The following is a 43,300-nucleotide window of genomic DNA, read 5'->3' as shown; positions in this document are numbered from 1 at the left end:
CAGCTCATTCCCGGCAGCATGGCCATCACCGGCATGACCCAGGTGGTCGAGATGGGTGCCTCGATCGACGATGTCCGGTTTCAGTTCCTGGGCCTGTGGGCGCTCGCCATCGGCTATACCTTGCTCGCCATCCTGCTCGAATGGCGCCGCCAGCGGCGCCAGGCTGCCCGATCTGCCCTCGCCTGAATTTTTCAGGCGCCGAGCTTGTCGGCCAATTCGGTAAAGCTGCCGGCATGGACGTCGAACCAAGGCTCGGGCGCCGTGTCAGGCCGGGCCTCCGGTCCGAACTCCTGCGGCCGCGCCACGAAGGCGGTCCGCATGCCGAAGGCCCTGGCTGCCTTGAGGTCGTATTTGTGGCATGCGACCATCATGATCTGGTCGGGCCGGTAACCGAGATAGTCGACGGCGAGCTGATAGACGGCCGGGGCAGGCTTGTAGCTGCGGGCCAGCTCCGCGGTCAGCACCGCGTCGAAGGGCAGGCCGGCATGCCTGACTACAGCGACTACCGCGGCCATGCCGGCATTCGACAAGGTCGAAGTCACGAATTTGCGCCCGAGCCGGTCGAGCCCCGCCACGCTGTCGGGCCAGGCATCGAGCTTCGTCCAGACCAGGTTGAGCTCGTCGCGCTCCGCAATCGAAAAACGCGCCGACAAGGCATGGCGCTCCAGCAGGACATCGAGGGCCTGACGATAGATCGCATCCACCCGTATCCACGGCCGCTGCCCGGCGATGACCTCGTCGAGCGTGCGGCGATAGAGATCGCGCCATTCGGCCGACAGGCGCGCCCAATCCACTTCGATGGCCTTGGCGCGGTTGAGGCTCGCTCCCATGCGCTGGATAGGCTGGTAGAAATCGACGCAGGTTCCCTGCACGTCGAAGGTCAGCGCCTTCACGCCTTCAAGAGCTTCAGCCGCCACGGCATCTTTCCTGTCCAGAGCCATTGCGAGCATCGTTGCACCCGCACCGGCCAGAATATCTCGACGATTCAATCGAGTCGAAAGCCCCGGTACTTTCATCTGTCCTGCTCCCTGGTTCGCTTTTTTGTCGCGACCGCAAAGACTGGCAGATCTCGCGACGCCATCGCCGACTTGCTCAGAGATTGGACGAATGGATCGCGTCGACGACCGCATCAGTGACCTCCTTGGTGGTGGCCCTGCCGCCGACGTCGGGCGTCAGAATGCCTGAGCCCGTCACCCTTTCCACTGCCCGCATCAGCCTGGCGGAGACATCCGCCTCCCCGAGATGGTCGAGCATCTGGGCGGCCGTCCAGAACGTCGCCACGGGATTGGCGATGCCCTTGCCGGTGATGTCGAAGGCCGAGCCGTGGATCGGCTCGAACATCGAGGGGAAACGCCGCTCCGGATCGATATTGCCCGTCGGCGCCACGCCGAGGCTGCCGGCCAGCGCGCCGGCGAGATCGGAGAGAATATCGGCGTGGAGGTTGGTGGCGACGATGGTGTCGAGGCTCTTGGGATTGAGGGTCATGCGCACCGTCATGGCGTCGACCAGCATCTTGTCCCAACTCACGTCCGGAAACTCCCCGGCGACCTCGGCGGCGATCTCGTCCCACATCACCATGCCGTGGCGCTGCGCATTCGACTTGGTGACGACCGTCAGGAACTTGCGCGGCCGTGATTGGGCCAGCTTGAAGGCATAGCGCATGATGCGGGTAACGCCGACGCGGGTGAAGATCGCGACTTCCGTGCCGACCTCCTCGGGAAGCCCCCTATGGGCGCGGCCGCCATGCCCGGAATATTCCCCCTCGGAGTTTTCGCGCACGATGACCCAATCGAGATCACCGGGCCCGCAATGGCGCAAGGGCGAGGTGATGCCCGGCAGGATCTTGGTCGGCCGGACATTGGCATATTGGTCGAAGCCCTGGCAGATCGGCAGGCGCAGCCCCCACAGCGTGATGTGATCGGGGACGTCGGGCGCACCGACCGCGCCGAAATAGATGGCATCGAATTTCTTGAGCCTGGACAGCCCGTCAGCCGGCATCATCACGCCGTGCTTCTTATAGTGGTCGGAGCCCCAGTCGAAATTCTCGATGTTGAACTTCAGCCTGCCGTCGCGCCTTTCGAGCGCAGCCAGCACCGTGGTGCCGGCGGCGATGACTTCGGGGCCGATGCCATCTGCGGGAATGGCGGCGATGGAATATTCGCGCATCTTCTATGCTCCAGGGAAAAAGAGGGATCAGCCATGCTGGCGGACAGCGCTGGTGTTGGCAGTATCTGGGGTGCTGGTGGCGGAACGGGCGAGGACCAGGGTCAGCACGGCCGACAGCACCAGAAGCCCGGCGACGAAATAGAGCCCTCCGGCAAATCCGCCCGTCACGTCCTTGATCCAGCCGATCATCGAGGGGCCGACGAAGCCGCCGAGATTGCCGATGGAGTTGATCGTGGCGATGCCGGCTGCCGCGGCCGGGCCGGAGAGGAACAGGGTCGGCATGCTCCACAGCGGCGGCTTCGAGCAGCTGATGCCGATGTTGACCAGCGTCAGGGCGATCAGGACGGTGACGATCTCGCTGGCGCCTGAAGCGAAGGCAAGGCCGGCCGCCGCCAGCAGGGAGGCGAAGACGACATGCCAGGTGCGTTCGCCGGTCCGGTCGGAATGACGGGCCCAGAACACCATGGCGATGACGGCCATCACGGCCGGTATGGCGTTGAGGAAGCCGACCTGCAGCGATGTCAGGCCGAATTCCTTGATGATCTGGGGCGCCCAGATGCCAAGCGTATACAGACCTGCGGAAGTGCCGAAATAGACCAGAGCAAGGGCAAGGACGCGGATATCGGCCAGACCCGCCCAGATGCCGTGGCTGGCCCTGGGCCCCTTGGCCTTCTGCTCGTCCGCCATGGTAGCAACCAGCCAGGCGCGCTCCTCCTCCGTCAGCCATTTCGCCTTCTCCGGGCGATCGGTGAGATAGAACAGCACGATGATGCCGAAGACCAGCGCCGGTGCAGCTTCGATCAGGAACATCCACTGCCATCCGGCCAGACCCATCAGCCCGTGCATTTCCAGGAGCATCCCGGATATTGGTGACCCCAGCGCCGTGGACAGGGGAGCCGCCGCCATGAAGATCGCCGTGACGGCGGCGCGGCGGCGGGCGGGGAACCAGAAGCTCAGATAGAGGATGATGCCCGGGAAGAAACCGGCTTCGGCGACGCCAAGCAGGAAGCGAAGGATGTAGAAATCCGTCACTCCCTGCACGCAGGCCATCAGGCCGGAAATGACGCCCCAGGTGATCATCACCCGCGCGATCCAGATGCGTGCGCCGACCTTGTTGAGGATGAGATTGGACGGCACCTCGAACAGAAAATAACCGAGGAAGAAGATGCCGGCACCCAGGCCGAAAATGGTCGAGGAGAAGCCCAATTCCTTGTTCATCTCCAGTGCAGCAAAACCGATATTCACGCGGTCGAGGAATGCAATGAAGTAAAGCAGCATGACGAAGGGCACTATGCGCCATGAAATCTTGCGTAAGACACGGCTTTCCAGCTCGCTTGCCACGGCAATCTCCTCCCATTTTTTGCGGAGCGCTTCTGCTGCGCTTGTTCATCGTTTTTCCGCGGAGGAGCCCTGGACTTCAATGCATCCAAGATTATATAATTTATTTGTATAATTGGGAGAGGATCGTGGAACTCGGCCAACTCCGGTGTTTCGCCATGGTGGCGGAGGAACTGCATTTCGGCCGGGCCGCGCAAAAGCTCGGCATGCTGCCGGCCTCATTGGGCCGGCATATCCGGCTTCTGGAGGAATCGCTGGGCACACAATTGCTGCTGCGCACGACGCGCAATGTCGGCTTGACCAGCGAGGGCACAACGCTCCTGCCGCAGGCGCGCCAACTCCTCGAGCAATCCGACGGCATTGTGGCCCGCTTCAGGGCGATGGGCGGGAACTCGGCCAAACCGCTGAGGATCGGTGCGATCGACAGCGCCGCCGCCGGCCTCCTGCCGACGCTTCTCCAGGACCTTCGAGCTGTTCATCCGGACATGGCAACCCAGCTCATCGAGGACAAGACCATCCGGCTGCTACCAAGGCTGCTGTCCGGACGCATCGATCTCGCCTTCATTCGCCCGCCCGATGCGGTGGACCACCGCATCAAGACCGTCCGGCTGTTTCACGAAACCGCGGTGGTGGCGATGTCGGTCCATCACCGCTTGGCGGAGCGGCCCCATGTCGCGATCCGCGAGCTCGAGGACGAGCCGCTCATCGTTCCGGAGCGGCGATCCCGCCCCCACAGCCACGACCTCACCATCAAGCTGTTCACCGAAGCCGGCCTGCAGGCCAGGATCGCGCAATTGGCGGATGAAAAGCAGACCATCGTCAATCTCGTGGCGGCGCGGATCGGTATTGCCATCGTCCCCCAATGGACCGCCCGCCTCGCGGTCAGCGGCGTCGTCTACGTGCCCCTTGCCATCGAGCCGGGCGCGATGACCAACAAGCTGCCGCTTTCAGTGGCCTGGCTGAAGGGCGCACGCGATCCGGCCAGGGACAGGATCCTGGAGGTTCTGAACCGGAACCTATCGCGATACGAGGAATCAGCCTGAAGCGTTTTGAATTTTGATGGAACCGTCAAGAATTGCGACAACGCTTTAGCTCGTCCACAAGGCAGGTGCGTGGACGCCGATATAGTCCCAAAGGCGGTTGGCGACGGGACCGTGCGGGCGATCACGCCGTCGCGCGGCGACCAACTCGGTTTCAACACCCGGAAAGGAGGCGCCGGCGATGGAGAGAAGGCGCCCATCCCGCAATTCCTGCTCGATCATGAAGCGCGGCAGATGTCCCCAGGCCATGCCGCGAAGGATGACCTCCTTCTTCATCGCGTGATCGGCGACCGTGCATTGCGGCGCCCCCTCCAAGACGTAGAAATTGACCTTCGCGGCCGCACGAACCGTATCGCGGATGATGCATTGGGTGAGCCCGCGCATTTGATCCGGTGAGATCCGGCGCGTGAGCTCGAACGGCAGAAACCGCGGGGCAACCACCGGCACGAACGACACCTTGCCCAGGTCGATCCATTCCAGGCGGGGATCGGCCTTTTCGACCCAATGCAGGATCAGATCGGCCTCATCCTCCAAAAGCCGTTCCGATGGGCCGCCGATCGTCTCGAAATGGAGGTCCAGTCGTGTCTGCGGGCATTGCGAGAAGAAACCGCCCAGCAGTTGCAGGCCTTCATGCAGGGGGCAGGTGTCGCCGAGAATGACGCGCACATGCGTCTCTTCGCCCATTGCGAGCTGGCGGGCATGTATGCGCAGCGCCTCCATTTCGCCGAGCAGAGACTGGGCCTTGCGGTGGAACGAGCGGCCGGCCTCGGTCAGGGTTACGCGATAGCCGCTGCGGTCGAGCAGGAGGACGCCGAGATTGGTCTCCAGCTTGGCGATCGCCGCGAATATCGCCGCATGCGAACGGTGGAGCGCGGCGGCCGCCGCCTGGAAGCCGCCTTCGCGGACCACGGCATCGAAGCACTGGATTTCCTGGAGCGTGAAGGCTTGCATTGCCAATTATTATTACAAAGATTTTAAAATCTTTTCAATTTTTATTGAAATTCTGCGGCCTTAATTTCGAAACGTCCAACGAGGAGCGCGGCTCTCGATCCCGGCGCTGCCGCCAGAAAGAGCACAGCATGAAAAGGTGCACGCTATGACCAACGCTATTGCCCGGCTGGCCACGCCGGATCCTGAGGAGCCGGCAACCCTGTCGTTCCTGACCACGGGAGACGGCGTCAAGATCGCCTACAAGGTGGACGGCCTGGAAGATCGCCCGGCTCTCATCCTGTCTAATTCCATTGGCACGACCCTGCATATGTGGGATCTGCAGATCCCGCAGCTGTCGAAACATTTTCGGGTCATTCGCTATGATTTTCGCGGCCACGGCGCCTCGGAGGTATCGCCCGGCGCCTATTCAGACGGCCGGCTCGGCCGCGACGTGCTCGAGCTGATGGATTGGCTCGGCATCGAGCGCGCGCATTTCCTCGGCCTGTCCCTGGGCGGCTTCGTCGGCCAGTGGCTCGCCATCCATGCGCCGGAGCGCATCGAGCGCCTGGTGTTGAGCAACACGGCCGCCCATCTCGGCCCCACAGCCTATTTCGACAAGGCCATCGCCGCCGTACTTGCCGCGCCGGATATGAAGGAGACTGCGGAAACCTTCATCGGCAACTGGTTTCCGAAGGCCATGATCGAGGCGAATGGGCCGGTCATTCGAACGTTCCGGGAGATGCTGCTGAACACCTCGCGGCAGGGTCTTGCCGGCAACTGGGCAGCAGTGCGCGATGCCGACCTACGCCGCCCCATCGCCCTGATCGCAGCCCCCACGCTGGTCATTGCCGGTGAGTTCGACACGGTCACCTCTCTCGGCAAGAGCGAAGAGATCGCCAACACCATCCCCGGCGCCCGGCTGAAGGTGCTGCCCGCCGTTCACCTCAGCAATATCGAGTTCCCGCAGGAGTTCGTGGCGGAGGTGCTGTCGTTCCTGCAAGTGGATGCGGCGTAATCGCGATTGGGAAAGGCGGGATTCACACGCGCTCGAGCGCGATGGCGATGCCCTGCCCGACGCCGATGCACATGGTCGAGAGCGAGCGCCTGCTGCCCTTATGGGCCAATTCCAGCGCCGCCGTTCCGGTGATGCGAGCCCCGGACATGCCGAGCGGATGACCAAGCGCGATGGCGCCGCCATTCGGGTTCACACGCGGATCGTCATCGGCAATGCCGAGTTCGCGCAGTGTGGCAAGCCCCTGCGCGGCAAAGGCTTCGTTGAGTTCGATCACGTCGAAATCGCCCTGTGTCAGCCCCAGCCGCGTCATGAGCTTTTGCGAGGCCGGCGCCGGGCCGATCCCCATGATCCGCGGCGGCACGCCGGCCATCGCACCGCCCAGGACGCGGGCAATCGGGGCCAGACCATGGGCTTTCGCCGCCGCTTCCGAGGCCAGGATCAGCGCGGCAGCGCCGTCATTCACGCCCGAAGCATTGCCCGCCGTGACCGAGCCCCCCTCGAACAGCGGCCTGAGCTTGGCGAGAGATTCCAGCGTGGTGGCACGGGGATGCTCGTCCCGGTCCATCACCACCGGATCGCCCTTGCGCTGTGGAATCGTGACCGGCACGATTTCCTGCGCCAGCCGCCCATTGGCCTGCGCAGCAGCGGCTTTTTGCTGCGAGGCCAGCGCCATGACGTCCTGCGCCTCGCGGGACACGCCGAAATCACCTGCGACGTTCTGGCCGGTCTGCGGCATGGAGTCGGTGCCATAGGCCTTGTGCATCGCCGGATTGACGAAACGCCAGCCGATGGTGGTGTCGTGGATTTCGGCATGGCGCGAAAAGGCGCTGTCCGCCTTGGGCATGACGAAGGGCGCGCGCGACATGGATTCGACGCCGCCGGCAATCATCAAACCGGCCTCGCCGGCCTTGATGGCACGGGCCGCGGCAAGGACGGCATCCATGCCCGAGCCGCAGAGCCGGTTGATGGTGGTGCCGGGAACCGTGAGAGGAAGCCCTGCCAGGAGAAGCGACATGCGGGCGACATTGCGATTGTCCTCACCTGCCTGATTGGCGCAGCCGAAGATCACGTCGTCGATATCGCGCCAGTCCACGCCAGCATTGCGGGCCATCAGTGCCTTCAGCGGCGCGGCACCGAGATCGTCGGCCCGAACCGACGCCAGCGCACCACCGAAACGGCCGATTGGGGTGCGGACATAGTCGCAGATGAAAACCTCGGTCATGTCATAGCTCCGGAACGACGAGATCGACAACCGGACCGGATACATGGAGCTGAGCCCCTGTCACGGCCTGCAATTCGCCGATTGAAAGAGAGGGCAATTTCTCGCGCAGCACGAACCGACCACCTTCGATGTCAACAACGGCGAGGCTGGTATAGACCCGGGTAACGCAGCCCACCCCGGTCAGCGGCAGGGTGCACCGTTCGAGCAGCTTGGGCTGGCCGTCCCTGGTCGCGTGATCGGTAATGACGGCGACGCGCTTTGCGCCATGCACCAGGTCCATGGCGCCGCCGACGGCGGGCACACCCTTCGGCCCGGTCGACCAATTGGCGAGGTCACCGGTCTGGGCGACCTGATAGGCACCGAGGATGGCCACGTCGAGATGGCCGCCCCGTACCATGGCAAAGCTATCGGCATGGTGGAAGAAGGCAGCCCCCGGCTTCAGCGTCACCGCTTTCTTGCCCGCATTGATAAGATCCCAGTCTTCTTCCCCCTCTGCCGGGCTCTCGCCGAAGTTCAGGATACCGTTCTCGGTGTGAAAGATCGCCTCGCGCCCGGCAGGCTGATACTGGGCCACTTTCTCGGGAAGACCGATACCGAGATTGACATAGGCGCCATCGGCGATGTCCTGCGCTGCGCGCCATGCAATCTGGTTGCTCGACAATCTGCTCATCTCAGGCCTCCAGCGGATAGGCGGCATTGGCGCGATTCAGGTCTTCTTCCTGATGCGGATGGGGCACTTCGACGATCTTCTGGACGAAGATGCCGGGGGTGACCACCGCCTCGGGATCGATCTCGCCCGCCGGCACGATGCGGCTGGCCTGCACGATGGTCACGGCCGCGGCCATGCACATCAGCGGGTTGAAGTTCCGCGCCGCCATCCGGTAGGTCAGATTGCCATAGGGATCGGCCAATTCGGCCTTCACCAGCGCGACATCGGCCTTGAGCCAGCGCTCGCGCACATAGGAACGTCCCTCGAATTCCGCCACCGGCTTGCCCGCCGCCAGATCGGTGCCAAAGCTGGTTGGCGTATAGAAGGCAGGGATGCCGGCGCCGCCGGCGCGGATGCGTTCAGCCAGCGTGCCTTGCGGCACGAGTTCCAGCTCGATCTCGCCGGCAAGGTAAAGCTGCGTGAACACCACCGGATCCGCCGAGCGCGGGAAGGAGCAGATCAGCTTGCGCACCATGCCCGCCTCGATCAGCGCGGCGAGACCGACATGCCCGTTGCCGGCATTGTTGTTCACCACCGTCAGGTCCCTGGGATGCCCCGTGGCGCGATAGCGGTCGATCAGTGCATGGATCAGCTCGATCGGCGAACCGGCGCCGCCGAAGCCTCCGATCATCACGGTCGTTCCGTCCTCGATCTCAGCCACGGCGCTGGCGAGGTTCGCGACTGTCTTGTCCATCTCAATCCATCCATGGGCCGAACGCGATCTGGAGGCGCAGGATTAAGCGCGATAGCGCATTCCGTAAATCCAGTTTGTGCGATATGATATTATTTGTTGACATATCGCACGAAGAAAACGGATGGCGATCAGCGAACGCGACATCATGGGAGGGTTGGCCAAAGGACTGGCGGTGATCGAGACCTTCACCGCCGAGCGCCCGCGCCAATCCATTGCCGAAGTCTCGGCCGCCTCGGGATTGGACCGGGCCACGGCCCGGCGCTGCCTGCTGACGCTCGCTTATCAGGGCTATGCCGATTACGACGGCAAATTCTTCACCCTGACGCCGCGCATCCTGCGGCTCGGCACGGCCTGCCTCGCGACCATGCCGCTGCCGCAGATCGTGCAGCCGATGCTGGACAGACTGTCAGAAGAGATCGGGGAAAGCTCGTCGGTCTCCATCCTCGACGGCAGCGAGATCGTCTATGTCGCCCGCGCCGCACAGAGAAAGGTGATGTCGGTGGTGCTGATGCCCGGCTCGCGCCTGCCGGCCTATTGCACCTCGATGGGGCGGGTGCTGCTCGCCGGCCTGCCGGAATCGGAAGCACGGGCGATACTGGGTACGGATACGCTGCCGGCGCGCACCTCGCGCACACTGACCGATCCCGAGGCTGTCGTCGCCGAACTGGTGCGGGTCAGGGCCCAGGGCTATGCCGCCATCGACCAGGAGGTGGAGGAAGGATTGCGCTCCGTTGCGGTGCCTCTCCTGAATGTACGCGGCCGCGTGATCGCGGCGCTCAACACCGGCCTGCCGGCTTCCGGCCCGGTGGCGGATCTGACCAGCCGCTATTTGCCGGCCCTGCTGGCCGTGCAGGCGCAACTGAAACCGATCCTGCGATAGAGGTACCGTCGCATTCAGATCTCGAGCAAGGCGTAGGGCCGGCCCGTCGGCTTTTCGATATGGGCAGCCACATTGTAGACGGGCGCGCCTCGCGGCGTCTTGCCCTGATAGGCACCACGATGGGCATGGCCATGGACCACGGCGCTGACCTCGAAGCGATCGATGGTTTCGGCGAGCCGCGAGGAACCCAGGAAGGGATAGATTTCAGGGGGCTCGCCGGCGACCGTCTCGACGATGGGGGCGTAGTGAAGCACCACCACTGCCCGATCGGCGCGAACCTGGCGCATGGCATTCTCCAGGCGCATCGCCTGGTCGATGCCCTCGGCCACCATGGCCTTGATGGCGGGCTCGCCGAACGAGCTCAGCATGAAGCGCCCGAAGCCACCTGCAAATCCCTTCACACCGACGAAGCCGACACCTTCGATCTCGACATGACGGCCGTCGAGCAGATGCACCTTTGCCGCTTCCAGAATGGCAGCCAGCCTGTCCGTCTCACCTCCCTCATAGTCGTGATTGCCGAGCACGGCGACCACGGGAATGCTGCAGGCGGTGAGGTCAGCGGCAAGATGCTCGGCCTGTTTCGGCTTGCCGAGATCGGTGAGGTCGCCGGCCAGCACCAGCACATCCGCCGCCTCCGAAATCTCCTTGAAGAGATCGCGGTAGGACTCTTCCGGCGTATCCTTGACATGCAGGTCGGCCAGGGCAGCCACCTTGATGCTTTTTGGCCTGTCATTCATCGCTTCTGTGTCCCTTGGAAGCGCGGCGGTCCCCCTCACCGCCCACATCGGCAAACCCCCATTCCTTGACGTCGATCTCAAAGTCTATGCGTGAATACATGCGGCCCCGGCAGATCTTCATCTGTGGGGGCGGCAATTGCCGCTGTGCAGCGAGCCGCTCGAGTAATTCCGTCAACAGCCAGGCCGGAACGACGTCGCGCTCTGATGGATAGATCCAGCGGAAATTGAGCAGGTGCATCAGGAGCACCTCCCAATGCACCTCCATATGCGCAAGCAGGCGCTGCCAGTCGATCTGCGCATGCGTCTTGAGGATGAGATGGACCACGTCGGCGCCGTCATAGCGATGGCGCATCTGCACGAAACATTTGGACCAGATGAGATCGGTCGGTCCGACGATGCCGACCTTGCAATCATAAAGATGGATCTGGCGTCCCTGCTCGAACCAGTCGTCTCCCACCGGCATCGTGCCGTTCGGCGAGGCAAAAATGACGTCGAAGAACTTCTTGCCCTTGAAAACCTTGCCGAGCCAGCGATCATCCTCGATCTCGACGGCATAGTTCTCGGCCTGGAAATAGGCGAGCAGGCGCTGGGCATCCCCCGCCTTGCAGAAAATGTCCAGATCCTTGGTCAGGCGGGTGATGCCGGTATAGGCGCTGACGGCAAAGGTGCCGGCCACCAGAAACGGAACATCGCAGGCAGCCAGGTCGTGGATGGCCTGTTGCACGAAGCTCTCTGCTTCGTCGTCGTGCAGCAATGGCTCGGCCATGGCCTGCATCAGGTGCGACCGCTTTGCCTTGCCTGTCTGTTTCTTGCGGCTTGTCGCCATCCCCACCGCCTTTGCCCGCTCGAAGCATTGATCCTCCCTGTTGGAACCGACGTTGAACAACTTGGTTCCGAAGTGATCACGTCCGGTGAGCATTCGATCGCGCCGCAGCCGCAATCGAAGGGCTTGCCTGCCAGCCGCAGCGGTTACCCCGGCCTTCGCCGCGCGAGGGTGAAGTGGATGGCACAGTGATGGCAATGTTGCGACCACCACCGACACCGTGCAAGTGGCCTTGCAATGCATCGGCCGGGTGTCCGAGGCCGCCCTGGTCTCCCAGGGAGCGACCTCATCGATCCCGACGCTGCCGAATTGGCGGCATCGTCAGCCCCGACGAGCCGCCTCGATCGCCGCGACGTCGATCTTCCTCATCGCCATCATCGCGTCGAACGCGCGTTTTGCTTCCGCACCGCCGGCGGCTATCGCCTCCGTCAAGGCGCGTGGCGTGATCTGCCAGGAGATGCCCCATTTGTCCTTGCACCAGCCGCACGCACTTTCCTGGCCGCCATTGCTGACGATGGCGTTCCAGTAACGGTCGGTCTCCTCTTGGTCATCCGTGGCGATCTGGAAGGAAAAGGCCTCGCTATGCTTGAACGCCGGCCCGCCATTGAGGCCAAGACAGGGGATGCCGGCAACGGTGAATTCGACCGTCAGTACATCGCCCTCCTTGCCCGACGGATAGTCGCCGGGAGCGCGATGGACGGCATGCACGTCGCTGTCAGGAAAGGTCTCGGCATAGAAGCGGGCCGCAGCCTCGGCGTCCTTGTCGTACCACACGCAGATCGTGTTCTTGGCAATCGCCATTGCTTGTCCTTTCGCTTTCAGAGCCAATGGAGCTTCTGACGGACTCGCGGTGGTTCGCAATCGGCCTGAGCACCGCACCATGACCATAGAATGCACTCCCGCCGTTCAACGTTCCGACAGCTACGCCCAAAAAGTCAATGTTGGTGCAGGCACTTGTTGTTCGAAGTCACTGCTCGCGGGGGCACTGCCTCTGCAGGATGGCTGGGCAAAGACGGTTCGATGAGGGCAGCGGCGCAGCTACCGGACTTCCATCATGCTGCGTGGCAGGCGACACGCACGTCACCCTCGACCGTCCGCATCTCGGGCCGTTCGCGCTTGCACATCTCCATCACCAGCGGACAACGCGGGTGGAAGGCGCAGCCCGAAGGGGGATTGAGCGGGCTGGGCAGATCCCCGGCCAGGGGCGCGCGATCCCGGTTGGGATTTTCGATATCGGGGATCGTCTCCAGCAGCAGCCGCGTATAGGGATGGCGCGGCATGTCGAACACGGTGCGGCCCGGCCCCTCCTCCACCAGGCGGCCGAGATACATCACACCGATGCGGTCGGTGAGAAAGCGCACCACCGACAGATTGTGGCTGATGAACAGATAGGTCAGGCCGAGGCGCTGCTGCAGGTCCTTGAGCAGGTTGAGCACCTGCGCCTGGACGGAGACGTCAAGGGCGGAGGTCGGCTCGTCCAGCAGCAGCAATTCGGCCTCGGCGGCAAGGGCGCGGGCGATGGAGATGCGCTGGCGCTGGCCGCCAGAAAACTCATGCGGATATTTGGTGCCGTCACCGGGTGCCATCCCGACGGTCGCCAGGAGTTCGCCGACCCGGCGCCGGCGCTCGGCGCCCGGCAGATGCCGCATCGGCTCGGCGATGCTGCGGCCGATGCGCCAGCGCGGATTGAGGCTGCCGACCGGATCCTGGAACACCATCTGCAACCGCACCGCCTTGCCACCGGCGCCGACGAAGTCGATACGACCCGCGCTCGGCGCATCGAGACCGGCGATAAGGCGGGTGATGGTGGACTTGCCGCAGCCCGACTCGCCCACGATCGAAAAGGTGGTGCCACGCTCAATCCAAAAGCTCACGCCATCGACGGCCCGGACCAGCTTGCGGCCGGCGCGCGTGACCACACGCTGCAGGAAGGGCGCCGAGACGTCGAAGGTCTTGGAGAGATCGGCGACCTCGAGCAGCGGGCTGGCGTTGTCCTGCTTCATGGCGCCTCGCTATCGATCCATTGATTGTCGGCGGCCACGACACGGCCCCGCTTCACCACGAGCGCGCGCGGCGGGCGATCCACCAGGATCTGCGCCAGGTTCTCGCCCTCGATCAGCACGAGGCTGCCTTCGCAGCCTGCCTCGAGCCCATAGCCTTCCAGCCCGAGCAGGTCGGCACCGCGGCGCGTGCCCATGTCGAGCGCCCGCAGCAGCTCGGCATCGGTGCGGCAATGGGTGCGGTAGGCCAGGAGCCAGCAACGGTCGAGCATGTCGCCATCGCCATGCGGGTTCCAGGTATCGCGCAGCGAATCGGAGGCAACGGCACAGCGCACCCCGCGCGCCGCGAGCTCGAACATCGGCGGGAAGCCAATCTCGCCCGGTACGGCGGAAATGATGCCGATTCCGGCTTCGGCCAGCACATCGATCATGCGCTGCACCTTGTGCGCCGGGCCGTCGCCGAGGCAGAAGGCGTGGCTGACGACAACGCGGCCCTGCATGCCGAGAGCGCGCGTGCGCTCGGCGATCATGCCGAGCTCGAACAGGCCCAGTTCCCCTGGCTCATGCAGGTGGATGTCGATCTTGGCGCCCTTGCGGCTAGCGATGTCGAAGATGGTGTCGAGATGTCCCTTCGGATCAGCGTCGATGGTGGCCGGGTCAATGCCACCGATGACCGAGGCGCCCTCGTCCAGCGCAGCCTCCATCAGATCCGCGGTACCGGGATCGATCATCAGGCCGGTCTGGGGGAAGGCGACCAGTTCCAGGCCGACGGCATGCTTCACCTTCTGCCAGGCCTCCAGCACGCCGTGCAGATTGTCGAGCCTGTAGGCGGTGGAGATATCGACATGGCTGCGGATATGGGTCGAGCCCATCTCCACGCAGCGCCGCATCAGATTGCCGGCGCGCTCGGGCACGCCCCAGGGCAGCTCCTTGCGGATGGCGACCTCATTGTCGATCATGGCCCGCAAGGAGGGCGGCACATTGATGCTGTGCCAAGGCAGGCCCCACAGGATCTTGTCGAGATGGACGTGGGCTTCGACGAAAGGCGCGATGGCGATGGCCCCCTTGCCCTCCACCTGCGGCACGCCTTCGGGCCGGGCCAGGTCGCGGCCGACGGCGGCGATCTTGCCGCCGCGGATCAGGATGTCAGCGCTTTCCTTGGCATCCGGGCGGACATTGGTGAGAAGCAGATCGGTCATTTCAGGGCCCATGATCGACAAAACAGGGATCAACGAAGACGAGGATTGAGGACATCGCGCAACCAGTCGCCGACGATGTTGACGGAGAGGACGAGCAGCACCAGCGCGGCCCCCGGGAACAGGGAGATCCACCATTCGCCCGACAGCAGGAGATCGTTGCCGGCGCGGATGAGCGTACCGAGCGAGGGCTGGGAAGGCGGCATGCCCAGGCCAAGGAAGGACAGGATTGCCTCGGTGAGGATGGCGACGCCCAGCCCGAGCGTAGCGAGCACCAGCACCGGCCCGATCGTGTTGGGCAGGATATGCGAGAGCACGATGCGAAGGCTGGATACCTTGCTGATGCGCGCCGCGGCCACATAGTCCTTCTGGCGCTCGATCATGGTGGCGGCCCGCACCGTGCGTGCGAACTGTACCCAGTCGGCGACGCCGATGGCGAGGATGACGACATAGAAGCGCATGTCTTCGCGCAACGCCGCCGGCATCACGATCTTGGCGACCCCATCGATGAAGAAAGCGATCATGATGGTTGGAAAGGAGAGCTGCACATCGGCAAGGCGCATGATGAGGGCATCGATCCAGCCCCCGAAATAACCGGCCAGCAAGCCGAGGGTCACCCCGATGGTAACCGAGAACAGCACGGCCGCGGCGCCGACCAGGATCGATATGCGCATGCCGTAGAAGATGGCCGACAGAATGTCCCTGCCCTGCTCGTCGGTGCCGAGTAGGTAGCGGACGCTCCCGCCTTCCGACCAGACGGGGGGCAGGCGTGCATCCATGATGTCGAGCGTGGCCGGATCGAAGGGATCATGCGGCGCGATCAGGTTGGCGGCCACGGCGCACAGGATCAGCAGGCCGAGGATGAAGGTGGCGATGATGACCGCGGGCGAAGTGCGAAAACGCCAGGCGAGTTCGCCGGTGGCCATGGTCCGGACGATGGCGGCAAACTGGCTCATTTCACCCTCAATCTCGGATCGACCAGGAGATAGGTCAGGTCGACGATCAGGTTGATCAGCACGAAGCTGAAACCGACGAAGGCGAGATAGGCTGCCATCACCGGAAAATCCGCAAACTCGATCGCCTGCAGGATCAGGAGGCCCATGCCGGGCCATTGGAACACCGCCTCGACCACGATGGCGAAGGCGATCAGCGAGCCGATTTGCAGGCCGACGATGGTGATCACCGGCAACAGGCTGTTGCGCAGGCCATGGGTGAGATGAACAGCCCGGTCCGACAGGCCGCGGGCCCGGGCGAACTTGATGAAATCGGAGCGCAGCACCTCCAACATCTCGCCGCGGATCAGGCGCATGATCATCGAGACCTGGAAGACGGCGAGCGTGATGGTGGGCATGATCAGGGCCTTGAGGCCGCTCACCGTGAGGAAACCGGTGGTCCACCAGCCGATCCGCACCGTGTCGCCGCGCCCGAAGGCCGACAGCCAGCGCAGCTCCACCGAAAAGACCAGGATCAGCAGCATGCCGATCAGGAACTGCGGCATGGAAATGCCGAGGAGCGAGCCCATCTGGAACAGGCGGCTCAACCATCCGCGCGGCCTCAGCGCCGTATAGACCCCCATGGGAATGCCGACCACCAAGGCGGTCAGGGTCGCCGCGAAGACCAGTTCCAGCGTCGCCGGCAAGCGGGTGAGGATGAGATCGAGCACGGGCTGCCGGTTGCGGTAGGAGACGCCGAAATCACCAACCACCGCCCGTTCGATGAAACGCCAGAATTGCACGATCGTCGGCTGGTCGAGGCCGAGGGCAGCCCGCAATTCCTCGCGCTGGGCCAGGGTGGCATTGACGCCGAGTACATTGTTCACGGGGTCGCCGAGGAAATTGAAGATGCAGAAGGACAACCCGGTAACGACCAGCATGACCAGGATGACGCTGGTGAGGCGGGTTGCGAGCATGGAGATCATGAGGGTCTCTCGATCCCTGGCGCATTTTCCAGAAGAGACGAAGGAGTCTCCGGTCGAGAAAGTGCGTCAAAACAAGAAGTTGAGCAAAGGCTACGACTCAACGGCAATGCCCCTCGGTTTGTGCTGCCCCTCACCTTACCTCTCCCCGTAAGAACGGGGCGAGGAGGCACGAGCGTTGCGATTGATCTTCAGTCCCTTCATCTCGCCCGACGGTCGGGCGAGATGGCGTGCCGCCGGCATGAAACTCGCCGCCAAAGCCCCCTCGCCCCGTTCTTACGGGGAGAGGGTATGGGTGAGGGGCTGAGCGACCTCATCAGAGTGAATAAGCTGAAATGCGGTCACACCCCACGGGACCTGCGGAGGGGCGGTGGGAGAAACCGCCCCTCCGTTTGCGCATGACGCCGGACAGTTTCGGGGGACCCGGAGAAAACATCATGCGGCAAGCGAAGACTGAGGGCATGGCGTCGCCGGCACAGGCCGGCTCGCAGCCCTAGTTCATGGTGTAGTACCAGAAGCGCGTATACTCGTCGGCGGGCACGACGGCATTGACCTTGTCGCTCATGCCCCAGGTCAGGAACTGCTGGTGCAGCATGATCTTGCCGACTTCGTCGCGATGGATCTTCACCACTTCCGAGATCATGGCCTGGCGCTTGGCCGGGTCGTATTCGGTGCCGATCTGTTCGATCAGCTTGTCCACCTTGGGGTTGGAATAGCCCTTGGGGTTCCAGGTGCCCAGATCGCCGGTAGGCGTATGGATCGTCGCCGACATGATGTTGTAGGCGTCGATCGAGGGCAGGCCGGCCCAGCCCAGCATGTAGAAGGAATATTTGCCGGCGGGCAGCTCGGTGTCGGTCTGGACCGGCGTGTGCATGGTCAACTGCACCTTGATGCCGATCTTTGCGAGCATGCCGACGGTGGCCTGGCAGATCCTTTCGTCATTGATGAAGGAACCGGCCGGGCAATCCATCGGCAGGGTAAAGCCCTTGGCATAACCCGCTTCCGCCAGCAACGCCTTGGCGGCGGCGACGTCATAGGGGAAGCGCACGTCCAGGCTGGCATCGTAGTAGGGAAGCTCGGGCGCGAGCGGCACGGCCGTCGGGCGCGAATTGCCGCGCATGATGCTGCGCTTGATGCCCTCGATGTCGATGGCCTGGTAGATCGCCTTGCGCACCCTGACATCGGCGAGCGGATTGCCCTCGACCCCGCTGCCCGGCAATGTCTTGCTCTGCTGGTCCATGCCAAAGAAGATCGAGCGCAGGTGCGGCGCGCGCATGATCTTCATGCCGGGAGTGGATGCGATGCGGTCCACATCCTGGGGCGGTGCATTGCGGATGAAGTCGACCTCGCCCGACAAGAGGGCGGCGACGCGGGTGGCGGCATTGGTGATCGGCGTATAGACGATCTCGTCGAGATTGTGCTGGGGCTTGTCCCACCAGTCCTCGTTCTTGACCAGCACGGTGCGTATGTCGGGCTGGCGCGAGGCGAGCTTGAACGGACCGGTGCCGATGCCCTGGGTGGTCATGGCGCCGCCGGTGTTGGAGGACAGGTCGATCGGCTTGGTGGCCCCGACCGATTCCTGGAATTTCTTGTCCAGGATGTACCAGCCGGCGAAATCGTTGAGCAGCAGCGCATATTTGCGCTTGAGTGTCACCTCGACGGTGTGATCGTCGACCTTGGTGATCTTGGCGATCGGTTCGAGCAGCCCGGCGAAGGGAGAGCCCGGCGCGCCCGCCCGCTCGAAGGAGAAGATCACGTCGTCGGCGGTGAAGGGGGCGCCATTGTGGAACTTGACACCCTTGCGCAGATGGAACCGCCACTCGGTGTCCGAAACCGCCTCCCAGCTCTCGGCCAAAGCCGGCTCGAGCTTGAGGTCGCGGTTCCAGCGCACCAATCCTTCATAGACATTGCTGAGCAAGCTGAGCGTGAAGTCGTCCCGCGCCGCATGCGGGTCCATGGAACTGATTTCCTGGGCTTCAGCGAAACGCAGCGTCTTGGCGCTGGCCGCTCCCGTGGCCAGCACGGCGCACGAGGCGATCAGCAGGATCTTCAAATAGGTCTTCACGGCCATCTCCCGGTTAAACGGTCCTTCGTCGGCGGTCACGACGGCGCGGCTTTATTTTTGTCTCGCGCTTCGCCACCAAGCGATCGGCTGCGTTCCGAATGGCTGGTGACACCGTTCTTCGCAGACGATCCATTCCCCTGCCCGTATCCAGTTCGGGCATTTCGATCATTCCATAAGCGGCACCAGCCGTCTACAAATTTGTACTATAAAGAGTATACAATATTGTATGGCAGCGTGGGAGACGAGTTTACCCGGCGCGGGAGATGCCGCTCTCGCGTGATCGTCAGAGCGCTGTACCGCCTTGATGCAAGAAACAGGCCGCCGCGGTGGCGCCTGCAATGGCGAGCCGGGGACTCTCGGCCTGGCAGCGCGGACCGCTCTGCTGGCAACGCGGGTGGAAGGCGCAGCCCTTGGGCCAACTGCCCAGACGCGGCATCGCCCCGTCGATCTGCGCCAGGCGCTCGACCTGCCGGTTGAGCGATGGGATCGAAGCCATCAGGCCAGCCGCATAGGGATGGTTGGGCCGATGCACCACCGCTTCCACCGGGCCGATCTCGACCACTCGCCCGGCATACATCACCGCCACGCGGTCGGCGATCTCGGCAATCACCCCCATGTCATGGGTAACCAACATGATGGCGGTGTTCTTCTCTCGTGCCAGGCGCTTGAGCAAGGCCAGGATCTGGGCCTGAATCGAAACGTCGAGCGCCGTCGTCGGTTCGTCGGCGATGATCAGCTCGGGCTCCCCCGCCAGCGCCAGGGCAATGACGATGCGCTGGCGCATGCCGCCGGAGAATTGATGCGGATATTGTTCGAAACGATTGACGGGGTCGGCGATGCCGACTTCGGTGAGAAGGCGAATCGCCCGCTGGCGCGCTCCCTCGCGATTCAGATCGGGAAAATGCGTGCGGATGGTCTCGGTCAGTTGCCGCCCCACGGTGAACAAGGGGTCGAGGCTGGTCAACGGGTCCTGGAAAATGGCGCCGATCCGCCGGCCGCGGATCTGGCGCTGGCGGTGCGGAGGCAGGTTGTCGATGCGCTCCCCGCTCAGGCGGATGCTGCCCGCCGCGATGCGGCCCGGCGCCTGCAAAAGCCCGATCAGGGCGCTGCCGGTCATCGACTTTCCTGCACCCGATTCGCCGACCACGCCGAGGATCTCGCCCTGGACGATGTCGAAGGAGACATTGTCGATAGCAACCAGCGTGCCCGTGCGTGTCGGGAACTCGATTCGCAGATCCCGGACCTCCAGCACGGCCGGAGGCAACGTCGTCATCCCATCTGTTTCACTGTGTGCACTGGTCATGCCGCCTCACAATCCGGGTGCCGCCGCCTGGTTGCGGCCACCATGACAGGGGTTGTTTCCAACTCGGCAATATACAATGTAGAATACACTTGGTTTCCTCCGTTGAGTCAAATTGCAAGGCCACATCATGCCCCCATCGTCCGGGCCTCAAACGAAGCAAGCGCCTGTCGCCCCCAGGCGCCGCGGACGGGTGGACGAACGGATCCATTCGGAGATCTATTCGGCCATCATCAATCATCAGCTTCGACCGGCCACGCCGCTCCAGGAGGATGCCCTGGCCACCGCCTTCGGCGTCAGCCGCACGCTGATCCGCAAGGTCCTGCAGCAGCTTTCCCATGAAAAACTGGTCGAGCTCATCCCCAACAAGGGGGCGATCGTGGCCCGCCCCTCGGTGGAGGAAGCACGTCAGGTTTTCGAGGCTCGGCGCGAGATCGAGTGCATCCTGATCCGGCGCCTGGCCGCGACCATCACCGATGCGGAGATCACTCGCCTGCGGGCCGCGGTGGAAGCAGAGGCCCGGGCCCAGGAGCAAGGCGACAAGCGCCGGCGGCTGCAACTGTCGGGAGACTTTCATCGCGAACTTGCCTCCATGGCCGGCAATGACGTTCTCAAGGATTTCGTGCATGAACTCGTGTCGCGCTCCTCGCTGGTGATCGCGCTTTACGAATCTCCCGGTGCGGTTCCCTGCGCCTATGACGAACACAAGCGCATCGTCGATGCCCTGGCCAAGCGCGATGCGCAGGATGCCGCCCGCAACATGGAGCACCATCTGCGCCATGTCGAAGCCCAGGTAGACCTGTCAGACGTTCCGGCCCGCATCGACTTCAAGTCGCTCTTCCGACCGCTGGGCTGATACGCGCCAGCCGGCTGGCGCGTAGGCGGCCAACTTGCCGGCATAGGGCTTGGCGAGGGGATAAGCGAGGTCGCCATGCTTGGAGGTTTTGAGGCCCATGCCGACCAGGGCCTCGGCGAATTTGACCGCGGCGCAGACGCCGTCGATCACCGGGATCTGTAACCTGTCCTCGAGAAAATCGGCCAGGCCGGCCATGCCGGCGCAGCCGAGCACGATCGCCCCGGCCTTGTCCTCCTCCAGCACCATCTGGCACTCGGCCAGGATGATGTCGCGAGCCCGCGTGCCCGGCTGCTCGAGTTCGAGTACCGGCAGTTCCGTCGCCCGCACGCGGCGGCAGTGATTGTGCATGCCGTAGTTGCGCACCAAATGCTCGGCGATGATGCGCGTGCGCTCCAGCGTGGTGACGACGGAAAAGCCGGTGGCCACGAAAGCGGCCGCATGCATGGCCGCTTCCGCAATGCCGATCACCGGCGCGTCCGTGATTTCGCGCGCCGCCAGCAGGCCCGGATCGCCGAAGCAGGCGATCACATAGGCGTCCGCGGGCGGCCCGTCGCGAATCTCGTCGACGAGGCCGATCACGCTCATGGCTTCGTCGAAATGCCCTTCGATCGAGGCCGCTCCGGAACGAGAAGTCGAGGCAACGATCTCCGTGCCGGGCGCAGCCACGGCGCAGGCGCTGATACGCATCGCCTCGGTCATCGACGCCGTGGTGTTGGGATTGATGAGCTTGATGCGCATGGGGTTCCTCGGACGGGGTGACGCATTTTGTTCTTAATATTGTATACGATATTGTATCTTTATGTGATTTCCCGCAGGCGTCAATGGCAATGATGGGGAACGATGCCGTCGTGCCATCCAGCCCTTCTGGGTTGAGGATCAGGATCGATCAGGCCCGAAGGAACCCTTTCACGAAGCGCATCAACTCAATCACCGCTCCTGGCAGGCCTGACCGGCACGCTTGCTGTTCATATTGACGGAATGTGGTGACGTTGCCCGACGGTCGGATGCAATGCCACCGCAGATTGAATTTCATTGTTGACACATTATTGTATACATGTGACGCTCCAGATCGTATCCGACAGAACCGCCTGCAAGGGAGATGTCGATGGATCGCGATACCAGGCCCATCCTCAGGGTGCGCAATCTCAAGACCGGGTTTGCCACGCCGGCAGGCACGGTGGTGGCAGTCGACGGGGTCGACTTCGACCTCCATCGCAACGAGATTCTCGCGATCATCGGCGAATCCGGCTCGGGCAAGACCGTGACCGCGCTCTCGCTGATCCGTCTGATCACCTCGCCACCCGGGCGCTATCTCGGCGGATCGATCGAGATCGGCGGGCGCGACCTCCTCACTCTCGACGAGGCGGCGATGGAGACGGTTCGCGGCAAGACCATCGGCATGATCTTCCAGAACCCGCGCGCCTCGCTCGATCCTTCCTTCACCATCGAATCCCAGCTCGTCGAGACGCTGATGCGCCACGATCCGGCCCTCGGCCGCAAAGGCGCCCGCGCCGCGGCTGCCAAGGCGCTCCAGGAGGTCGGCTTTCCCGACATCGCGCGCGTGCTGGCAAGCTACCCCCACCAGCTCAGCGGCGGCATGTGCCAGCGCATCGGCCTCGCCATGGTGCTGGCCTGCAAGCCGGAACTCCTCATCGCCGACGAACCCACGACGGCGCTCGATGTCGGTGTCCAGGCCAAGATCCTGCTGCTGCTCAAGAAACGCAGCCGCGAAACCGGCCTGCCCATCGTCATCATCACCCACGATATCGGCGTGGTGCGCGCCATCGCCACCCGCGTCCTCGTGATGTATGGCGGCCATGTCCAGGAGGCCGGCGACATCGATGAGGTCCTGTCCGAGCCGCTGCACCCCTATACCAAGGCCCTCATCCGCTCCATTCCCGATCCGGACGCCCGTTCGGACGCCATGACCTTCATCAAGGGCGAACCGCCAAACCTGTTGGCACCGCCGCCCGGCTGCCGCTTCGCGCCGCGCTGTGATCAGGCGATCGGGCTGTGCCATCAGAAGCTGCCGGACTGGCGCGCCGCCGGCCCGGGTCGGATGGTGCGCTGCCACCTCGCCGCTGCGGGTGCAACCCAATGACGCGCCCTGCCCTGATCGAGGTGCGTTCCGTCAACAAGACCTTCTCCGTCAGCAAGGGCGGCCTGCTGCGCCGGCCCGCCGCGAGCACCAAGGCGGTCAACGATGTCAGCCTGACCATCGCCAAGGGCGAGATCCTCGGCTGCGTCGGCGGCTCGGGCTCGGGCAAGTCGACGCTCGGGCGCATCATCCTGCGCCTGATCGAGCCTGACAGCGGCGAGATACGCTATGATGGAACCGATCTGCGGGCCCTCTCGCGCGAGCAGATGCGCCACTATCGCCGCCGGCTGCAGATCGTCTTCCAGGACCCGCTGCAATCGCTCAACCCGCGGCGCACGGTGGCCGAGAACATCGCCCGGCCCCTGCTCAATTTCGGCATTTCCGGCGCGGCGGCCAGCCGGCGCGTCGACGAACTGCTCGAACTCGTCGGCCTCGATCCGCGCCAATCCTATCGCTATCCGCACGAATATAGCGGCGGCCAGTGCCAGCGCATCGCCATCGCCCGCGCCCTGGCGCTCGAACCCGAGTTCCTGTTCCTGGACGAACCGGTTTCGGCGCTCGACGTCTCGATCCAGGCCCAGATCCTCAATCTCCTGGCGGAGCTGAGAAAGAAGCTCGATCTCACCTTCCTGTTCGTTTCCCACGACCTGAAGATCGTCAAGCAGTTCTGCGACCGCACCATGGTGATGTATCGCGGCTGCGTGCTCGAACAGGGCACCAGCGAGGAAGTCTATGCCGAGCCCTTGCATCCCTTCACCCGCGACTTCCTCGGAACCGTGCTGCATCTGCGCAAGGATTCGCGCTGGGAACAGGCGGCCGAGCGGGCCGAGGATCTGGAAGGAACCGCGGGCCTTATGGGAGCGGGCTGCATCTATGCCGGCAATTGCGCCGAGCGCTTCGAGCCCTGCACCCGATCGGCACCCACGCTGACGGCCATCGCCGGCGAAAGGAAAGTGGCCTGCTTCCGCCATGGCGGGCCCTGAACGTCAAAACACCATCCCAACGACAATGAAAAATCACGAGGGGAACCATCATGACGAAAGAGCATCGCACCGAACGAACGGGACCGCGCAGGTCCTGGAGCGGCCTGCTGCGCGCGGGCGTGACGGCCGCCGCGCTGATTGCCGGCGCCTTTGCCGCCTTCGACGCGCCACCGGCGCTTGCGGCCGGCAACACCATCACTTTCGCGGTGGAATCGGATTTCAGCCGCCTCGACCCCCACGCCTCGCGCACCTGGAACACCTTCAAGGTGGTGCGCCATCTGTTCGAGACTTTCGTCGAGGAGGATCTTACCAAGGGCCCCGACGTCGCGCCCAAGATCGTGCCGGCGCTGGCCGAGAGCTGGGACGTCTCGGCCGATGGCAAGAGCTATACCTTCCATCTGCGCAAGGGCGTCCAGTTCCATGACGGTACGCCCTGGAACGCGCAAGCGGCCAAGTTCAATCTCGACCGCATGACGGACAAGAATTTCAAATATTTCCAGCCTGTCTCCCCCGGCCTGATGGGCTGGATGTGGCAGGACCTCGCCGGCTATGAGGTGGTCGACGACACTACCTTCAAGATCAATCTCAAGCAGCCGAATGCCGAGTTCCTGCGCCGGATGGCCGCCGGCGGCTCGGGTGCGCCGCGCATGATCAGCCCCACCGCCGTCGAGACCTATGGCAACGACAAGATCGAGCAGCATCCCATCGGCACCGGTCCCTTCAAATTCGTGGAACGAGTGGTGGGCGAGAAACTCGTCATCGCCCGTAACGACAATTACTGGGATCCAACGCGCAAGCCCAAGGCGGATCAGATCATCTTCAGAGGCATTCCCGAGGTCTCCACGCGCGAATTGGCGCTGGCCGGCGGCGAAGTGGACGTGATCGGCACGCCTTCCCCCGATTCTCTCGATTTCCTCAAGCAGCAGGGCATCCAGATCATCTCCGGCCAGAGCCCGATGATTTATGTGCTGTGGCTCAACCACAAGGACGAGCATTTCAAGGATGTACGCGTGCGCAAGGCCGCCTGCATGGCGATCAACCGCGACGACATGGCCAAATATCAGCGCAAGGGCCTGGCCCGTCCAGCCTACGGCGTACTCAATCCCGGCGGCCCAGGCTTCGATCCCGCCTATAAGGACTGCAACTACGACCCCGAAGGCGCCAAGAAGCTGCTGGCCGAAGCCGGCTACCCCAACGGCTTCACCACAAGGATGGACTGGACCTTCGGTGCCGGCGCCGACGTGAATACCAAGGGCGACGCCGAGTGGCTGCAGCGCGATTTCGAGAAGATCGGCATCAAGGCAAGCATCGAGATGTTCGACAACAACACCTTCTGGGAGATGATGTCGAAGGGCATGCGCGAGGGCACCGGCCTGACATCGGCCTCCTGGGGCGAAAGCACTTTTGCCTGGCTCGACCAGATGATAACCACCACCGCTTTGCCGCCGAACTGCTGCAATTCGGGCTACTACAACAACCCCAAGATCGACACCCTCTTGTCGCAGGCCCGCGGTGCCGCCACGGCGGAGGCCATGGACAAGAAGCTGCACGAGGTGCGCGATGCCATCGCCAACGACATGGCTTTCACCTCCTATTACACGGCCGATTCCGTCTATGCGGCCCGGCCCGAAGTGAAAGGTTTCGTGCTGGCGCCGCAGCACTGGTTCGACCTCACCGGCATCACCAAGCAGTAGCAACACCCCTCGTCCAGTCGCCCCCGCTGAGATTTTGGTGTTCGTGCATCGACGCCGAGACGAGCAAAGCGCAACGATCCCTCCCCGGTTTCGGGGAGGTCGCACACACAACTTGTGTGTGCTGGGGCCGGCAAAGCCGGCTCGGGGGGGGATAGCGTGGCGCTTAGGACGACCAGTTGGTCCATGTCGCACCACGCTCCCCCATCCGCCGGTGCTGCACACCGGCGCCTTCCCCGAAGTCCGGGAGGGATCTCAGCGCTCCATCTGTTCGGGTTGAGATGCGTGAATCCGAAGGCTCGATGGGGACGGCCAGATGCACCAATGAAGGGCTTTGCCATGTCCATCTTCGCTTTTGCCGGCAATCGGCTTCTCTATGCCATTCCGGTGCTGCTTGGCGTGACACTGGTGGTTTTCCTGTCGCTCCAGCTCATTCCCGGTGATATCGCCCTGACACTGCTCGGGCGCATGGCCACCGAAGCGCAGCTCGAAGCCTTGCGCCAGCGCCTCGGTCTCGACCAGCCGCTGATCCTGAAATATCTGCGCTGGCTGTGGAATCTCCTGCATGGCGACATCGGCAATTCCGTCTCGCAGCAATTGCCGGTGCTGCAGATCCTGCTGCCCAAGATCCTCAACTCGCTCGTCTTGATGGCCGGCAGCCTCGTGATCGTGCTGGCCTGCGGCTTCGGGCTCAGCGTGCTCTCGGCGCCGCGTTTCCGCACCTTCACCGACAAGTCGGTGGTGGCTCTCACCTTGGTGCTGGCCTCGCTGCCGGTGTTCTGGCTCGGCATCGTGCTGCTCTATTTCTTCGGCTTCAAATGGAAGCTCTTCCCCATCTCCGGCATGTACAACATGATCGATCCCGGCGGCCTCGGGCAGTTGCTCCATCATATGGTGCTGCCGGCGATCGCGACCGCGGCCTCCTCGATCGCCGTCGTCACCCGCGTCACCCGTTCGCGCATGCTCGATGTCCTCGGCCAGCCTTATATCCTGGCCGCCCGCGCCCGCGGCCTCAGCCGCCGGCAGATCGTGCTGCGCCACGGCGTGCGTAACACCCTGCCGACCTTCGCCAGCATCGGCGGCCTGCAGATCGGCTATCTGTTCGGTGGCGTCATCTTCACCGAGATCATCTTCAACTGGCCCGGCGTCGGCCAACTCCTGTTCGACGCCATCATGCAGCGCGACGTGCCGGTGATCCAGGGCTGCGTGCTCGCGGTCGCCATCGTCTTCGTCCTCGGCAATCTGATCTCGGACGTCATCGTCCACGCCCTCGATCCCAAGCAACGGTGAGGCTGCCATGACCGCGGTCCCTTCCCTGGCGCCGGCCAGCAAGCTTTCGCCGCAGCGCCGCGGCAATCTCTATTTCGTCTGGCGCGGCGTACTCGGCGATCCCGTCGCCCGCATCGCCGCCGGCATCATCATCGTGCTGCTCCTCACGGCGATCTTCGCGCCTCTTCTCGCCCCGTTCCCGCCCAACGAAGCCAATCCGGCCCTGCGGCTTCGCCCGCCTGGCACGCCGGGCCATCTGCTGGGGCTCGACCAGCAGGGCCGCGACATCCTTTCGCGCCTGATCTACGGCGCGCGCCTCACCTTGATCTCAGGCGTCATCCCCGTATTCCTGGGGGCGGCCATCTCGATCCCACTCGGCCTCATCGGCGCCTGGTATCCCCGGCTCGGCGAGGTGATCATGCGCCTGATGGACGTGCTGTTCGCCTTCCCCATGGCGCTGCTCGCCATCATGCTCGCGGCGCTGATGGGCCCCGGCCTCGTCAACATGATGATCGCCCTGGTGGTGACTTTGGTGCCCTATAACACCCGGGTGGTCTATGCCGCGGCCCGCCAGGAGCGCGACCTTGCCTATGTCGAGGCCTCGCGCGCCATGGCCACGCCCGATCTCAAGATCCTGTTCGTGGAAATGCTGCCGAACGTGGTGGCCGCCTCCGTCGTCTATAGCTGCACCATCGTCGGCGCGGTGGTGATCACCGCCGCCGGCCTGAGCTTCCTCGGCCTCGGCGTGCAGCCCCCGATCGCCGAATGGGGCATCATGACGAGCGAAGGCCGCAGCTTTGTGTTCGTGGCGCCCCATATCGCCGCCATTCCGGGCCTCGCCATCACCATCCTGGTCATGGCGTTCAACCTGCTCGGCGATTCCCTGCGCGACTCGCTCGATCCCAGGACGCGTCTCCAGTTGGTCAAGCACCGGGCCGATCCGGCCGGTGGCCAGGACAGGGAGCAGTGAGGCCATGCTGACATTGATCAAGGATGCGCGCGTCCTCACGCTCGATGAGACCAATGGCGAGCATTCGAGGGCCGACATCCTCGTCCGCGGCGACACTATCGAGGCGATTGCCCCGGACCTTGCGGCCGGAATCGGCATGGACGGCGTGCGGGTGATCGATGCCGCCGGCCAGCTCGCCATGCCGGGCCTGGTCAACGGCCACTTTCATTCACCGGCCAACTTCATGAAGGGCGCGCTCGACAACTGGCCGCTCGAGCTGTTCATGCTCTACGAGGTACCGCCTTTGATGCGCGAGGTCGTCTCCGCGCGCTTTGCCTATGTGCGCACCATGCTCGGCGCCATGGAGATGCTGCGCCAGGGCGTCACCTCTGTGCATGACGACTGCTTCTTCGTGCCGGTGGTCACACAGACGGAAGTCGACAACGTCATGCAGGCCTATGAAGATGCCGGCATGCGGGCCACGGTAACGCTCGACCAGCCCAATGTGGTCGAGCACGCCAAATACCCCTTCCTGAAGGATCTGCTGCCGTCCCACCTGCGCGAGCGCATGGAAGCGGTGCCCCTGATGTCGGACGCCGACCTGCTCGCCCATTACGAGGGCTTCCTCGAGCGTTGGCATGGTCGCGCCGGGGGACGGCTGCGCTGTGCGGTGTCGTGCTCGGCGCCCCAGCGCGTCACACCCTCCTATTTCAAGGCGCTCGGCGCGCTCGCCCGCGAACGCGACCTTCCCTACAACATGCATATCCTGGAAACGCGCCTGCAGCGCGTGCTCGGCGAGGTCAATTACGGCAAGTCGCTGATCCGCTATGCCCATGATAGGGGCGTGCTCAACGAGCAGGCCATGGTCATCCACGCCATCTGGATCGACGAGGACGATCTGGCGCTCCTGGCTGATTCCGGCTGCTCGATCGCCCATAATCCGGTGTCCAACCTCAAGATCGGCAGCGGCATCATGCCGTTCAGGCGCCTGCGCCAGCGCGGCATCAATGTCTGTCTCGGCAATGACGAGGCGGCCACCGATGACGGCATCAATCTGTGGACCGTCGGCAAGGTCGCCGGCCTCGTCCACAACGTCGCCGATCCCGATTTCGACCGCTGGCCCCTTCCCCTGGAAATCCTGACCGCGCTGACCTCGGCCGGTGCCAGGGCCATGCGCCTGCCCCGCCCGACCGGGCGGCTGGCGCCGGGCTGGCAGGCCGACATCATCCTCCTAGATCTCGACAGCTTCGCCTTCACGCCCCTCAACGACCTCAGGCGCCAGCTCGTCTATTGCGAGAACGGCTCGTCGGTCACCACGGTGATGGTGGGCGGACGCATCGTCGTCGAGAACCGCCGCCTGCTCACGGTCGACGAGAATGCGCTGAAGCAGGAAGCCCGCCTCCTGGCCGGCGAATTCGCCGAATACATGGCCCGCTGCAAATCCGCCGCTGACGAGCTCGAACCCCATTATCGGCGCATGTACCGGCAGGCGCTCGCCACACCCATCGGCCTCAATCGCTGGGCCGGGCCGATGACGCCCTGATCCACCTCCTCCTCAAGTCATCCCGAACGGACCGGAAATCATGACCACCACCAGAGTGAAAGCGCGCTATGTGATCGGCTTCGACGGCGAGCAGCACCGCACGCTCGTCGATGCCGAAGTCGTCTACCAGAACGACACCATCGTCTTCGTCGGGCGTGGCTATCAGGGCGAGGTCGACGAGGAAATCAACGGGGGCAACGCCATTCTCGGGCCGGGCTTCATCGATCTCAATGCCCTGGGCGACCTCGACACCACCATCCTCGCCTTCGACAACCAGCCCGACTGGGCGAAGGGGCGCGTCTGGCCGGACGACTATCTCGCCGCCGGTCCGATCGAGATGTATTCGGCCGAAGAGCAGACCTTCAAGATGAAATATGCCTTCGCGCAATTGGTGCGCAACGGCATCACCACGGCCCTGCCGATCACCTCGATGTTCTACCGGCAATGGGCCGAGACCTATGACGAGTTCGCCCGCTCGGCCGACAGCGCGGCGGAGATCGGCATCCGGGCCTATCTCGGCCCCTGCTACATGACCGGTGTCACCATCATCCGCCAGGACGGCAGCTTCGATACCTTCTGGGACGAGGAGCGCGGCCTCAGGGGACTGGAGACGGCCAGGGACTATGTCCGCACCTATGACGGCGCGCATGGCGGGCTGATCCGAGGCATGTTGGCGCCCGATCGCATCGAGAACTGCACCCCTGAGCTGCTGCGGCGCTCGGCCCATATCCGCGAGGAGCTCGACTGTCCGATCCGCCTGCATTGCTGCCAGGGCATCGACGAATTCGAGACGATCGTGGAGCGCCATGACAAGACGCCGGTGGAATGGCTGGCCTCGCTCGGCTTCCTCTCCAGGCGCTCGCTGCTGCCCCATGGCGTCTACCTGACCGGCCACTCCAAGGTGGCGCGGAGGGGCGACGATGTCGGCCTGCTGGCGCAATCCGGCGCCACGCTGATCCATTGCCCGCTCGTGCTCTCTCGCTATGGCGGCGCCATGGAATCCTTCGCGCGCCTCAAGCGCCAGGGCATTCCGATCGGCCTGGGCACCGACACCTTCCCGCCCGACATGGTGGAGAACATGCGTATCGGTATCAGCCTGTGCCGGGTTGCCGATGCGGATGTCGGCGCCTGCAGCTCGGCCGATTTCTACAACGCTGCCACCCTCGTGGCGGCCGACGCCCTCGGGCGCCCCGATCTCGGCCGGCTTGCCGCCGGCGCCAAGGCCGACATGACGCTCTTCGATCTTGGTGCCTTCGAACTCGGCCCGGTCATCGATCCGATCCAGACCATGATGCTCAGCGGCACCGGCCGGGATTTCAAGACCACCATCATCAACGGCCGGGTGGTGATGCGCGACCGGCAATTGCCGGGCATCGACCTCGAAGACTATCGCTTGCGAGCCCAGGCCCAGTTCGAGCGGCTGATCGACAAATATCCGCTGCGCACCTGGCGCCACCCGCCGGTCGAAGACATCTTCCTGCCCTCGTTTAAATTTGCATGAGCCGGTCGTGCCGGCCCGGCTGTGCTCCTTGATTGCGTCGAGGTTTCGCTGCCCCTCTCCCCGCAAGAACGGGGCGAGGGGAAACATCGGCGTGGCGCTCTAACCTGAAATCAATTCGTCTCGCCCGACGGTTGGGCCAGATGCAGGATTGCAAGGACATGTTGCGACGCTTGCGCGCCCCTCGCCCCTCGCCCCTCGCCCCGTTTACGGGGAGAGGGTTAGAGTGAGGGGCAGCGCAACAGCGACAGAGTGGCTGAACAACGAGAATCCCCGCGGCCATTGGTATAACTCTTTGTCTTGACCTATTTTCTCAATCGAAGGATCTCCAGCTCAAGCCGGAAGGCGCGAAATGCCGAGTGCCGATAGGACTCCAATGACCAAAGGGCACAGTACGCAGCGCTTGTTCGCGTCCCAGGCCACGCTCCACAAGCTCGAGATCTTCTGCATGGTCTGCGACCTTCAGAGCGTCACCCGCGTGGCGGAGCGGCTGCGCATCGCACAGCCGGTGGTCAGCGCGCATCTGCGCTTCCTGGAGGACAAGGTCGGCGCCAAGCTCTTCGAGCGCAGCGGGCGGCGCCTGGTTTTGACGCGGGAAGGCATCCGCGTCGAGGCCTGGGCTCGCGATGTCGTCACCCGAACCCGCGAACTGGAACGCGAGCTGGCGCTGTCAGGCGACGGGGAAGCAGGCAGCGCCGTGGTCTCGGCGTCCATGACGGTCGCCTCCTATGTGCTGCCTCCGATGTTCGCCGCCTTTCGCCGCACCTTGCGCGAGGGCGGCATCACCGTCCAGGTTTCCAACCCGCAATTCGTCACCGCCAGCGTCAGGGATGGCTCCTGCGATTTTGGACTGTGCATTCTGGATCCACGGCACGATGTCGATGGCCTCGGCGTCGAAAAACTATGGACTGAACAGCTCGTCCTGGTCGTCGCAGCCGACAGCTCCCTGGTCGGTAACAGTGCCGATCCGCAGGCGATCGCAAGCCTGCCCTTCGTCTCCTCCCCTCGCCAGCAGGTCCGGCGCGAGCTCGAGGAGGACGCGCTCTATGCCCATGGCATCCGGCATCGTGAGGTCGTCCTCGAATTCGGGCATCCGGAGGCCATGAAGCAGGCGGTGCGCCATCATGCCGGTGTCGCCTTCGTGCTGGAGAGCTGCGTGCGCGACGAACTCGCAAGGGGCCTGCTGCGGCAGGTCGCGACGCCGGGGCTTGACCTGCCTGTCCCCGTCTTCCTGATCCACAAGCGGGGCAAGACCTTCTCGCGCTTCCAGTCCCGGCTGATGGATTTCGTGCGGGAGGCAGCCGCAGATGGTCAGGTACCGAGTTTCGAGCCTCCTGCGGCGGTATGATGGCGGGCTGAGGATTCGTCCGTCAATAAACGAAAAGAATTGGCTCGACCTGTGTCATTTGGCGGGCATGACAAAGGTGGCGCTCCAGCTATTTCCGACGATGCCTCAGCAAGCCCGTTCGTCATTCTTCATTTCATAGGCATTTGGCTATGTATCACTGCGAATTATATATTGGATTGTCGTAAAGCACGGGCGTAAAACTCGACCCATGCTCGCGGGGAAAGAGAGCCCCGCGCCGGGACAGAATCCAATTTCAAGCGCGTTTCCAGCCGCTGTGCCATGCACGGCAGCCTACGCGCTCGGCCATGGATCATCCGGTACCAAGCTGGGAGGAAGTCCATGTTTCTGGGTGTAGATATTGGCGGCACGTTCACCGACCTCGTTCTGCTGGACGAGAATGGCGGCCTGATTACCACCAAGGCGCTGTCCACGCCGGGCGAATTGGAGGTCGGCGTCTTCAATGCCGTACAGGATGCCGCCGCGCAGCGCGGCATGACCGGCGAGGAATTGCTGGCTCGGGTCATCGCCTTCGGCCATGGCACGACCCAGGCGACCAACGCCGTCATCGAGCGCGACGGGGCCCGTACCGGCCTGCTCGCCACCCGCGGTTTCGGCGACACGCTGGCGATCCAGCGCCTGATGGGCTTTACCGCCGGTGTGCCGGTCGACCGGCTCGGCTGGTATTCGCGCCGGCGCTATCCCCAGCCGATCGTGCCGCGCCATCTGGTGCGGGAGATCCGCGAACGTGTCGACCATGCCGGCAAAGTGCTGGTTGCACTCGACGAGGAGCAGGTGCGGGCCGCGGTTCGCTCCCTGGCGAGCGAGGGCGTCCAGACCTTCGCTGTCGCCTTCCTGTGGTCATTCCGCAATCCCGAGCATGAGCGCATTGCCGCCCGCATCATCGGCGAGGAAGTACCGGGCGCCTATGTCAGCCTCTCGAGCGAGGTTGCCCCCGTCATCGGCGAATATGAGCGCACGGCCACGGCCGCGCTCAATTCCTATCTTGCCCCCAAGGTCGTCTCCTACCTCGACGGCATCGAGCAGATGCTCAGGAAACGCGGTTTCAAGGGCGCCTTCTCCATCCTCAATTCGGCCGGCGGCGTCATGCCGGTTGCCGAGGCCGCGCGCCGGCCGGTGACACTGGTCACCTCCGGCCCGACCGGCGGGGTGATGGGCTCGGTCCATCTGGCCAAGAAGCTGGGCTATCGCAACCTCATCACCACCGACATGGGCGGCACCTCCTTCGACGTCGCCATCGTGGTCGACGACAAGCCGCTGATGTCCACCAATCACGAGGCCGGCGGCTTTCATATCGCCACGCCGATGATCGAGGTTCGCGCCATCGGCGCCGGCGGCGGCTCGATCGCCCGCGTCATCGACGGCCAGCTGCGCGTCGGCCCCGACAGCGCCGGCGCCCGGCCAGGACCGGTGTGCTACGGGCGGGGCGGCAGATTGGCCACCGTTACCGACGCCGATGTCGTGCTCGGCATCATCGATCCCCAGACCTTTCTCGGCGGCAAGATGAAGCTCGACAAGGCGGCGGCATCGGCCGCCATCGAGGAGCAGATCGCCAAGCCGCTCGGCCTGACCACCGAGGAGGCCGCCGCCGGCATACGCCGCATCGTCGATGCACAGATGGCCGATACGCTGCGCGAGGTCACCATCGGCCGCGGCCACGATCCGCGTGACTTCGTGATCTTCGCCTATGGCGGGGCTGGCCCGGTCCATTGCGCCGGCTATGGCGCCGAGCTCGGCGTGCCCAAGATGGTGGTGCCCGTGACCTCCATGGCGCATTCGGCCTATGGAGCGCTCGCCGCCGACCTGCAGTTCGCCGTCGAAAAGTCGCTGCTGATGCGGGCAGGCGGCGGATCGCGCCCGCCTGCCGACGGCCTGGTCGCCTCCGAGATCGCGGCGGCCTTCGCGAGCCTCGAAGCCGAATGCCTGGACGCCATGCGCCGGGCCGGGGTCGCCCGCGAGGATATCCAGCTCGTGCGCACGGCGGATCTGCGCTATCGCCGCCAGACCAACGACCTCATCATTCCCGTGCCGGCGGGCGAGATCGCCGCTGCGACGCTGGACGAACTCGTCGCGCGCTTCGAGGCTGTTTATGAGCAGACCTATGGCAAGGGATCGGCCTTCCGCGAGGCCGGCCTCGAGCTGACCAATGTCCGTGTCGAGGCTTTCGGCAAGGCGCGTCGGCCCGAGATCGCCCTTGTGGCCCCCACGGGCGAGCCGACAGTCGGCAAGCGCCGGATCTTCGAGCCCGTCGCCACCGCATGGATGGATTGCGCCGTCTATAATTGGCGCGAGCTGCCGAAGGATTTCATCGTGACCGGCCCCGCCGTCATCGAGCACCCCGAGACCTCGGTCTTCGTGGCGGCCAGTCAGGTCGCCCGGCTCGACGCCACCAACAACATCACCATCGAGCAGCGCTAGGACATGGTGCGATCCGATGGGATCGCAACCCGCCCTAATTCTTTGTTTTGACGCATTTTCTTAGCCGAAAAGTCTATCGACTTTTCTAGAAAATGCTCTTTGGAGGCAGCAATGTCTACGACTGACAACGCCATCGATCCCATCACCTTCGAGGTCGTGCGCAACAAGCTGCAGGCGATCACCGAGGAACAGGCGATCACGCTCAAATCGGTCTCCGGCTCGCCGGTGGTGACCGAGGCGACCGACTTCAACAACGGCCTCTATCTCGCCGATGGCTCGATCGTCACCATGGGTCCGCAGGTGCTGTTCCACACCGGCACGATGTCCTCGGTCATCCGTTCTATCAATGCCGAGTTCGCCGAGAATCCAGGAATCCGCGAGGGTGACATGTTCATCCTCAACGATCCCTATCGCGGCGCCATCCATCAGCCCGACGTCTCGATCGTCGCGCCGATCTTCCACCAGGGCCGCCATGTCGCCTGGGCCGGCTCCTGCGCCCATCAGCTCGATGTCGGCGGCATGAGCTTCGGCTCCTGGGCCATCGGTGCCACCGAAATCCAGCAGGAAGCCATGCTGCTGCCGGGCATCAAGCTCGTGGAGAACGGCGTGCTGCGCCAGGATCTGTGGCAGATGATCATGGGCATGACCCGCCTGCCCCATGTCCTGGGCCTCGACCTCAAGGCGATGATTGCGGCCAACACCGTGGCGGCCCGCCGCCTGGTCGAACTGATGGACCGCTATGGCGGCGACACGGTCGAGACCATCATGGCCGAGGAGATCGCCAGTTCCGAGCGCCAGATCCGCCAGGTCCTTTCAGCCCTGCCCGACGGCGTCTTCCGGGCGCGCGACTATATCGAGCATGACGGCCACGAGAACGTGCTCTACCGCGTCTGCGTCACCGCAACCAAGAAGGGCGACCGCCTCACCCTCGACATGACGGGGACCTCGCCGCAAGCGCCCGGCTTCATCAATTGCACGGCCTCGGGCATGCGCGGCGCCGCTCTCACCGGGCTCCTGCCGATCCTCGCGCCGCGCATTCGCTGGAACGAGGGCATCCTGCGCGCCGTCGATTTCGTCGCGCCCGAAGGCATCTTGTGCAACGCCTCCTGGCCGGCTCCGGTTTCCTCGGGCACGATCTCGACGGCCTGGATCGTCCAGAACGTCGTCGTTGCCGCGCTGTCGCGCATGGTGGCCTGCTCGCCCGAACATGCCGGCGAAAGCCAGGCCGTCACCAAGGGCCACATGATGGTGATGACACTGGCGGGGCAGGACCGCGACGGCGGGCCGTTCGGCACCTTCCTGCTCGACTCGACGGCGGGAGGTGGCGGGGCCTTCCCCGATCATGACGGCCTCGACGGCTCCGGCGATTTCTGTGTGCCGCGACCGGCCATCGCCAATGTCGAGGCCAATGAGGCGAACGGACCCTTCCTCTACCTTTTCCGTGCCTTCGTACCCGATAGCGGCGGCCCCGGCCGCCAGCGCGGCGGCGCCGGCGCCTCCCTCGCCATCGCACCTTATGGTACCGACGCCCTGCATGCCATGATGCTCGGCCATGGCGTGGAGGTGCCCAATGCGGTGGGCCAGTTCGGCGGCCTGCCCGGCGCCTGCGGCCGCAACGTCATCCGCCGCGACGCCGGCGATCCGGCCGCCCTCGCAGGCCTTGCCGGCGATCTCGACGAATTGCTGGCTGCCGGAGTCGAGCAGCTCGGCCCCAAACCCGGCCGCATGCGCCTCACCTCGCGCGACGTGCTCGGCTATGCCTTCCAGGGCGGTGGTGGCTATGGCGACCCGCTGCTGCGCGATCCTGCCGCCGTGCTCGGCGATGTCGCGAACCGCCATGTCAGCCTCACGGCGGCGGCCGCCCAATATGGCGTGGTGATCGCGAAGGGCACAGTCGACCTCTCCGCAACCGAACAGGCCCGGGCCGCGATCCGCAGCCGGCGCCTGGCCGGCGCCACGCCCAAGCATGCTCCCGGCAAAGGGGAGTTCACCATCGCCGAGGGGCGCTTTGCCTGTGGCTGCGGTTGCGACCTCGGCCCCGTTACGGCGAACTGGAAGGACAGGGTGCGCAGCTATCGCATCGAGCCGGAGACCTATGGACCGCATATCCGTACGCATGCCGATCTCGAACTGCGCGAACATGTCTGCACCGCCTGCGGCACGCTGCTGGAAGCCGAGGTCGTGCGCAAGGACGAAGCTTCCCTGGTCACGCTGCAGCTCGACATCCACCAGAGCCAGCCCGAACACGCGGCGGCCTGATCCGGCCCGCAGGAAAGGAACCCATCATGCAATCTTACCCGTCACGCGGCGCCGTCATCGTCACCGGCGCCGGCCAGGGCATCGGGCGCCGGCTCGCTCTCACGCTCGCCGGCGAAGGCGTCGATGTCTGCATCGCCGACTGGAACGAGGACAAGGGCCGCGCGGTGGCCGAGGAAGACACGCCGGGCACCGGCCGGCGCCTGTTCGTGCGCACCAATGTCGCCGATGAGGCCAGTTGCCAGGGAGCCGTCGCGGCGGCGGTCGAAGCCTTCGGCGGTGTGTTTGGCCTGGTCAACAACGCCTCGATCTTCTCCACCTTGAAGATGCGTCCCTTCTGGGAAATCCCCTCCGACGAGTGGGACCAGGTCCAGGCCGTCAATCTCAAGGGCGTCTTCAACATGACGCGTGCCGCTCGTGAGGCGCTGGTGGCATCGGGCGAAGGCTCGGTGGTCAACGTGGCTTCCTCGACCATCCTGTTCGGGCGGCCCAATTATGCTCATTACGTCTCGTCCAAGGCCGGCGTGATGGGTCTGTCGCGGGCCATGGCGCGCGAGCTCGGTGGCCACTCGATCCGGGTCAACACGCTGACGCCTGGCCCGACCTTCACGGAGGTCGAACGGGCGACCGTGACGCCCGAGCAGAAGGCCGCGATGATCGAGCAGCAATGCCTCAAGCGCGCCGGCGGCCCCGACGACATCGCCGATGCCATCGCCTTCCTGCTCTCCCGCCAGGCCCGCTGGATTACCGGGCAGCTCCTCAATGCCGATGGCGGCATGATCACCCATTGATGTCAGGCCACCCGCCCGGGTGGCCGGAAAGAGCACGCAGACATGGCTTACGCGATAGAACATGACAGGATGCTGATCGGCGGCGAACTGGTGCACGCTTCGAGCGGCGAGTTCGACATTTCCATCAACCCCGCCACCGAGGAAGTGATCGGCCGTTCCCCGCGCGGCACGGCCGAGGACGTCGAGCGTGCCTTTGCCGCTGCCGATGCCGCCTGGCCTGCCTGGGCCGCCCTCACTCCGTCCGAGCGCGGTGCCCGCATGCGCGCCTTCGGCGAGGCCCTGCGCGCCCGCGCCGAAGAGTTCCTCAAGATCGAGGTCGCCGACACCGGCAACACCATCACGCCGATGCGCGGCGATGTCGGCCATGCCGTCGAAAGCCTGACCTACTATGCCGGCCTCATTCACGAACTCAAGGGCGAGACCATTCCCGCCACGGCCGAGAACCTGCATTTGACCGTGCGAGAGCCCTATGGCGTGGTGGCGCGCATCGCGCCCTTCAACCATCCCTTGATGTTTGCCGTCGCCCGCACCGCCGCCATGCTCGCGGCCGGCAATGCGGTGATCGTCAAGCCGCCGGAGACGAGCCCTCTGTCGGCGCTGCTGCTGGCCGAGGTTGCGCGCGAGGCCCTGCCGCCGGGCGTGTTCAACATCGTCACCGGCCCCGGCGCCACGGTGGGCAATGCCATCGTCCGCCACCCCGGCATCAAGCGCATCGCCTTCATCGGCTCGCCCCAGACCGGACGCGCCATCCAGCGCTCGGCCGCGGAAGTGGCGGTCAAGCATGTGACGCTGGAACTGGGCGGCAAGAACCCTCTGATTGCCTTTCCCGACACCGACCCCGAAATCATCGCGGCCGCTGCCGTGCGCGGCATGAACTTCAGCTGGCAGGGCCAGTCCTGCGGATCGACCAGCCGGCTGCTCCTGCACGAGGACATCCATGATGCCGTGCTCGAGCGCGTGGTCGAGAAGGTTTCCCACCTCAAGCTCGGCGATCCCTTCGATCCTGCCACCGACATGGGCCCTCTCAATTCACGCCTGCAATTGGAAAAGGTTGTTTCCTTTTTCGAAAGCGCCAGGGATGACGGCTCGCGCCTGATGACGGGCGGCCGCAGGCCCCCAGGCGAGCGCTTCGCCAAGGGGTTCTGGGTGGAACCAACAGTCTATGCCGACGTCAAGCCCGGCATGCGGCTATGGCAGGAGGAGATATTCGGCCCCATCCTGTCGGTTGGGCGCTGGAAAACGGTGGACGAAGCGGTGAACCTTGCCAACAGCACCGAATATGGCCTGACCGGCGCGGTGTGGACCAACGATATCCGCAACGCCCTCAATGTCGCCCGCAGGATCCGTTCCGGCCACGTCTGGATCAATGGCTGCTCCAACCATTTCCTCGGCGTTCCCTTTGGCGGCATGAAGAATTCCGGTGTCGGCCGTGAGGAAGGCATCGAGGAGATGATCTCCTACACCGAGGCCAAGACCATCAACATCATGCTGGGCTGAGCCGGCCGCGAAGGTCCATCAGGCGGGTTCGAGAAGACGGGCTTCCCGCTTGAGCCAGTCTATGAACAGATCGACGGCCTTCTTCCGTGCCTTGCGCCGCGGGGCGATGAAGAAATAGGCGCTTTGCGTGACGATGGCTTCATTCGTGAGCCTGACCAGCCGGTTCTGGATCAGCAGATCCTCGACCAGCCGGCGCCAGCCGAGCGCGATGCCGTGACCGTTCAAGGCCGCATAGATCGCCTCGGTATAGAAGCTGCAATGCATTCCCGAGGCTTTGCCGGGAGCCGCGACGGAGAACGCCGCAAGCCACTCGGCCCAATTGGTCCAGGTGGGGTCGGCAGTATCGTTGGTGATCAGAGGATAGCGCGTGAGCTGGGCGAGATCTCTGATCTCTCCGATCTCCTGCGCATAATCGGTGCTGCAGATGGGAAAGATCTCGTCGCGGAAGAGAAATTCGGCGTCACTGTCAGGCCAAAAACCGCTCCCGAAACGGATGGCCAGATCCACGTCCTCGCCGTCGACCTTGACGGCATTGTCCTGCGTGATGATGCGCAGCCTGATGTTGGGGTGGGCTTTCGAGAAGGAGGCAATGCGGGGAAGAAGCCAGAAATGGGAGAAGGCTATCGTCGCCGCGATGGCAAGATCGTCCTCGGCCTCTTCCTTCGACCAGTCCGAGATCGTCTCCGCAATGAGATTGAAGGCCGTCGAGGTCGTGGACGAAAGCTGCTTGCCCTTCTCGGTCAATTCGACCCGCCTGTGCAGGCGCCGGAACAAGGGAAAGCCGAACATGTCCTCCAGGAGATGGATCTGGCGGCTGATCGCCGCCTGGGTGACGCCCAGTTCCGCGGCCGCCCTGGTGAAACCGCCCAGGCGCGCCACCGCCTCGAAGGCGGTGAGAGCGGTGAGCGGAGGAAGCTTTCGCCGCAGATTGGCCATGACCTACAGCCCTCGGGAATTCTAACGCGCCGAATGCACCGCGATGACGGTGGCGTCACCCGATACGCATTACATTGAGTTATGGGAAATGCAAACATTTGTGCCGTTGAGCGGGCGGTTTCAAACGCGCAATATGGGAGGAAATCTGGTGAGGAAAACTCATGCTCAATACATTCTCGTCTGCGATTTCGCCCCTGCTGGATCAGCGCATGGCGGGCCATGCCCTTCCCGCCGGCCTCTACACGCGCGAGGATGTCTTCAAGGCGGATCTGGAGGTGTTCTTCCGCCGGCACTGGATCTTTGTCGGGCTGGAATGCGACGTCCCCGAGCCGGGCGATGCTCATGTGATCGATCTCGGCAGCTCCAGCATCATTCTGCTGCGCGACGACGACGGCCAGATCCGGGTGCTTCACAATGTCTGCCGCCATCGCGGCGCCCGCCTGCTGGACAGCGGCACTTCGATCGTCTCCAAGCTCGTCTGCCCCTATCATCAGTGGACCTATGAGCTCACGGGCGAACTCGCCTACGCCCCGCATATGGGGACGACCTTCGACAAGACCTGCAGGAGCCTCAAGCCCGTTCACTTCCGGTCGATCGGCGGGCTCATCTATGTCTGCCTTTCGGACAATCCCCCCGAAGACATCGGCACGCTCGAGACCGTGATGCGGGAGCGCCTGGCGCCCTACGACATCGCGAACAGCAAGGTCGCCTTCCAAAGCGAGATCATCGAGAAGGGCAATTGGAAGCTGACCATCGAGAACAATCGGGAATGCTATCACTGCTCGTCCAATCACCCCGAGCTCTGCGTCTCCTTCATCGATCTCGATTTCGGCTTCGATCCGGCCAGCCTGAGCCCCGAGGACCGGGAAGAAGCCGAGAAGCACCAGGCTCTCTACGAGGCACGCACCAAGGCCTGGGAGGCTGAAGGCCATCCCTCGGCACCAGTCGAGCAACTCGTCGACTGCGCCACCAATTTCCGCACCCAGCGCCTGATCATCGCGGGTGCCGGCGAGTCCCAGACGCCGGATGCCACCGCCGCCTCCTCCAAGCTGCTTGGCTCGATGACGCGCAAGGATCTCGGCGACGTCCATCTATGGGGCCATAATTGCTGGCATCATTTCATGGGCGACCATGCCGTGAGCACCCTGATCATTCCGCTCAGCGCCGACGAGACCCTCGTCCGCACGAAATGGCTGGTGCACAAGGACGCCGTCGAGGGCCGCGACTACGATCTCGACAAGCTCACCAATGTGTGGCTCGCCACCAACGAGCAGGATGCGCAATTGGTCGCGCGTTCCTATTCGGGGGTTCTGGATCCGGCCTATGAGCCCGGCCCCTATTCCCCCTTCACCGAAGGCCAGCTCGACAATTTCGTCAGCTGGTACATCGATCGGATGCGCGCCAATGGCTACTGACGGCTCGCTGCAGGCAGGTGCCGGCATGACCATTGCTCCCCACGCCGAAGCGTTCGACCTGCTCCTCTGCGTCGATGTCCATGACGAAACGCATGACGTGAAAAGCTTCACCTTCCTGTCGCCCGAGGGAAAGGCCTTCGATTTCGAGGCTGGCCAGCATCTCTCGCTTGAGCTGGAGATCGACGGCCTGCTTGAAAGCCGCTGCTACAGCATGTCTTCCTCGCCGGCGAGGCGGAAGGCCATCACCGTCACGGTGAAGCGCACGGAAGGCGGCCGCGTCTCGAACTGGCTGCACGACAATCTCGTCCCCGGCATGACGGTCAAGGCCTTGGGGCCGCTTGGCGCTTTCGTGCGGCCAGGAGCCGCGCCGGCCAAGCTCGCGCTGCTGTCGGGCGGCTCGGGCATCACCCCGCTGATGTCCATCGTCAGGGATATTGCCGATTCCGCGCAAGCCGCGGACGTGGTCTTCGTCCATGCGGCGAGGACGCCGCGCGATCTCGTCTTCCGCGACGAGCTTTGCGTGCTGGCGAACCGGTTGAAGGGCCTGCGGCTGCTCCTGCTTCCCGAGCAGCTCATCGGCGAACCGTCCTGGCCGGGATTGACCGGGCGGATATCCAAGGCGTTCCTGTCGCTGGCCATCCCGGATCTCACCGAGCGTGTCATCATGTGTTGTGGCCCGGCGCCCTTCATGCAGGCCGTCCGCTCCTTCAGCGCCGAATTGGGCAGCCCGGCCCACAATTACTACGAGGAGAGCTTCGACGGTGTCGGCGTCGAGGAGCCGGCTGCCGATATCACGCCGCAGGCGAGACTCTTCAAGGTCGAGTTCGCCAAGCAGTCGCGGACCATCGAGGTAGCCGGCGAGCAGACGGTGCTGTCGTCAGCCAAGAAGGCGGGCGTTCGCCTTCCCTCGTCCTGCGCCAATGGCCTATGCGGCACCTGCAAATCCAGGCTCGTCAGCGGCAGCGTCGACATGCAGCACAATGGCGGCATCCGCCAACGCGAGGTCGAGGCGGGCTTCTTCCTGCCCTGCTGCTCCAAGCCGCTGAGCGACCTGGTGATCGACAGATAGCTCCAATCCATGACCCGGCCGTTCTCGACTGGATGATGTCGAGGGGCGGCCCTTTCGACTGACTGCTCGGAATCGGATCCGCTATCCGTTGGCCTTCGGGGCAATTCGCAGCGGCTTTGTCCTACCCCGCATCGATCAAGCGTTTGACCACCCTCCCGTCCATGAGCAGGAGGGTGGTCAAACGCGTTTGTCGTCGCCATGGTTTACCGCGCCGGCATGCTGAGGCACCATCTGGGCTGCGATGGATCGGAAAGGCGCGTGAACGCCTGTACAATTATGTCTACTAAATAGACACAATTGACGCTATGCTCGACATTCATGTGCATTTCGCCTGATCGCCGATTTGCCGTTGATGGAGGGGGCGTCATGGAGCAGGTTTTGGGCGAAACGGGCTGGCGGGGCTCGGCCGAGGTCTGGCTGGAGGCGGCCTATGAACTCCTGCTCGAATCCGGGGTCAGCACGCTCAAGATCCTGCCTTTGGCCAAGAAGCTCGGCCTGTCGCGAACCAGCTTCTATTGGTTCTTCAAGGACCGCGAGGAACTCCTCGGCGCCCTGATCGAGCGCTGGCGCGACAAGAACACCGGCAATCTCGTCAAGCAAGCGCAGGCCTATGCCGAGTCGATCGCGGAAGCGAT

General features: G+C 64.1%; 37 protein-coding genes and 1 pseudogene (1 of these 38 only partly in view). 20 read left to right on the top strand and 18 right to left on the bottom strand.

Annotated elements, in window-relative coordinates; translation table 11 throughout:
• Positions 1 to 186, top strand: a pseudogene (locus AB4037_RS28065) (ABC transporter permease); the annotation flags it as partial.
• Between the two features lie 5 nt (positions 187 to 191).
• Here the strand turns inward: AB4037_RS28065 and AB4037_RS28060 are convergent.
• The 3 genes from AB4037_RS28060 to AB4037_RS28050 form a co-directional block, all read right to left on the bottom strand.
• Entirely contained in the window at positions 192 to 917 is a 726-nt protein-coding gene (locus AB4037_RS28060) for a haloacid dehalogenase type II (RefSeq protein ID WP_434960909.1), read from the bottom strand.
• 175 nt (positions 918 to 1,092) lie between these two features.
• Entirely contained in the window at positions 1,093 to 2,166 is a 1,074-nt protein-coding gene (locus AB4037_RS28055) for a tartrate dehydrogenase (RefSeq protein ID WP_441773717.1), read from the bottom strand.
• A 27-nt stretch (positions 2,167 to 2,193) separates the two neighbouring features.
• Complete coding sequence (locus AB4037_RS28050) at positions 2,194 to 3,507, bottom strand: MFS transporter (RefSeq protein ID WP_441773716.1); 1,314 nt, start codon at positions 3,505 to 3,507, stop codon at positions 2,194 to 2,196.
• A gap of 125 nt (positions 3,508 to 3,632) precedes the next feature.
• Between AB4037_RS28050 and AB4037_RS28045 the strand changes: the two genes are divergently transcribed.
• Entirely contained in the window at positions 3,633 to 4,547 is a 915-nt protein-coding gene (locus AB4037_RS28045; RefSeq protein ID WP_441773715.1) for a LysR family transcriptional regulator, read from the top strand.
• Positions 4,548 to 4,592: 45 nt separating this feature from the next.
• On the opposite strand, the gene AB4037_RS28040 is transcribed toward AB4037_RS28045, so the two are convergent.
• On the bottom strand, positions 4,593 to 5,495 hold the full coding sequence (locus tag AB4037_RS28040) for a LysR family transcriptional regulator (RefSeq protein WP_434960913.1): 903 nt from the start codon (positions 5,493 to 5,495) through the stop codon (positions 4,593 to 4,595).
• Positions 5,496 to 5,640: 145 nt separating this feature from the next.
• On the opposite strand from AB4037_RS28040, the gene AB4037_RS28035 reads away from it, so the two are divergent.
• Entirely contained in the window at positions 5,641 to 6,489 is an 849-nt protein-coding gene (locus tag AB4037_RS28035; RefSeq protein ID WP_441773714.1) for an alpha/beta fold hydrolase, read from the top strand.
• A gap of 22 nt (positions 6,490 to 6,511) precedes the next feature.
• Here the strand turns inward: AB4037_RS28035 and pcaF are convergent, their stop codons facing one another.
• From pcaF to AB4037_RS28020, 3 genes are read right to left on the bottom strand one after another with little or no spacing between them, the layout of a single operon-like run.
• Positions 6,512 to 7,711: a 3-oxoadipyl-CoA thiolase gene (pcaF, locus tag AB4037_RS28030; protein WP_441773713.1), complete on the bottom strand. Its 1,200-nt coding sequence runs from the start codon at positions 7,709 to 7,711 to the stop codon at positions 6,512 to 6,514.
• Position 7,712: 1 nt separating this feature from the next.
• Entirely contained in the window at positions 7,713 to 8,381 is a 669-nt protein-coding gene (locus tag AB4037_RS28025; protein WP_441773712.1) for a 3-oxoacid CoA-transferase subunit B, read from the bottom strand.
• A gap of 1 nt (position 8,382) precedes the next feature.
• Positions 8,383 to 9,114 (bottom strand): 3-oxoacid CoA-transferase subunit A, encoded by a 732-nt coding sequence (locus AB4037_RS28020; RefSeq protein WP_441773711.1) that lies wholly within the window; start codon positions 9,112 to 9,114, stop codon positions 8,383 to 8,385.
• 121 nt (positions 9,115 to 9,235) lie between these two features.
• Here AB4037_RS28020 and AB4037_RS28015 point away from each other — a divergent pair, with 121 nt between their 5' ends.
• Positions 9,236 to 9,994 (top strand): IclR family transcriptional regulator domain-containing protein, encoded by a 759-nt coding sequence (locus tag AB4037_RS28015; RefSeq protein WP_441773710.1) that lies wholly within the window; start codon positions 9,236 to 9,238, stop codon positions 9,992 to 9,994.
• A 14-nt stretch (positions 9,995 to 10,008) separates the two neighbouring features.
• On the opposite strand, the gene AB4037_RS28010 is transcribed toward AB4037_RS28015, so the two are convergent.
• From AB4037_RS28010 to AB4037_RS27970, 9 genes are all read right to left on the bottom strand, one after another.
• A complete protein-coding gene (locus tag AB4037_RS28010) occupies positions 10,009 to 10,731 on the bottom strand; it encodes a metallophosphoesterase family protein (RefSeq protein ID WP_434960919.1) in 723 nt (240 codons plus the stop codon).
• On the bottom strand, positions 10,724 to 11,557 hold the full coding sequence (locus AB4037_RS28005) for a hypothetical protein (protein ID WP_441773709.1): 834 nt from the start codon (positions 11,555 to 11,557) through the stop codon (positions 10,724 to 10,726). Before AB4037_RS28005 ends, AB4037_RS28010 begins: the two co-directional genes overlap by 8 nt.
• 318 nt (positions 11,558 to 11,875) lie before the next feature.
• Positions 11,876 to 12,349, bottom strand: coding sequence for a VOC family protein (locus AB4037_RS28000; protein ID WP_441773727.1), 474 nt, complete (start codon positions 12,347 to 12,349; stop codon positions 11,876 to 11,878).
• A gap of 257 nt (positions 12,350 to 12,606) precedes the next feature.
• Positions 12,607 to 13,557 (bottom strand): ABC transporter ATP-binding protein, encoded by a 951-nt coding sequence (locus AB4037_RS27995; protein WP_441773708.1) that lies wholly within the window; start codon positions 13,555 to 13,557, stop codon positions 12,607 to 12,609.
• Positions 13,554 to 14,753: an amidohydrolase family protein gene (locus AB4037_RS27990; protein ID WP_441773707.1), complete on the bottom strand. Its 1,200-nt coding sequence runs from the start codon at positions 14,751 to 14,753 to the stop codon at positions 13,554 to 13,556. The genes AB4037_RS27995 and AB4037_RS27990 overlap by 4 nt, the downstream gene beginning before the upstream one ends.
• Before the next feature lie 29 nt (positions 14,754 to 14,782).
• Positions 14,783 to 15,706 carry an ABC transporter permease gene (locus tag AB4037_RS27985; protein ID WP_441773706.1) on the bottom strand — a complete coding sequence of 308 codons (924 nt, stop codon included), beginning with the start codon at positions 15,704 to 15,706 and terminating at the stop codon, positions 14,783 to 14,785.
• Positions 15,703 to 16,668: an ABC transporter permease gene (locus AB4037_RS27980; protein ID WP_434960924.1), complete on the bottom strand. Its 966-nt coding sequence runs from the start codon at positions 16,666 to 16,668 to the stop codon at positions 15,703 to 15,705. The genes AB4037_RS27985 and AB4037_RS27980 overlap by 4 nt, the downstream gene beginning before the upstream one ends.
• A gap of 490 nt (positions 16,669 to 17,158) precedes the next feature.
• The gene (locus AB4037_RS27975) at positions 17,159 to 18,730 is read right to left on the bottom strand and encodes an ABC transporter substrate-binding protein (protein WP_441773705.1); all 1,572 of its coding nucleotides are present in this window, start codon (positions 18,728 to 18,730) and stop codon (positions 17,159 to 17,161) included.
• Positions 18,731 to 19,013: 283 nt separating this feature from the next.
• A complete protein-coding gene (locus AB4037_RS27970) occupies positions 19,014 to 20,003 on the bottom strand; it encodes an ABC transporter ATP-binding protein (protein ID WP_441773704.1) in 990 nt (329 codons plus the stop codon).
• A gap of 220 nt (positions 20,004 to 20,223) precedes the next feature.
• Between AB4037_RS27970 and AB4037_RS27965 the strand changes: the two genes are divergently transcribed.
• On the top strand, positions 20,224 to 20,886 hold the full coding sequence (locus tag AB4037_RS27965; RefSeq protein ID WP_434960927.1) for a GntR family transcriptional regulator: 663 nt from the start codon (positions 20,224 to 20,226) through the stop codon (positions 20,884 to 20,886).
• Here AB4037_RS27965 and AB4037_RS27960 read toward each other — a convergent pair.
• A complete protein-coding gene (locus tag AB4037_RS27960; RefSeq protein ID WP_441773703.1) occupies positions 20,833 to 21,624 on the bottom strand; it encodes an aspartate/glutamate racemase family protein in 792 nt (263 codons plus the stop codon). The two genes, AB4037_RS27965 and AB4037_RS27960, sit on opposite strands and share 54 nt — an antisense overlap.
• A gap of 367 nt (positions 21,625 to 21,991) precedes the next feature.
• Here AB4037_RS27960 and AB4037_RS27955 point away from each other — a divergent pair, with 367 nt between their 5' ends.
• From AB4037_RS27955 to AB4037_RS27900, 12 genes are all read left to right on the top strand, one after another.
• On the top strand, positions 21,992 to 22,987 hold the full coding sequence (locus AB4037_RS27955) for an ABC transporter ATP-binding protein (RefSeq protein WP_434960929.1): 996 nt from the start codon (positions 21,992 to 21,994) through the stop codon (positions 22,985 to 22,987).
• Entirely contained in the window at positions 22,984 to 23,967 is a 984-nt protein-coding gene (locus tag AB4037_RS27950; RefSeq protein WP_434960930.1) for an ATP-binding cassette domain-containing protein, read from the top strand. The genes AB4037_RS27955 and AB4037_RS27950 overlap by 4 nt, the downstream gene beginning before the upstream one ends.
• A gap of 50 nt (positions 23,968 to 24,017) precedes the next feature.
• Entirely contained in the window at positions 24,018 to 25,661 is a 1,644-nt protein-coding gene (locus AB4037_RS27945; protein ID WP_441773702.1) for an ABC transporter substrate-binding protein, read from the top strand.
• Between the two features lie 336 nt (positions 25,662 to 25,997).
• The gene (locus tag AB4037_RS27940; RefSeq protein ID WP_441773701.1) at positions 25,998 to 26,948 is read left to right on the top strand and encodes an ABC transporter permease; all 951 of its coding nucleotides are present in this window, start codon (positions 25,998 to 26,000) and stop codon (positions 26,946 to 26,948) included.
• Between the two features lie 7 nt (positions 26,949 to 26,955).
• Entirely contained in the window at positions 26,956 to 27,897 is a 942-nt protein-coding gene (locus AB4037_RS27935) for an ABC transporter permease (RefSeq protein WP_441773700.1), read from the top strand.
• A gap of 4 nt (positions 27,898 to 27,901) precedes the next feature.
• Positions 27,902 to 29,419, top strand: coding sequence for an amidohydrolase family protein (locus AB4037_RS27930; protein ID WP_441773699.1), 1,518 nt, complete (start codon positions 27,902 to 27,904; stop codon positions 29,417 to 29,419).
• Between the two features lie 40 nt (positions 29,420 to 29,459).
• Positions 29,460 to 30,920 carry an amidohydrolase family protein gene (locus AB4037_RS27925; RefSeq protein WP_441773698.1) on the top strand — a complete coding sequence of 487 codons (1,461 nt, stop codon included), beginning with the start codon at positions 29,460 to 29,462 and terminating at the stop codon, positions 30,918 to 30,920.
• A gap of 373 nt (positions 30,921 to 31,293) precedes the next feature.
• The gene (locus AB4037_RS27920) at positions 31,294 to 32,265 is read left to right on the top strand and encodes a LysR family transcriptional regulator (RefSeq protein WP_441773697.1); all 972 of its coding nucleotides are present in this window, start codon (positions 31,294 to 31,296) and stop codon (positions 32,263 to 32,265) included.
• A gap of 339 nt (positions 32,266 to 32,604) precedes the next feature.
• Positions 32,605 to 34,701, top strand: coding sequence for a hydantoinase/oxoprolinase family protein (locus AB4037_RS27915; protein ID WP_441773696.1), 2,097 nt, complete (start codon positions 32,605 to 32,607; stop codon positions 34,699 to 34,701).
• Between the two features lie 111 nt (positions 34,702 to 34,812).
• Entirely contained in the window at positions 34,813 to 36,960 is a 2,148-nt protein-coding gene (locus tag AB4037_RS27910) for a hydantoinase B/oxoprolinase family protein (RefSeq protein ID WP_441773695.1), read from the top strand.
• Between the two features lie 26 nt (positions 36,961 to 36,986).
• The gene (locus AB4037_RS27905; protein ID WP_434960938.1) at positions 36,987 to 37,748 is read left to right on the top strand and encodes an SDR family NAD(P)-dependent oxidoreductase; all 762 of its coding nucleotides are present in this window, start codon (positions 36,987 to 36,989) and stop codon (positions 37,746 to 37,748) included.
• Positions 37,749 to 37,790: 42 nt separating this feature from the next.
• The gene (locus AB4037_RS27900) at positions 37,791 to 39,245 is read left to right on the top strand and encodes an aldehyde dehydrogenase family protein (protein WP_441773694.1); all 1,455 of its coding nucleotides are present in this window, start codon (positions 37,791 to 37,793) and stop codon (positions 39,243 to 39,245) included.
• Positions 39,246 to 39,263: 18 nt separating this feature from the next.
• Here the strand turns inward: AB4037_RS27900 and AB4037_RS27895 are convergent, their stop codons facing one another.
• A complete protein-coding gene (locus AB4037_RS27895) occupies positions 39,264 to 40,181 on the bottom strand; it encodes a LysR substrate-binding domain-containing protein (protein ID WP_441773693.1) in 918 nt (305 codons plus the stop codon).
• A 161-nt stretch (positions 40,182 to 40,342) separates the two neighbouring features.
• Between AB4037_RS27895 and AB4037_RS27890 the strand changes: the two genes are divergently transcribed.
• The 3 genes from AB4037_RS27890 to AB4037_RS27880 all read left to right on the top strand — a co-directional run.
• Positions 40,343 to 41,596, top strand: a complete 1,254-nt coding sequence (locus tag AB4037_RS27890; protein WP_441773692.1) for an aromatic ring-hydroxylating oxygenase subunit alpha — start codon at positions 40,343 to 40,345, stop codon at positions 41,594 to 41,596.
• Between the two features lie 25 nt (positions 41,597 to 41,621).
• A complete protein-coding gene (locus AB4037_RS27885) occupies positions 41,622 to 42,665 on the top strand; it encodes an FAD-binding oxidoreductase (protein WP_441773726.1) in 1,044 nt (347 codons plus the stop codon).
• A 366-nt stretch (positions 42,666 to 43,031) separates the two neighbouring features.
• Positions 43,032 to 43,300 carry the 5' portion of a TetR/AcrR family transcriptional regulator gene (locus AB4037_RS27880; RefSeq protein WP_441773691.1) on the top strand. The gene runs 355 nt beyond the window's last position, so only the first 269 of its 624 coding nucleotides appear in the window; its start codon is at positions 43,032 to 43,034; the stop codon falls past the right edge of the window.

The organism is Labrys sp. KB_33_2 (genome assembly GCF_052114505.1).
In the GTDB taxonomy this organism is placed as follows: Bacteria; Pseudomonadota; Alphaproteobacteria; order Rhizobiales; family Labraceae; genus Labrys.
The sequence above is the reverse complement of the archived record's forward strand: the minus strand, read 5'-3'. Positions and strand labels throughout refer to the sequence as shown.

What these genes read in the sequence shown, in the direction of transcription:
- AB4037_RS27905 (WP_434960938.1), top strand. Translation starts at nt 36,987, where the DNA reads ATGCAATCTTACCCGTCACGCGGCGCCGTCATCGTCACCGGCGCCGGC.
- AB4037_RS27960 (WP_441773703.1), bottom strand. Translation starts at nt 21,624, where the DNA reads ATGCGCATCAAGCTCATCAATCCCAACACCACGGCGTCGATGACCGAG.
- AB4037_RS28035 (WP_441773714.1), top strand. Translation starts at nt 5,641, where the DNA reads ATGACCAACGCTATTGCCCGGCTGGCCACGCCGGATCCTGAGGAGCCG.
- AB4037_RS28025 (WP_441773712.1), bottom strand. Translation starts at nt 8,381, where the DNA reads ATGAGCAGATTGTCGAGCAACCAGATTGCATGGCGCGCAGCGCAGGAC.
- AB4037_RS27890 (WP_441773692.1), top strand. Translation starts at nt 40,343, where the DNA reads ATGCTCAATACATTCTCGTCTGCGATTTCGCCCCTGCTGGATCAGCGC.
- AB4037_RS27930 (WP_441773699.1), top strand. Translation starts at nt 27,902, where the DNA reads ATGCTGACATTGATCAAGGATGCGCGCGTCCTCACGCTCGATGAGACC.
- AB4037_RS27920 (WP_441773697.1), top strand. Translation starts at nt 31,294, where the DNA reads ATGACCAAAGGGCACAGTACGCAGCGCTTGTTCGCGTCCCAGGCCACG.
- AB4037_RS27915 (WP_441773696.1), top strand. Translation starts at nt 32,605, where the DNA reads ATGTTTCTGGGTGTAGATATTGGCGGCACGTTCACCGACCTCGTTCTG.
- AB4037_RS28020 (WP_441773711.1), bottom strand. Translation starts at nt 9,114, where the DNA reads ATGGACAAGACAGTCGCGAACCTCGCCAGCGCCGTGGCTGAGATCGAG.
- pcaF (WP_441773713.1), bottom strand. Translation starts at nt 7,711, where the DNA reads ATGACCGAGGTTTTCATCTGCGACTATGTCCGCACCCCAATCGGCCGT.
- AB4037_RS27885 (WP_441773726.1), top strand. Translation starts at nt 41,622, where the DNA reads ATGACCATTGCTCCCCACGCCGAAGCGTTCGACCTGCTCCTCTGCGTC.
- AB4037_RS27925 (WP_441773698.1), top strand. Translation starts at nt 29,460, where the DNA reads ATGACCACCACCAGAGTGAAAGCGCGCTATGTGATCGGCTTCGACGGC.
- AB4037_RS27995 (WP_441773708.1), bottom strand. Translation starts at nt 13,557, where the DNA reads ATGAAGCAGGACAACGCCAGCCCGCTGCTCGAGGTCGCCGATCTCTCC.
- AB4037_RS28015 (WP_441773710.1), top strand. Translation starts at nt 9,236, where the DNA reads ATGGCGATCAGCGAACGCGACATCATGGGAGGGTTGGCCAAAGGACTG.
- AB4037_RS27935 (WP_441773700.1), top strand. Translation starts at nt 26,956, where the DNA reads ATGACCGCGGTCCCTTCCCTGGCGCCGGCCAGCAAGCTTTCGCCGCAG.
- AB4037_RS27985 (WP_441773706.1), bottom strand. Translation starts at nt 15,706, where the DNA reads ATGAGCCAGTTTGCCGCCATCGTCCGGACCATGGCCACCGGCGAACTC.
- AB4037_RS27955 (WP_434960929.1), top strand. Translation starts at nt 21,992, where the DNA reads ATGGATCGCGATACCAGGCCCATCCTCAGGGTGCGCAATCTCAAGACC.
- AB4037_RS27910 (WP_441773695.1), top strand. Translation starts at nt 34,813, where the DNA reads ATGTCTACGACTGACAACGCCATCGATCCCATCACCTTCGAGGTCGTG.
- AB4037_RS27945 (WP_441773702.1), top strand. Translation starts at nt 24,018, where the DNA reads ATGACGAAAGAGCATCGCACCGAACGAACGGGACCGCGCAGGTCCTGG.
- AB4037_RS27900 (WP_441773694.1), top strand. Translation starts at nt 37,791, where the DNA reads ATGGCTTACGCGATAGAACATGACAGGATGCTGATCGGCGGCGAACTG.
- AB4037_RS27940 (WP_441773701.1), top strand. Translation starts at nt 25,998, where the DNA reads ATGTCCATCTTCGCTTTTGCCGGCAATCGGCTTCTCTATGCCATTCCG.
- AB4037_RS27980 (WP_434960924.1), bottom strand. Translation starts at nt 16,668, where the DNA reads ATGATCTCCATGCTCGCAACCCGCCTCACCAGCGTCATCCTGGTCATG.
- AB4037_RS28055 (WP_441773717.1), bottom strand. Translation starts at nt 2,166, where the DNA reads ATGCGCGAATATTCCATCGCCGCCATTCCCGCAGATGGCATCGGCCCC.
- AB4037_RS28010 (WP_434960919.1), bottom strand. Translation starts at nt 10,731, where the DNA reads ATGAATGACAGGCCAAAAAGCATCAAGGTGGCTGCCCTGGCCGACCTG.
- AB4037_RS28040 (WP_434960913.1), bottom strand. Translation starts at nt 5,495, where the DNA reads ATGCAAGCCTTCACGCTCCAGGAAATCCAGTGCTTCGATGCCGTGGTC.
- AB4037_RS27895 (WP_441773693.1), bottom strand. Translation starts at nt 40,181, where the DNA reads ATGGCCAATCTGCGGCGAAAGCTTCCTCCGCTCACCGCTCTCACCGCC.
- AB4037_RS27970 (WP_441773704.1), bottom strand. Translation starts at nt 20,003, where the DNA reads ATGACGACGTTGCCTCCGGCCGTGCTGGAGGTCCGGGATCTGCGAATC.
- AB4037_RS28005 (WP_441773709.1), bottom strand. Translation starts at nt 11,557, where the DNA reads ATGGCGACAAGCCGCAAGAAACAGACAGGCAAGGCAAAGCGGTCGCAC.
- AB4037_RS27990 (WP_441773707.1), bottom strand. Translation starts at nt 14,753, where the DNA reads ATGACCGATCTGCTTCTCACCAATGTCCGCCCGGATGCCAAGGAAAGC.
- AB4037_RS27950 (WP_434960930.1), top strand. Translation starts at nt 22,984, where the DNA reads ATGACGCGCCCTGCCCTGATCGAGGTGCGTTCCGTCAACAAGACCTTC.